This is a genomic window from Alkalinema sp. FACHB-956, from assembly GCF_014697025.1.
Taxonomy (GTDB): domain Bacteria; phylum Cyanobacteriota; class Cyanobacteriia; order Leptolyngbyales; family Leptolyngbyaceae; genus Alkalinema.
Genome location: NZ_JACJRC010000024.1, coordinates 1 through 57,671 on the forward strand (window position 1 = coordinate 1; position 57,671 = coordinate 57,671).

General features: G+C 50.6%; 36 protein-coding genes, 1 tRNA gene, 3 pseudogenes and 1 riboswitch. Of the genes and pseudogenes, 20 read left to right on the forward strand and 20 right to left on the reverse strand.

The window, feature by feature from the left end; genetic code table 11:
* Positions 1–205 precede the first annotated feature (205 nt).
* Together H6G21_RS19870 and H6G21_RS19875 are read left to right on the forward strand one after the other, a co-directional pair.
* The gene (locus H6G21_RS19870) at positions 206–703 is read left to right on the forward strand and encodes an HNH endonuclease (RefSeq protein ID WP_190575159.1); all 498 of its coding nucleotides are present in this window, start codon (positions 206–208) and stop codon (positions 701–703) included.
* A gap of 147 nt (positions 704–850) precedes the next feature.
* Entirely contained in the window at positions 851–2,662 is a 1,812-nt protein-coding gene (locus tag H6G21_RS19875; protein ID WP_190575160.1) for an ABC transporter ATP-binding protein, read from the forward strand.
* Positions 2,663–2,772: 110 nt separating this feature from the next.
* On the opposite strand, the gene H6G21_RS19880 is transcribed toward H6G21_RS19875, so the two are convergent.
* A complete protein-coding gene (locus H6G21_RS19880; protein ID WP_190575161.1) occupies positions 2,773–3,555 on the reverse strand; it encodes an SAM-dependent chlorinase/fluorinase in 783 nt (260 codons plus the stop codon).
* 194 nt (positions 3,556–3,749) lie between these two features.
* On the opposite strand from H6G21_RS19880, the gene H6G21_RS19885 reads away from it, so the two are divergent.
* From H6G21_RS19885 to H6G21_RS26335, 3 genes and pseudogenes are all read left to right on the forward strand, one after another.
* Positions 3,750–3,905, forward strand: coding sequence for a hypothetical protein (locus H6G21_RS19885; RefSeq protein ID WP_190575162.1), 156 nt, complete (start codon positions 3,750–3,752; stop codon positions 3,903–3,905).
* Positions 3,906–4,247: 342 nt separating this feature from the next.
* Positions 4,248–4,775, forward strand: a pseudogene (locus tag H6G21_RS26330) (hypothetical protein); the annotation flags it as partial.
* A 54-nt stretch (positions 4,776–4,829) separates the two neighbouring features.
* Positions 4,830–5,246 (forward strand): annotated as a pseudogene (locus tag H6G21_RS26335) (hypothetical protein); the annotation flags it as partial.
* 37 nt (positions 5,247–5,283) lie between these two features.
* Here the strand turns inward: H6G21_RS26335 and H6G21_RS19900 are convergent.
* Entirely contained in the window at positions 5,284–6,837 is a 1,554-nt protein-coding gene (locus H6G21_RS19900; protein ID WP_242041955.1) for an AAA family ATPase, read from the reverse strand.
* A 958-nt stretch (positions 6,838–7,795) separates the two neighbouring features.
* Between H6G21_RS19900 and H6G21_RS19905 the strand changes: the two genes are divergently transcribed.
* Both H6G21_RS19905 and H6G21_RS19910 read left to right on the forward strand, forming a co-directional pair.
* Complete coding sequence (locus H6G21_RS19905) at positions 7,796–9,160, forward strand: NAD-dependent succinate-semialdehyde dehydrogenase (protein ID WP_190575163.1); 1,365 nt, start codon at positions 7,796–7,798, stop codon at positions 9,158–9,160.
* Positions 9,161–9,356: 196 nt separating this feature from the next.
* Positions 9,357–11,003 carry an acetolactate synthase large subunit gene (locus H6G21_RS19910; RefSeq protein WP_190575164.1) on the forward strand — a complete coding sequence of 549 codons (1,647 nt, stop codon included), beginning with the start codon at positions 9,357–9,359 and terminating at the stop codon, positions 11,001–11,003.
* A 55-nt stretch (positions 11,004–11,058) separates the two neighbouring features.
* Here H6G21_RS19910 and glgP read toward each other — a convergent pair whose 3' ends face one another.
* Positions 11,059–13,719: an alpha-glucan family phosphorylase gene (gene glgP, locus H6G21_RS19915; protein ID WP_190575165.1), complete on the reverse strand. Its 2,661-nt coding sequence runs from the start codon at positions 13,717–13,719 to the stop codon at positions 11,059–11,061.
* A gap of 398 nt (positions 13,720–14,117) precedes the next feature.
* On the opposite strand from glgP, the gene H6G21_RS19920 reads away from it, so the two are divergent.
* The 4 genes and pseudogenes from H6G21_RS19920 to H6G21_RS25805 all read left to right on the forward strand — a co-directional run bounded on the left by H6G21_RS19920 (position 14,118) and on the right by H6G21_RS25805 (position 22,095).
* On the forward strand, positions 14,118–15,257 hold the full coding sequence (locus H6G21_RS19920; protein WP_190575166.1) for an aromatic ring-hydroxylating dioxygenase subunit alpha: 1,140 nt from the start codon (positions 14,118–14,120) through the stop codon (positions 15,255–15,257).
* Between the two features lie 272 nt (positions 15,258–15,529).
* Positions 15,530–15,988: pseudogene (scpB, locus tag H6G21_RS26340) on the forward strand (SMC-Scp complex subunit ScpB); the annotation flags it as partial.
* Positions 15,989–16,920: 932 nt separating this feature from the next.
* A complete protein-coding gene (locus H6G21_RS19930) occupies positions 16,921–17,061 on the forward strand; it encodes a hypothetical protein (protein WP_190575168.1) in 141 nt (46 codons plus the stop codon).
* Positions 17,062–17,064: 3 nt separating this feature from the next.
* Positions 17,065–22,095 carry a choice-of-anchor I family protein gene (locus tag H6G21_RS25805; RefSeq protein ID WP_190575169.1) on the forward strand — a complete coding sequence of 1,677 codons (5,031 nt, stop codon included), beginning with the start codon at positions 17,065–17,067 and terminating at the stop codon, positions 22,093–22,095.
* Positions 22,096–22,298: 203 nt separating this feature from the next.
* Here the strand turns inward: H6G21_RS25805 and H6G21_RS19940 are convergent, their stop codons facing one another.
* On the reverse strand, positions 22,299–24,587 hold the full coding sequence (locus H6G21_RS19940) for an FdhF/YdeP family oxidoreductase (protein WP_190575170.1): 2,289 nt from the start codon (positions 24,585–24,587) through the stop codon (positions 22,299–22,301).
* Positions 24,588–24,965: 378 nt separating this feature from the next.
* Positions 24,966–26,156 (reverse strand): GNAT family N-acetyltransferase, encoded by a 1,191-nt coding sequence (locus tag H6G21_RS19945; RefSeq protein ID WP_190575171.1) that lies wholly within the window; start codon positions 26,154–26,156, stop codon positions 24,966–24,968.
* Positions 26,157–26,566: 410 nt separating this feature from the next.
* On the opposite strand from H6G21_RS19945, the gene H6G21_RS19950 reads away from it, so the two are divergent.
* From H6G21_RS19950 to H6G21_RS19965, 4 genes are all read left to right on the forward strand, one after another.
* Positions 26,567–26,986 (forward strand): hypothetical protein, encoded by a 420-nt coding sequence (locus H6G21_RS19950; protein WP_190575172.1) that lies wholly within the window; start codon positions 26,567–26,569, stop codon positions 26,984–26,986.
* Between the two features lie 328 nt (positions 26,987–27,314).
* Positions 27,315–29,129 (forward strand): aspartate kinase, encoded by a 1,815-nt coding sequence (locus H6G21_RS19955; protein WP_190575173.1) that lies wholly within the window; start codon positions 27,315–27,317, stop codon positions 29,127–29,129.
* Positions 29,130–29,211: 82 nt separating this feature from the next.
* Entirely contained in the window at positions 29,212–29,547 is a 336-nt protein-coding gene (locus H6G21_RS19960; RefSeq protein WP_190575174.1) for a cupin domain-containing protein, read from the forward strand.
* Between the two features lie 105 nt (positions 29,548–29,652).
* Positions 29,653–30,465, forward strand: coding sequence for an SDR family oxidoreductase (locus H6G21_RS19965; protein WP_190575175.1), 813 nt, complete (start codon positions 29,653–29,655; stop codon positions 30,463–30,465).
* 14 nt (positions 30,466–30,479) lie between these two features.
* On the opposite strand, the gene H6G21_RS19970 is transcribed toward H6G21_RS19965, so the two are convergent.
* From H6G21_RS19970 to H6G21_RS19980, 3 genes are all read right to left on the reverse strand, one after another.
* Complete coding sequence (locus H6G21_RS19970) at positions 30,480–31,865, reverse strand: FAD-dependent oxidoreductase (RefSeq protein ID WP_190575176.1); 1,386 nt, start codon at positions 31,863–31,865, stop codon at positions 30,480–30,482.
* A 37-nt stretch (positions 31,866–31,902) separates the two neighbouring features.
* The gene (locus tag H6G21_RS19975) at positions 31,903–33,234 is read right to left on the reverse strand and encodes a tetratricopeptide repeat protein (protein ID WP_190575177.1); all 1,332 of its coding nucleotides are present in this window, start codon (positions 33,232–33,234) and stop codon (positions 31,903–31,905) included.
* Between the two features lie 240 nt (positions 33,235–33,474).
* Positions 33,475–33,996, reverse strand: a complete 522-nt coding sequence (locus tag H6G21_RS19980; RefSeq protein ID WP_190575178.1) for an amino acid transporter — start codon at positions 33,994–33,996, stop codon at positions 33,475–33,477.
* A gap of 307 nt (positions 33,997–34,303) precedes the next feature.
* Here H6G21_RS19980 and H6G21_RS19985 point away from each other — a divergent pair, with 307 nt between their 5' ends.
* Complete coding sequence (locus H6G21_RS19985; protein WP_190575179.1) at positions 34,304–35,266, forward strand: integron integrase; 963 nt, start codon at positions 34,304–34,306, stop codon at positions 35,264–35,266.
* A gap of 25 nt (positions 35,267–35,291) precedes the next feature.
* Here the strand turns inward: H6G21_RS19985 and H6G21_RS19990 are convergent, their stop codons facing one another.
* A complete protein-coding gene (locus H6G21_RS19990) occupies positions 35,292–35,510 on the reverse strand; it encodes a hypothetical protein (protein WP_190575180.1) in 219 nt (72 codons plus the stop codon).
* Positions 35,511–35,876: 366 nt separating this feature from the next.
* The gene (locus tag H6G21_RS19995; RefSeq protein WP_190575181.1) at positions 35,877–36,902 is read right to left on the reverse strand and encodes a DnaJ C-terminal domain-containing protein; all 1,026 of its coding nucleotides are present in this window, start codon (positions 36,900–36,902) and stop codon (positions 35,877–35,879) included.
* A 435-nt stretch (positions 36,903–37,337) separates the two neighbouring features.
* Between H6G21_RS19995 and H6G21_RS20000 the strand changes: the two genes are divergently transcribed.
* Positions 37,338–38,270 carry a lysophospholipid acyltransferase family protein gene (locus H6G21_RS20000; RefSeq protein ID WP_242041956.1) on the forward strand — a complete coding sequence of 311 codons (933 nt, stop codon included), beginning with the start codon at positions 37,338–37,340 and terminating at the stop codon, positions 38,268–38,270.
* Positions 38,271–38,389: 119 nt separating this feature from the next.
* Entirely contained in the window at positions 38,390–38,893 is a 504-nt protein-coding gene (locus tag H6G21_RS20005) for a hypothetical protein (protein WP_190575182.1), read from the forward strand.
* Positions 38,894–38,991: 98 nt separating this feature from the next.
* Here H6G21_RS20005 and H6G21_RS20010 read toward each other — a convergent pair whose 3' ends face one another.
* The 5 genes from H6G21_RS20010 to H6G21_RS20030 form a co-directional block, all read right to left on the reverse strand.
* Positions 38,992–39,429, reverse strand: a complete 438-nt coding sequence (locus H6G21_RS20010) for a hypothetical protein (protein WP_190575183.1) — start codon at positions 39,427–39,429, stop codon at positions 38,992–38,994.
* 16 nt (positions 39,430–39,445) lie between these two features.
* A complete protein-coding gene (locus H6G21_RS20015) occupies positions 39,446–40,828 on the reverse strand; it encodes a hypothetical protein (protein ID WP_190575184.1) in 1,383 nt (460 codons plus the stop codon).
* Positions 40,829–40,860: 32 nt separating this feature from the next.
* Positions 40,861–42,327, reverse strand: coding sequence for a hypothetical protein (locus H6G21_RS20020; RefSeq protein ID WP_190575185.1), 1,467 nt, complete (start codon positions 42,325–42,327; stop codon positions 40,861–40,863).
* A gap of 250 nt (positions 42,328–42,577) precedes the next feature.
* A tRNA-Thr gene (locus H6G21_RS20025) sits at positions 42,578–42,649 on the reverse strand.
* 150 nt (positions 42,650–42,799) lie between these two features.
* The gene (locus H6G21_RS20030; protein WP_190575186.1) at positions 42,800–44,740 is read right to left on the reverse strand and encodes an AAA-like domain-containing protein; all 1,941 of its coding nucleotides are present in this window, start codon (positions 44,738–44,740) and stop codon (positions 42,800–42,802) included.
* A gap of 12 nt (positions 44,741–44,752) precedes the next feature.
* Between H6G21_RS20030 and H6G21_RS20035 the strand changes: the two genes are divergently transcribed.
* Positions 44,753–45,010: a hypothetical protein gene (locus H6G21_RS20035; RefSeq protein WP_190575187.1), complete on the forward strand. Its 258-nt coding sequence runs from the start codon at positions 44,753–44,755 to the stop codon at positions 45,008–45,010.
* A gap of 41 nt (positions 45,011–45,051) precedes the next feature.
* Here H6G21_RS20035 and H6G21_RS20040 read toward each other — a convergent pair whose 3' ends face one another.
* The 5 genes from H6G21_RS20040 to H6G21_RS20060 form a co-directional block, all read right to left on the reverse strand.
* Positions 45,052–46,155: a response regulator gene (locus H6G21_RS20040; RefSeq protein ID WP_190575188.1), complete on the reverse strand. Its 1,104-nt coding sequence runs from the start codon at positions 46,153–46,155 to the stop codon at positions 45,052–45,054.
* A gap of 497 nt (positions 46,156–46,652) precedes the next feature.
* On the reverse strand, positions 46,653–49,049 hold the full coding sequence (locus tag H6G21_RS20045) for a CHASE2 domain-containing protein (protein ID WP_190575189.1): 2,397 nt from the start codon (positions 49,047–49,049) through the stop codon (positions 46,653–46,655).
* A 246-nt stretch (positions 49,050–49,295) separates the two neighbouring features.
* Positions 49,296–50,066, reverse strand: a complete 771-nt coding sequence (locus tag H6G21_RS20050) for a DUF928 domain-containing protein (RefSeq protein ID WP_190575190.1) — start codon at positions 50,064–50,066, stop codon at positions 49,296–49,298.
* Positions 50,067–50,772: 706 nt separating this feature from the next.
* Positions 50,773–53,040, reverse strand: a complete 2,268-nt coding sequence (locus tag H6G21_RS20055; RefSeq protein ID WP_190575191.1) for a CHAT domain-containing protein — start codon at positions 53,038–53,040, stop codon at positions 50,773–50,775.
* 55 nt (positions 53,041–53,095) lie between these two features.
* Positions 53,096–56,215 (reverse strand): filamentous hemagglutinin N-terminal domain-containing protein, encoded by a 3,120-nt coding sequence (locus H6G21_RS20060; RefSeq protein WP_190575195.1) that lies wholly within the window; start codon positions 56,213–56,215, stop codon positions 53,096–53,098.
* 439 nt (positions 56,216–56,654) lie between these two features.
* Positions 56,655–56,799, forward strand: a riboswitch (cobalamin riboswitch).
* Positions 56,800–56,825: 26 nt separating this feature from the next.
* Between H6G21_RS20060 and H6G21_RS20065 the strand changes: the two genes are divergently transcribed.
* Positions 56,826–57,512: a HupE/UreJ family protein gene (locus H6G21_RS20065; protein ID WP_190575197.1), complete on the forward strand. Its 687-nt coding sequence runs from the start codon at positions 56,826–56,828 to the stop codon at positions 57,510–57,512.
* Positions 57,513–57,671 lie beyond the last annotated feature (159 nt).

Here is a 57,671-nt window from a genome sequence, read left to right on the forward strand (position 1 = left end):
AACCGACTACTCTGTCAAACAACCCCCGTTCGCTCAACCCTTCTGGCTCTCTTGACGCTCTCAGTTGTCTTTACAATACCGGCATTCCCAGGACTTGAACAGCTTTTTGCCATACTGAGAATTGCTGCAACCCATCTCAGTGTCTAGCGATTCTTAAAAAACTGTGTTAGCATCAGGGCAATTATTTCTCTCATTTCCAAAGCAAATGAGTAAGGTTCTGGTGCTGAATGCGTCCTACGAACCACTGAATATCACCAGTTGGCGAAGGGCGATCGTCTTATTGCTGAAAGGCAAAGCAGAGCAGCTTGAGCATAATGGGAAGTACGTCTATGCAGATTTCCCCCTTCCCTCCGTGATTCGATTGCGCCAGTACGTGCGCGTACCCTATACAGAAATTGCGCTGACCCGAAAAAATCTGCTGCACCGAGACGGGCACAGTTGCCAGTACTGCGGCTACAGTGGCGATGACCTGACCCTGGATCATGTAATTCCTCGATCGCGCGGTGGCCAGGACACGTGGGAAAACATTGCAGTGGCCTGTGTACGCTGTAATGTCAAAAAGGGCAATCGTACCCCTAAGGAAGCGGGAATGTCATTGCTGAAGAAACCCCACAAACCCCATAGCAGCCTTTACTTTGAAGTAGCGAAATATGTCAAAGGCGGCGCAAATCAAGAGTGGCGGAAATATGTGATTGGAGCCTAGGTGCGCACTAAACCCTTGACTGGCATTGAGCTTCAGTAACCAGTTCGGCTGAGCTAGATGGCCAACGATCGGAAGCTCGATCGGTCATCTGACCCTAACTTTTCCTGAACCTGCTAGCCTAGAGAAGGTCTTTTCTTCCCCTCTTCCATGGCAGCGCAAACCGGTGTGACTTCACAATCGACCCCAGCCCGATCGGACAATGACTGGCGGCTGTTTCTGCAACTCTTGCCCTACGCCAAGCGCTATCGCCAGTTGTTAATTACAGCCGTGGTTCTGTTGATTCCCAGTGCGATCGCACGGGCCATTCAACCGATCGTCATTGGGCAAGCTATTTCGCTACTGCGGCAGGAAGATTCGACGTGGCAGTTTTTGCAGAGCTGGGATCTCTCAACGGGACTGAATTTTTTGGCCTTGCTGCTGTTGGTGACGATCGCCGGTCGATTAGTGTTTGATGCCACCCAAGGGTATTTGGTGCAAAAAGCCGGACAACGGATGACGGCGGATATTCGCTATGACCTCTTTACCCATGTGACCTCCTTAGCAGTGCGATTTTTCGATCGGACGCCCGTGGGCAAGTTGATTACTCGCCTCACCAGTGATGTAGATGCCTTGGGTGAAGTGTTTTCTACCGGGGCGATCGGGATCATTGGTGATTTTATTTTGATGTTGGTCATCACTGTTTTAATGTTTACGAAACAGTGGCAACTCGCGACTTTGTTAGTTTTGATTCTAATACCCACCTCCCTATTAATTGTCTATTTACAAAAGCAATATCGCACAGCCAACTATGCCTCACGGGAAGAGCTTTCTAGCTTGAATGCAAGCCTACAAGAAAACATTCTGGGAGTCAGTGTTGTTCAACTCTTTCGACGAGAACAAATCAATAGTCAACTTTTTAACCAAACCAATCGGAATTATATTCGGGAAGTCGATCGCACCATTTTCTATGATTCTGCTGTGTCCGCAACGTTAGAGTGGGTGTCCTTGATTGCGATCGCGGGTGTGTTGGCGATCGGGGGGAAATTTGTCAATGATAGCAATCTAGGGTTCGGAACACTCTCTGCCTTTATTTTGTTTGCCCAGACGTTATTTGATCCATTGCGCCAGTTTGCGGAGAAGTTCACCGCCATCCAATCGGGATTTACTGCCGTTGAGCGGATCAATGATGTCTTGAATGAACCGATCGAAATTAAGGATCGGGTTCAACATTTTCAACAAATTGACCATGGCGTGGGAGAAATCCGTTTTGAAAACGTTTCCTTTGGCTACAAGCCTGGAGAATACGTGCTTCATAACCTCGATTTCACCATTCAACCGGGTGAAAAAGTCGCCCTTGTTGGCCCGACGGGCGCGGGTAAAAGTTCCATCATCCGCCTGCTGAGCCGACTGTATGAACCCCAAGAAGGCCGCATTTTGTTGGACGGGGTGGATATTCGGAATTTGCCACAGGCAGAACTGCGCCGCCGCATTGGAATTATTTTGCAAGATGGTTTTATCTTTGCCGGGGATGTGAAAGGCAATATTACCCTCGGAGAGGAATATGCCATGGCGGAGATCCAAACGGCTGCTGAGAGCACCAATGTCTCCCAACTGATTGAACAGTTACCCCAGGGCTACAACACCCAGTTACGGGAGCGGGGAACCAATCTGTCCGGCGGCCAAAAACAATTAATTGCCTTCGCCCGCGCAGCCATTCGCGATCCCAAAATTCTAGTTTTGGATGAGGCGACTTCCAGCTTGGATGTGGGAACCGAAGCGCTCATTCAGGAGGCGTTGGAACGAATGCTGGAAAACCGCACTGCAATTATCATCGCCCACCGATTGTCTACCATTCGAAATGTCGATCGCATCCTAGTTCTCAAACGGGGCAAACTGATTGAAAGTGGTCGCCACGAAGATCTGATTGCTCAGGATGGCTTATATGCCAGTCTTTATAAATTACAAATGCTGGATCTCTAGTGCTAGGTTCCTATTATGTTGGCTCTCTAGTAGCAGCATAGTATTGCCGATAAAATTTGTTAATTAATTGATTAATTGATTGGTTAAGCAGTTGAGATTATGTTGATTTTTTAATCACTCATCTGCAATTCGATCGTGTCCCCGACTTCCGCCTGTAGGATAGCTTGTGCATTGCCACGATTGATTGCAAGTTCTAAATACCCATGACTGCCGATCAGCCCGATCGGGCTTCCCTGACGGACATCAGCATAGGTAAACTGTCCGGGATAGCGGGTCTGCTGGAATTGCAATTGCCAAGACCATCCTTGAACGAACGCGGCGGGGAAATTGGTGATCAGGTTGCCGAAGTGATCGATCGCTTGAATGCAGCCATGGTAGGTATTGCGGGACAGTTGTCTGAGCGGAAACTGGAGCTGTACTAGGCTGGCAGGATCGATCGGGGTGCCTAAGGCTTCGATCGGAATCCCCTTAGCAAGATAGGCCGCAACGGGAGCAAAAATATCTCGACCATGGAATGTGGTACTGGGACTCGCCGATCGCCAATAGTCGGCATTGGTGAGTTCTACGGCCTGAACGATCGCTTGCTGAGCCAGCACGCCACTCAGCAAGCCATTATCCGGCGCAACAAAATAGGCATTCTCCGTTTGCACCGCGATCGCCCGCCGCTGACTACCTACCCCTGGATCAACGATCGCGACATGGATGGCCCCTGGGGGAAAATAGGCATAGGCCATCAACAGCTGAAACCGAGCGACGGCAATATCTTGGGGCGGAATCCCATGGGTCAAATCCACGATCGTGGCCGTGGGCAGAATACCTAAAATGACGCCTTTCAGGATGCCGACATAGCTATCTTGCCAACCAAAATCACTAAGCAACGTTAAGAGCTGCATAAAACAACGTAAATTTTAGTATCAAAGAATACCGTTTTAATGGGTTGTGGTAATGTGGAAAAAGGGTGTTTATGGATTGAGTGCGTTGAGGATTCCCTGCGTAGCACCGAGTCATACCTGCTAGCCATCAAGCTAGTCATGCCAGCACCCGATCGCTCAAAAGACTGTAGGACAAAAATCCAGTAGGAGGTTATATGGTAGATCAAAATCGTCAATCCATCGCTCAAGTCAAAGCAGCCCATCGTGAAAATTTACGGCGGAATTTGCAGCAACGGATGGAAGCTGCCCGGACTCGTGGAGATCAGCAACTTCTAAAACTGTTAGAACAGGAAGCCAGCTATCTTCAATAGGTTTGCTTTCCTCGGTCTACTTCAATAGTTGGCTTCGATCATTCGATTAAAAGTCTGCTTCGATCAAAAATGCCAGTGCGCCCTTCCAGACTCTCCACAGGTTGGGTGCATTGGCATTTTTGAGAAGTGGCCGTAATTTGAGGAGTCGCTGTCAAGGGTCAGCATGGCCTTTGGCTTCCCTCCGTTGCCCCAAATCGATCGTGAGCAGTGCTAAGATACCCAAGGCTATCGTTACCCTTTCTGTCGGCAACAATACATTGCTAGTTGCGTCATGGCCTTCAGTATGATTCTGTCAGCATGATTTTGCTAGTAACCTTATCCTCTTTCATGGGCATATCTGGGATGACTCGTCACTCTTTGTACTCCGGTTCGTTGGCACTGTTGGCGGCTCTGTGCTTGGCTCCCGTTGCCCAAGCCCAGGACTCTCGGTTCATTGCCCAGGCTGACCCCAGCGAATTGCGTCCCCTTGCGCAGGATACCAGCATTCTGAATGTCCAAGCGGGACAGAACTTGATGAAGGAAGCCAGCGATGCTTCTGGGGCCAAAAACTACGGGCTGGCAGTGAAGAAGTTACAGGAAGCGCGGCAAGTCTTTAACCAACTCTCCAACTTCCATCAAGACTTGGTTGGGAGCTTTTCGGGATTAGACATCCGCATTTCCAATGCCCAACGCACCCGTGCTTTGAAGGCGGCGCAACTGCGGGACGAAGCAACCTACCAGTTGGCGATCGCCCACCGCGCCAACAACCAACCGGAACTGGCGGTACCGCTGCTGATCCAGGTGCTTCGGAGCCAAAGCCCCACCCGCGACATGGGTAAACAAGCCTATGGGCAACTGCTGGAAATTGGCTTTGTCGATCTGCCCTATCCCAGTCCAAAGGAAGGCGAGGCGGCTCCCACGGTGACGATCGGGCCAGGGGCTGGAATCCTCAGCATTCCTGGGGGCGATCAACTGATGGCCGATGCGGTCAATGCTGTGACGGCTAGCAACTATCCCTTGGCGCAAACCAAGCTCAAGGAAGCTCGTCAAGCTTTCAATCAACTGTCGAACTTTTACCAAGATTTGGCAAGCGTATTTTCCGGCATTGATACCCCGATCGCCGATAGTACCCGCCAAAAAGCGTTGAAAACGGCCCAGAGTCGTGACGAAGCCACCTACCAATTGGCGCTCGTTCACCGGGCTCAAAATCAGCCGGAACTGGCCGTGCCGCTGTTGGTGCAAATCGTCCGCAGTCAACAGCCCACCCGCGATCTGGGACGCAAAGCCTACGCCCAACTGGTGGAGCTGGGATTTGCCGATACGCCCTATCCCCGCACCACCCAATCCGCCAGCGGGCGCTAAGCTAAGCTAGCGATCGCTGACCCTAACAAACGCTGAATTAACGAACGCTGACAAATCGTTCCCGCGCGATCGTCCGCAGCCGATTGACATCCTCTCGCCGAGACACCGACAAAGGAACCGTGCTTTTCACGGATTCCACAATCAGCTCCGTCCGCAGGGGTTGGTTGAGGTAGAGGGCTTTGTACAAGGCTGTGACGATCGCCTGTTCGATTTCAGCGCCACTAAAGCCATCGGTGGCGGCGACGAGGGCATTGAAGTCGAACTGAGCTGGATCCTGCTTCCGTCGAACCAGGTGCAGTTGCAGAATCGTAGCTCGCTCCTGGGCATCGGGCAAATCAACGAAGAAGATCTCGTCAAAACGCCCTTTCCGTAGCAGTTCCGGCGGAATTTTCGACAAGTCATTGGCCGTTGCGATGACAAACACTTCCTGGGATTTTTCCTGCATCCAGGTGAGAAACGAGCCAAACATGCGCTGGCTTAAACCGCCGTCGGAATCGCTGTTGGAGGTGCCAAAGCTTTTTTCGATTTCGTCAATCCAGAGGACGGCTGGAGCCATGGATTCCGCTAGGCTCAGAGCGTTACGGAAGTTTTTTTCGGATTCGCCGACATATTTGTCATAGAGGCGGCCTGCATCCAGCTTGAGCAAGGGCATTTTCCAGGCTTTGGCGATCGCTTTCGCTGCTAAGGATTTACCGCAGCCCTGAATCCCCACAATCAAAATGCCCTTGGGGGGTTGCAGATTCCATTCCCGCGCCTGGGGAGAAAAGCCAACTTTAGCCTGGTTGAGCCATTGCTTCAGCCCTGCAAATCCGCCCCATTGCAGCGGTGCGTGATCGACGGGGAAGTATTCCAGCATACTTTCTTCCCGAATCACTTGGGCTTTGCGGTTTAGGACACGATCGATATCCTGGACTGTGAGTTTGCCATCTTCCAAGGCGGCGTAGGCCACCACTTTGCGAGCCTGTTGCAGGGTCATGCCGGAGAGCGCCTGGACTAAGGTTTGGATCTCGTTGTCTTGGATTTCAATCTGGACGCGATTTTTGGCCCGCAGCGATCGCACAGTGGCCATGACGGCTTGATGGAGTTCATCTCGGGCAGGCAATTTGAGATCGTAGTAAACGGCTTCGTGGGTGACTTCCTGGGGCAGGGTGACGCTATTGCCTGTGAGGATGATGGCCGATCGGGATTGGGAAAAGGTTTGCACTAATTCCCGAAACTGCCGTGCGACCGTCGCATCTTCTAGGTAAACCGCAAAGTCTTTCAGCCAAAAAATAGCGCTCAGGTTGAGTTCCTGTATCCGTTTCAGAACTTCCAGGGGTTCGTGGGAATTGTCATAGGCGGTGGGCTGACTGCTGGGGGCACAGTCGTTTTGCCAGCGGTTATCGACTGAAACGGACGATCGGGTGAGTCCTTGGGTAATGCTCCATTCCATCAGGGTACGGCCCATTTCCTGGGTGGCGGCTTGCAGGAGTCCTTGGACGCGCTCTTCTTCAACGGTTTCAAAGACAATCAGGGGATGGAAGGACAGTATCAGGGTTTGGAGTTCGTGAACCCGAGCCTGCATGGAAGGACAAAGAGTAGGAAGCGCCATGGGTAGTTTCAAGTAATCAGCGTTGCATGAAATTCAGAGGGAATGCCCTGGGAACACCTTACGATCGCCTGCGATCGCCGCAGGAGCGGCTAGACTGGCGACTAACCCTTAGAATTCCCAGCAAAGCTACCTTCATCACGGCAGGAGTCAATTACAGAGACGACCGCCTAGGAAATCTGAGAAATCAGCAGATTGAGAATCACGATCTCCAGGGAATCGATCGTGATTCTGGGAGAGGCTAAACATTGATGGGATATGGTTGATTGTCGCCTCCTTGATTCAAGATTTTTCCGCATCCATTCCCATGGCCAACTACGTTTGTAGCTTCGTTTGTAGCTTATCTTATGATTTCAAGATAACTTCTATCAGTATTAAAACCAGCATCAACTCTGAGGCTACTTTCGTGAATGTCAGAAATAGCTGATTTTTCTAAAATATTCACTCTTCAATATTCATCTTAAGGATTGACTAAGAAATCACATCTCCGATTCATTTACCCATCCCTCTACTTATCCCCTTGAAATTTCATGTCTCCGCGGTTCCCTTAGCCCTGTCTCCGAGTTGTTTCAGTTCAAGGCAGATTACCGACAATAAAACAGAGTTTGCGATCGCGAGTCTTGTATTTACGATCGCAAGTCTTGTATTTGCGATCGCGAGTCTTGTAGAAGTCTTGCTAATTGCAAACTTTGTTAAATCCACGCCATTTCTTAACCAAGGCCACCCGATTGCGCAGTACAGTGGAAGCATACCCTGCATCACCGTTCACAGACACACCGTTCACAGACACCGTTCACAGACACACCCACAGTCAGCATCTACAGCCATCTACTGGCAGCCTTACGCGCTGACAGGCTTGCTCACTGACAGTCTTACGTACTGGCAGCCTTACCTACTGACAGCCTTACACACTGCACCGTCACTCACGATCGGCCATATTCACTTTTTTAAGGAGGCGGCAATGGGGATCGCCACAGTTAACCCATCCACTGGAGAAATTGTCAAAACCTTTGAACCCATTACAGATCAAGCATTAGACAATAAACTCAACAAAGCAGCGAAAGCCTTTCGCCAGTACCAACAGATCCCGATCGCCCAACGCGCCCACTGGCTCCAGCAAGCCGCCGATCGCCTAGAAGCCCACAAAGAACAGTACGGACGCCTGATGACCGTGGAAATGGGCAAACCCATCAAATCCGCGATCGCCGAAGTCGAAAAATGTGCCTGGGTCTGTCGCTTCTATGCCGATCATGCGGAAGCCTTCCTGCAACCCACCCCGATCGCCACCGATGCCACTGAAAGCTACGTCATTTATCAACCCCTCGGGGCGATTTTGGCCGTGATGCCGTGGAATTTTCCCTTCTGGCAAGTGTTTCGGTTTGCGGCTCCAGCGCTGATGGTGGGCAATGTGGGCCTGCTGAAACATGCCTCCAACGTACCCCAGTCGGCCTTGGCGATCGAACAACTTCTGTTGGACGCAGGTTTCCCGGAAGGCGTATTTCAAACCCTGCTGATTGGGGCCGATCGAGTGGCTCCCTTAATGGCCGATTCCCGCGTTGCCGCCGCCACCTTAACCGGGAGCGAACCCGCAGGCATGAGTTTAGCCATAGCCGCTGGGCAAAATCTCAAAAAAGTGGTGTTGGAATTGGGCGGGAGTGATCCCTTCATCGTCATGCCCACCGCTGATTTGGACGCTGCTGTTGCCGCCGCTGTCACCTCCCGGATGGTAAATAACGGCCAAACCTGCATTGCCGCCAAACGCTTTATCGTCCATGAAGCGATCGCCGATGCCTTCACCCACAAACTCACTGAAAAGTTTGCCGCCCTCAAGGTGGGTGACCCGCTTTTGCCCGAAACGGACGTTGGCCCCCTCGCCACTCCGAAAATTTTGCAGGATCTCGATCGCCAAGTGCGAGAAACGGTGCTGCGGGGCGCAAAGGTTGTGATTGGTGGCCATCCCCTCGATCGCCCCGGTGACTTCTACGCACCCACCATCCTGACCGACATTCCCCACCACAGCCCCGGTCGCACCGAAGAATTTTTTGGCCCGGTGGCATTGTTGTTCCGCGTCATGGACTTGGATGGCGCGATCGACTTGGCAAACGCCACCCAATTTGGCCTAGGGGCGAGTGCTTGGACGAATGACCTGACGGAAAAAGCACGATTTATTCAAGAACTCCAAGCCGGCTCGGTCTTTGTGAATGGCATGGTTAAATCCGATCCTCGGCTGCCCTTTGGTGGAATTAAGCGATCGGGCATTGGCCGAGAACTGGGGCGAGAAGGGCTCCTGGAATTCGCCAATATCAAAACGATTTGGGTCCAATAATCGCCCGAGTTTCACCCATCCCAAATCCTCTGCGATCGCCCCAATGTCCTAGCGGGTTCTGCGCAATTTAATTTTTGACAGTGGTGGACTGACACAAACCCATCAAAAATCCACATCGTTTGGAGAACCGCATACACCATTTCTTTCGCATCATGATGAATGATTGATTCTAAAAGACTACACAATACGATCGGTTATGGTTGAACTCAATACCGCTGAACTCTTGGTCAAATGCTTGGAAAATGAAGGGGTGGACTATATCTTTGGCCTCCCTGGCGAAGAGAATTTACACGTTCTCCAAGCCCTCAAGCATTCCAGTATTCAATTCATCACCGTTCGCCATGAGCAAGGGGCTGCCTTCATGGCTGATGTCTATGGACGCTTAACGGGCAAAGCGGGCGTCTGTCTGTCTACCCTGGGGCCGGGGGCCACTAATTTGATGACCGGGGTCGCCGATGCCAACCTCGATCGTGCCCCTTTAGTCGCCATCACTGGACAAGTCGGCACCGATCGGATGCATATTGAGTCCCACCAGTATCTCGATCTGGTGGCCATGTTTGCCCCTGTCACCAAGTGGAATGCCCAAATTGTCCGCCCCGGCATCACCCCGGAAGTGGTGCGTCGGGCCTTCAAGTTAGCCCAGACAGAAAAACCCGGCGCAGTCCATATTGATTTGCCAGAAAATATTGCAGCCATGACGGCCCCAGGCTATCCCCTACAAAAGCATGACTTAGAAAAAACCTTCGCCTCCTTTCACAGTATTGAAACCGCCGCCACCGCCATTTCCCAAGCCAAGAATCCCATTATTTTGGTCGGCAATGGTGCCATTCGGGCCTCTGCCAGCCCTGCGGTCACCCGTTTTGCCCAACAGTTGAATATTCCCGTTGCCAATACCTTTATGGGGAAAGGCGTGATTCCCTATACGTCTCCCCTTGCATTGTGGTCAGTGGGATTGCAGTCCCGAGACTTCATTACCTGCGGTTTTGAACGATCGGATTTGGTAATTTGTATTGGCTATGATTTAGTGGAATATTCGCCCAAAAAATGGAATCCTGATAGTCAGATTCCCGTCATTCATATTGATGCCACCCCTGCTGAAGTCGATAGCAGTTACATTCCCATTGCAGAAGTCATTGGCGATATTTCCGATTCCCTTGAGGAGATTTTGAAACGGGTCGATCGTCAGGGTAAACCCACCCCCTACGGATTAGAACTCCGCGAAAACATTGTGGCGGACTACGAATATTACGCCCAGGATACGGAATTCCCCATTAAGCCCCAAAAAATTATCTACGACCTGCGGAAAGTCATGGGAGGGGATGACATTGTCATTTCCGACGTGGGTGCCCACAAAATGTGGATGGCGCGGCATTATCACTGCGAAAAACCCAACACTTGTTTGATCTCCAATGGCTTTGCCGCCATGGGAATTGCCATTCCGGGGGCGATCGCGGCGAAGTTAGTCTATCCCGATCGCAAGGTAGTGGCCGTCTCCGGGGATGGGGGATTTATGATGAACTGCCAGGAACTGGAAACGGCTTTACGCATCGGCACCAATTTTGTCACGCTCATTTTTAATGATGGAGCCTATGGCCTGATTGATTGGAAACAACATAACTATTTTGGGGAATCAGCTTTTATTCAGTTTAGCAATCCCGATTTCGTTAAATTCGCAGAAAGTATGGGACTCAAAGGTTATCGAGTCACCCAGACCGCAGACCTACTGCCAACCCTCCAAGAAGCACTGGCGCAATCGGTGCCTGCCGTGATTGATTGCCCGGTGGACTATCGTGAAAATCTAAAGTTCACCCAGCGATCGGGGGAAGTGGTTTGCAATATCTAGCCCCTTCCCACTGTTCCCCTTTCCACTATGCCTCCTTGACGACTGTACCTACTTCCTAATTCGCCCAAAGAATTAATCCCAAATCATAGGGACTCCCCAGATTTTCATGGTGGGGCAAAATCCGTAGGGAGAAGCCCTGAAGGCCACTGGTGCGGTAGGTAACCTGTCCGGTAAAAATACAGTGCCCCTGCTCATCCTTGCCCTCAAAATTCATGGCCATGGGTTTTCCCTTAACAATATTTCCTTGATCATCCAACGGCCCTTGGTACATTTCCACTTGGACATCCTGGTGGGTAAAGCCATTCAGTCGTAACTTTGCTTTCACCGCGATCGCCTGATTCACTTGAACATCAGCACTTTCGGAAACTTCCACAGCTTCAATCCGGATGTTGTACCAATGGGTTTGCAATTTGTTTTGCCATGCTGCCAATTCCTTGGCTGGTTGGAACTGTTGAGCAGTGAGATTTTGTGAGCGATCGCTGGCGGGGAAATAGGCTTGAGTCGCGTAGTCGGCGACCATTCTGGTCGTGTTAAACCGGGGCACATTGAGGCGAATCGTATCCTTCATTTTGGCGATCCATTTCCGGGGGAGATCGTCTTCATCCCGATCGTAGAACAGCGGCACCACTTCCTGCTCTAGGAGGTTATACAGCGCATCCGCTTCCACGTCATCTTGATAATTTTCATCGTCGTAGTCTTCCCCTTGCCCGATCGACCAGCCCGTATGAATTTGATCGGCTTCATCCCACCAACCATCGGGAATACTGAGATTGGGCAAGCCGTTCATGGCTGCTTTCATGCCGCTGGTGCCCGATGCTTCATGGGGGCGACGGGGGGTATTCAACCAGACATCACAACCCGCCACCATGAGCCGTGCCACATGAATATCGTAGTCTGGAATAAACACAATATGGGTATGCATCCCTTCAGTACGGGCAAAGTGAATCACTTCACGAATCAGTTCTTTCCCAGGAATATCCTTGGGATGGGCTTTTCCAGCAATGACAAATTGGACGTTTCGTTTATGGTTATGGTTATGGCTGTGATTATGATTATGTAATGGGTGATGGGGTTTGCCTAGAATGATTTGCCGAATGCGATCGAGATCTCGCAGAAACAAAGTCGCTCGCTTATAGGTGGCAAAGCGTCGCGCAAAGCCGATCGTCAGCGCTGTGGGATCTAACACCTCTTCCGCTTGGAGCAATTCATGGCTAGACGCTGAGCGATCGCGGAGCATTCTTGCCAACCTTGCACGAACAAACAAAATTAAATCCAACCGACAACGCTCATGGGTCCGCCACAGTTCTTCATCGGGAATCGAGCTGGCCTTAGCCCAGAGCGATCGATGGGCGGCGGCCTCAGCCCATTGCGGCCCCAAGTAACGACTGTACAGATCTTGCATGGCCTTGGCGGCACAACTGCGACCATGTACCCCGTTGGTAATGGATGTAATGGGCACTTCATCCAGGGGTAAATCCGGCCAGAGGGGCTGAAACATCTGACGCGATACGTGACCATGGAGCTGACTCACCCCATTGACAAAACTCGCCATTTTAATCGCCAGCACCGCCATGCTAAAGGACTCGGTAAACTCTCCCGTTTTCACCCGACCGAGGGAGAGAAATTCTTCCCGCGAGAGTCCAAAAATCTGGGCGTAGCGATTCCCCAGGGCGTGCATCACTTTATCCGGGGCAAACAGATCGATGCCAGCGGGAACGGGTGTGTGCGTTGTAAACACTTGGCTGGCCTTGGCCACGGCCCAAGCTTCTGCGAAGGATAGCCCTGACTCCTGCACCATACTTCGCATCCGTTCCAGGGCTAAGAAGGCAGAATGCCCCTCATTCATGTGGTAGACCGTGGGCTGATAGCCTAGGGCTTGTAGCATTTTCACGCCCCCCACCCCCAGCATCAGTTCCTGATCAATCCGCATATCGACATCGCCGCCGTAGAGTTCATCGGTGATGTCGTGATCGTAGGAATTATTAGGTTCAATATTGGTATCCAGTAAGTACAACGGAACCGTGCCGACTTGCACCCGCCACACCCGTGCGTAGACAATTCTACCGGGATATTCCACTTCAATGCGTAATTCCCGATCGTGTTCATCCCGTTCTAAATGAATGGGCATGTTGTAGAAATCATTAATCGGATAGCGTTCCTGCTGCCAACCATCGGCATTGAGATATTGGGCGAAATACCCTTCTTGGTAGAGTAAACCTACGCCTACGAGGGGCAAACCTAGATCACTGGCTGATTTTAGGTGATCCCCTGCCAAAATCCCCAATCCTCCTGAATAAATCGGTAAACAATCCGTTAAGCCAAATTCAGCGGAGAAGTAGGCATAGCATTCTGGAGCCGATCGATGGTTATCTTCGACAACGTGTCGATAGGTCGTCAGAGCGGGTAACGTCTGCGATCGGTGTTTGCGGTACCAGGTTCGTTCCTTTAGATAATCCTCTAATTGCAGGGACGCCCGCTCCATTTGGGCCAGAAAGCCTTCATCCTCGGCCACTTCCTGCAACCGTTCCTGGCTAATCGTCCCGAGCATTAAGACAGGATTGTGGCGACTCGATTCCCAGAGGTCAGCATCCAAACGACGAAAGAGATCCTTAGTTTCCAGATTCCAATCCCAGTAGAGGTTATAGGCTAAGGTTCGCAGAGGCTCTAACTTGGTGGGGAGGGAGGGGGAAACGTTAAAGGTTCGAATGGGACGCATAAAATTACCTCGATCGCGGGTTACCCTAATTGTGAAGGGGATTTTCGCGTTTCTGAGATAAGCTTAACAGTGTTTTTGAAATGGATTTAGAAATGTAAATGCCTCGAATCAACACCCAGGTATAACAGCTATATAATGGCCATCCCATTGCGTAAATTACTCGCACAATTTACGCAATAAAACTAAATAGATCCAAATCAATCTGAATAGATCTGCAAAACGTACTGAGTAAACAGATGATACAGTCCATTTATGGCAAAAAGTAAATGACAAAACGTTTAGGCTTCCATAAAAGCCAGGATAAAATCGCATAACCTATTTTTAACCTGGGATACATCTGAATATCAGATGAAACCGTAAAGTGAATATTAGGTGAATCTCGGAAGGAGTGAGATTTCATGGAATTGGCAACGACGCTGACGGGGCAAACAGTCCAAAATCGGGTACGCGAAATTGGCATTAATGCCAACCATTGGTATGCGGTGGCTTGGGCCAAGGAACTGCACCCCAACCAAATTCTGCCCATTCGGCTGTGGAATCAGGAAATCGCGCTCTACCGGGATAGCCAAGGCATTGTGCAAGCGGTAGAGGATATCTGTCCCCACAAGGGGGTAGCCCTGCATAAGGGGAAAGTTCAGGGAGATGCGATCGTCTGTCCCTACCATGGCTGGGAGTTTGAAGCGGGACAATGTACGAAAATCCCCTATTTCCCACCGGAACAAAAATTACCCCGAGCCTGTGTCAAAACCTTTCCCGTCCGAGAACGCTACGGCATTATTTTTATCTTTCCTGGCGATCCAACCCTTGCTGACCAGGTGCCGATGATTGACATTCCTCAGTATGGTGATCCGGATTGGCTCATGGTAACGATCGGGGCGGAGTTTCAGGCCCACTACACGATTTGTAATGAAAACACCATGGATGTTTTCCACGGCTACTTGCATGAAAATTTGCAGGGCTGGTTTGATCCCGTTTTACTGAAGTTACAGGAAACCCAGGACACGGTACGGGCGGACTATCGCGTCTCCTACGAAGGCCCCATGACTAAGTTTTTGGGGTTGAATGAAACGTCGAAGGTGACCACCCGGACTATTTCGGTGAATTACCAATATCCCAATTACATCAACTCTCTGGAAGGCATTTCATTTTTATACCTGATGCGGCTACCCATTTCGCCCCAGGAAAGTCGATCGTTTTCCCTTATGTTCGTCAAAGTTCGCATTCCCCGCTGGCTAACGGAACCGTTGCGGCCTGTTTTGGAACCGGTGATTCGCAACCTATTTTTCATGCGATTTCTTCGCCAGGATATTGAAATGATTGAGAGCGAGTATGCCCATTACATCAGCGATCGCCAGCGGCGTTATGTGGAAGTCAATCCGGCCATTATTGCGGTACAACGGCTGATGGTACGGCAGTACGAGCAGTATATTCACTCCCCCAGTCACTCCCCCAGTCACTTCCCCAGTCACTCCCCCAGCGCACCTAGCGCCAACGGAGCTTCCACCGAGAAACCCGCTGCTATTCCTGAGTCCATCTAGGTAAGTCACTCCATTCCCTGGCATGTAGACGCTGCGGGGGCTGCGGGGATAGGGGCCACTGGGTTAACGGCGCATGGGTTCACAGCGCATAGGTTCACAGCGCATGGGTTCACAGCGCATAGGTTCACAGGACGTGGGTTAACGGCAAATTTGTTATCCAAAGCACGATCGCTGGATAGAATAGAGAGCCATCGAGGGTTGCTGGATTCTGGATTTCGGTTTACTTTTCTGACCGGCGTTAACCTGTCGTTTAACCTGCCCCTTAACCTACCATGTCTCGACTGTCCTGCACGATCGAAGCGATTCTCTATCTCAAGGCGCAACCGCTCTCGTTAAACGAGATTGCGGAATGTGCAGGCTGTGAACGGGAGGCAGCGGAGGAAGGGTTGCTGGAATTGATGGCAGATTTTTCCCATCGGGAAACGGCGTTGGAGGTGGCGGAAACGCCGGACGGCTATTGCTTGCAACTCCGCAGCGACTATCAAACGTTGGTACAGTCGATTATTCCAGCAGACATTGGCGTGGGGGCTTTGCGAACGTTAGCGGTGATTGCCATGAAGGGGCCGATCGTCCAAACGGAGTTGATTAACCTTCGGGGTTCCAGCGCTTACCAACAGGTACAGGAATTGGTGGAGCAGGGGTTTGTGCGCAAGCGGCGGCGATCGGATGGGCGATCGTACTGGCTGCAAGTCACGGACAAATTTCACCAGTATTTCCAACTGGATCAACTCCAAGGCAATTTCGATCGCTTAGCCAGTGCCACGGCAACCCCCGGAAAGAATGCCACAGCCTCTAAAGCAGGAGGCAAAGCGTCAGTAGCAAAAGATACTGGCATAGAAGATATAGACGGTATAAGAGACCTAGAAAAGGGCGCAGAAGAGGGCATAGAGGAACTGGGGCCGCTTTTGGCCAACCAGGGGAACATCCCCGATGAGTTAGACTCCGATGAAACGCTGGATACAGGCGCAATGCTAGAGATGGCGACCTTGGAGATGGCGACCCCAGAGATCGCTGGAACCTTATCCGATGAAGTCCTGGCGACGATCGAATGGGCAGAAGATTAACAGCAGGAGATCAACAGCCGGAAATTAACAGCAGTGCGAGGGCATAGCAGATCGTGATTCCTGAGGCCAAGTAACTCAGCAGGCCAAGTAACTCAGCAGGCCAAGTAACTCATACCAAATTGATTTATCAATGCTACAGATCCGATCCCCCCTAGCCCCCCTTAAAAAGGGGGGAATTTAGTCAAATTCTTTCAAAGTCCCCCTTTTTAAGGGGGATTTAGGGGGATCGTCATGGGTTGCAATCACAGGTTGATTTGGTATCAGTAGGATCCGTATTTTTGGTTAAAGAGTTGGTTCGATGAATGATCTAATTGTGAAGTTTCAGTATATTTTCATACAACTTAACAAGGGCTTATCAAGTTCTTAAATTGACTGTGGGACATTAGCTAGCAGAATTTCTGAGGCCAATATTGCTAAGAACAGTTCCCAGGACGTTGCTAAAAACAATTTTCTGAGACCAATTGAGTTCCCCTCGATGATCAACCCCTGAGTGACAGCCATTCGCCATGGCGGGTAGGCGCAGTAATCATTGCTGTGCTGCTTTCTCGTGGGCATTTTTTAACGCTGACGAGTTCCTGTCGTCATGGATTGATTACTGCATGTCAGAGGTTACAGAACAAGCCCCTTGGCTCGGTGCATCTTTCATCAATCTCAGTCCGGTCAATCTCAGTCCGGTCAATCTCAGTCCGGTCAATCTCAGTCCGGTCAATCTCAGTCAATTCATCCCCCACCAACGTTAGATCATGCCCACAATCTTAACTCCCGGCGATATTGCGATCGTTGGCTATATCACCAACGGAAGTCCCGACTCTTTTTCCTTTGTCAACTTTGTCCCCTTAGAAGCGGGCACCGTCATTTACTTCACCGATAACGGTTGGACGGGCTCAGGATTTCGTGGGTCATCAGCAACTGATGGCGATGGCAATGAAAATTTAATTCGGTTTACCGTTAATTCAAGTATTGCAGCCGGAACCGTCATCAGCAGTTTAGATATTACGTCTGCGAGCTTTACCTGGACGAAGTCCGGAGCCATTGGGCCGGGGGGCAACTATGCCGATCTCTCCCTCAGCCAGAGCGGAGAACAAATTGCGGCGTTTCAATCCACGAATACAACCAACCCGATGAATTCTGGGTTTACGGGGATTTTCCAAATTGATAACACCGGGGGCTTCGAAAACGCGACTAGCAGTACCGAAGGCAATGTGATTTCTGGATTATCCTCTGTAAGCAATACAGCGGTTTTATTCAACAACAGTGCCACCTATGCGGCCTTTAACCTCAATGCCTTAACGATCGGTACCAAAGCAGAGTGGTTAGCCGCCATTAACAATGCGGCAAATTGGACATTTGGCAGTTCAACCACGCTGCCCACGGGCAGCATTACAGTCAATAATGGCTCTACCCAACTTCTCCCTGATCTGACGATCGCACAATCCGACTCTCCCGACCCGATCGTCATTGGCAATCAGTTAACCTATACGCTCACGGTCAATAACAGCGGTAATACCAATGCTTCCGGCGTGGCCGTGCAATATACGCTACCCAGTGGTGTGACCTTTGTGAGTGCTTCGGCTCCTGGCTTTACCGTGGGTTCTCCCGTGGGGGGCGTGCTGACCTTTGCGGATGGAGTCGTGAATGCAGGCGGCAACGCTACCCTGACGATCGTGGTAACCCCCACGGGACTCGGCAGCCTCACAAGTGGTACCGCGATCGTTGATCCGAATAACACGATCGCAGAAGCCAACGAAACCAACAATACCGCAGCAGCCATCACAACGGCGGTCATTCCCCCCACTCCACTGGTCACGATCGCGGCCACCGATGCCACTGCCGCAGAATCCGGTACTTCCATCAACTCCGGGACCTTCACCTTCAGCCGCACTGGAGATACCAGCGCCGCCTTAACCGTTACCTATACCATTGGGGGCACTGCCAGCAACACCAACGATTACAACCGATTATCCGGCTCTGTCGTGATTCCAGCGGGCCAAGCTTCTGCGACTGTGGTGATTACCCCGGTTAACGATGCCACGATCGAAGGTAGCGAAACCGTTACGCTCACCTTAGTTGACGGAGCTACCTACGACCTAGGAACAAGTGCCAATGCAACCGTGACCATTGCCGACAATTCGACGGGCAGTTTAAAGAAAGTTGGCGGGTTTACGAGCACCAAGGGCGCAGAAATTCCTGCCTTTGACCCCGGTAGCGATCGTCTCTTTGTCGTAGCGGGCGAGACCGTTGAAATTTACAGCGTGGGGAATACTGGTGCCCTGACTGCGATCGGGAATTTGAGTCCTGGGTTTACCGTCGCTGGCAGCAATATCCTTCCCAACAGCGTTGCAGTGAAGAATGGCATTGTTGCGGTGGCCTATGCGGTGCAGAATACCACTAGCAATGCTCAACAACGGGGACGAGTCAGCTTTTTCAACGCTGCCGATGGCAGCTTTTTGAATGCGGTGGAAGTGGGCTATCTGCCGGATATGCTGGTCTTCACACCCGACGGTCGCAAAGTCTTAACGGCCAATGAAGGAGAACCCAACAGTTACGGACAGGCCAACTCCTTTGATCCGGAAGGCTCCGTAAGCATTATCAATCTAGCCAATGGGGTCGCCAATGCCACGGTACAAACTGCTGACTTCATCGCTTTCAATAGTCAAATCAATGCTTTAAAAGCTTCAGGGGTGAGAATTTTTGGGCCAGGATCGACCGTTGCCCAGGATCTCGAACCGGAATACATTACGTTTTCTGGGGATGGCACTAAAGCCTACGTGACCTTGCAGGAAAATAATGCCTTGGCGATCGTGGATGTTGCGACGGCCACGGTGACGGAGATTAAACCCTTGGGCGTCAAGGATCACAGTCTTGCAGGCAACGGCATTGACCCCAGTGATCAAGATGGTGGTATCAATATCAGACCCGTGCCGGTGGTGGGACTCTACCAACCCGACGCGATCGCGAGCTACACCATCAACGGGCAAACCTACTACATCACTGCCAACGAAGGGGATTCTCGCAGCTACACCGGATTTAACGAAGAAGTGCGCGTCGGTTCCAGCAGCTATGTGCTTGATCCCACGGTCTTTCCCAACGCTGCAACCTTGAAACAAAACGCCAATCTAGGCCGCTTGCAACTCACCAATGCCTCTGGAGATCTCGATGGGGATGGCGATTTCGATCGCATTGAAGCCTTGGGGTCGCGATCGTTTTCGATTTGGGATGCCACGGGTCGGCAAGTGTTCGACAGTGGGGATCAGTTGGAGCAAATTACGGCAACACAAGTTCCTAGCTTGTTTAATTCCGATGGCAGCTTTAGTTCCCTTAACTTCGATACTCGCAGTGACAACAAAGGCCCGGAGCCTGAGGGAGTGGTCATTGGAGAAGTCAACAACCGTTTCTATGCCTTCATTGGCCTAGAACGAACGGGTGATGTGGTGGTCTACGAAGTCACCAATCCTACCAAGCCGCAGTTTATCGAATACATCAATACTCCAGAAGACACCGGAGTAGAAGGCTTAAGCTTCATTTCTGCCGCTGATAGCCCCACCGGGAAACCCTTGCTGGTGACCGCAAATGAAGTTAGCAAAACGGTAGCTGTTTTTGAATTTACGCCCCCGGTGCGCATCAGTGACATTCAAGGCACCCGGCATGTGTCGGCCTTCAACGGGCAAGCCGTGAGAAACGTCCAGGGCATTGTCACCGCGATCGCGACCAACGGGTTCTACCTCCAAGACCCCACCCCAGACAACAACGAAGCCACCTCCGAGGGCATTTTTATCTTTACGGGGAGTAGCTCCGCTCTGCTAACGGCGCGAACGGTGGGCGAGGCTGTTCTCGTCAGTGGTACCGTTTCAGAATTCCGACCCGGTGGCAGTGCCAATAACCTGACCATTACGCAGATTGGCAATAACAACGCAGTGCAGTCCCTGAGCGTTACCGCCTGGACTAATCCCCCCACCACGACGATCGCCCCTACGGTGCTCGGCAATGGCGGACGGAGAATTCCCAACCAAATTATCAGCAATGATGCCGCGAATGGCAATGTTGAAACAGCGGGAACGGTGTTCGATCCCCAACAGGATGGCATTGACTTCTACGAAAGCCTAGAAGGGATGCTGGTGCAGGTGAATAACCCGATCGCTACGTCGCCCACGGCCAAGTTTGGCAGTTCCGAGGAAATTTGGGTGCTGGCCGATAATGGTGTCAATGCGACCAACCGCACCAGCCGAGGGGGGAGTTTAATTACCGCCACAGATTTCAATCCCGAACGGATTCAGATTGATGACTTAATTAATGGCGCAATTACCCTTCCTTCAGTTAATGTGGGAACCCACCTCAGCACGCTTACAGGGGTCGTCAGCTATGACTTCAACAATTACGAAGTTTTAGTTTCTTCTACACCCACGGTGGTGCAAGCGTCTCCGCTGCAAAAGGAAGTGACTAACCTGGTGGGTAGCAAAAATCAACTCACCTTTGCCACCTTTAATGTGGAAAACTTAGATCCCGGTGACGGTGATGTGAAGTTCAACGCTTTGGCCAACGCGATCGTCAACAATCTGCGCACCCCGGACATTATTAACCTAGAAGAAATTCAGGATAATAACGGAGCCATCAATGATTCGATTGTCGATGCGAATCAAACATTCCAGAAGTTAATTGACGCGATCGTGCAGGCGGGCGGCCCCACCTATGAATATCGCCAAATTAATCCGATCGACGATCAAGATGGAGGCGAACCGGGTGGGAACATCCGAGTGGGCTTTTTGTTTAATCCCAGCCGAGGGGTCGGGTTTGTGGAGGGTTCCCTGCAACGGTTGACGGACACGAACTTGGCGGATGGGGATGCCTTTGCGAATAGCCGGAAGCCACTGGTTGGAACGTTTACGTTTAACGGTGAGCAGGTCACGGTCATTGGCAACCATTTCAATTCCAAAGGGGGAGATCAACCGTTATTTGGCCCGAACCAGCCCCCTACGCTGAGCAGTGAAGTGCAGCGTAATCAACAAGCGACGATCGTCAAGGATTACGTGCAAAGCTTGCTGAACAACAATGGGAATGCCAATGTGATTGTGGCAGGGGATTTAAATGACTTTGAATTTTCCAATCCCCTCTCGATTTTGGAAAGTGCGGGTTTGACGACTCTGATCGAGACGTTGCCGGAGAATGAGCGGTATACCTACAATTTCCAAGGTAACGCCCAAACGCTGGATCATATCCTGGCCAGTCAGAATCTTGTTTCCCTGCTAGATGGCGTGGATGTTGTGCATATCAATTCCGAGTTCGCCGAGCAAGTGAGCGATCACGATCCCATTCTTGCTCTCTTTAATATTGAGGCAAGCAAAACCTTAATGGGATTGAATGGGGTTGATGTTCTCCAGGGAGGTAGCGGCAACGATGTCCTAGATGGAGGCAATGGTGCAGATACCTTATTTGGTAACCGAGGGAATGATATTTTACTCGGCGGTAATGGGGACGATATCCTGTGGGGTGGCAGTGGCAACGATATCCTGACAGGTGGACGTGGTGATGATACCTTGAATGGAGGGTTAGGTCGCGATCGCTTTATTTTGACCCGGCATGGTAATGGCAGAGATACGATTCAGGACTTCACCCCTGGGGATGACTTGATTGGATTGTCTGGTGGTTTAGCCTTTAACCAATTGCGGTTTACTGACATTAATGGTAGCGCTGCTATTCGTTTAGGAACCTCAACGTTAGCGGTGCTACCAGGGGTAACGGCTAATCAATTGGGTGCGTCTAATTTCTTTACTGTGTAATGCTCACGGTGTCATTACTGCGTAATCGCTACTGTGTAATGCATCTACAAATTATTGCTCGATAATCCCAGGGCATCACAGTAACGCTTTTACGCTCAATTTGGTTCCCAAAATGCTCTAGCTTTTGTACCCGATCGTGGGGTAAACAAAGGCTAGAGTTTTTTTAGGAACTTCCTTGACCGTAATGGGTCGTGTTAACCCATTTAAATCTCAGAACAATCAGCGTAGACAAAAATTGGAACTCGCTTGAAGGCAGGAGTCCCAGCCCGTTCATCCACGGGAGCGCTAAAAATTGCATTCGCTTCTGGATAAAACATCAACGCTGCACCGGAACGCACTGCGCCGTAGATCACCTCAACGTTAGTCATTGTTCCGGCATTGCCCTGGACGGTAACCCGTTGGTGTTGCTGGAGATTAACCCGTTCTGCATCCGATCGATGCATCAAAATACAATTGCGGTGGGGAATGCCACGATATTTATCGCCAATTTGATAAACAACTGTATTGTGCTGGGAATAGCTGCGAACCGTCATAAGTGTTAGTAGCAAACCCTTGGCGGATTCCGGCACCCCCAATTCCTGCACTGTCGGTAAAGCCAAATCGGGCAGAGGTGTGGTGGCCATCATCGCTTTACCCGAGGGCGTGAAAAACTTCGGTTCCGTTAAAATACGACCTCCGATCGTAAATTCCTCATTCGTCTCATCAATTTTGGCAATCTTTTCGTAGCCGGAAACGGTTTGGCCAATCAACTCACGAATGTAACGGGTATCCTGTAACCATCGCCAATTCACGGGATAGTTTCCATGAATGCGAGCCGCTAACTCCGTTAAAAATTGAATTTCAGGAATCACATCTGCATCCTTAAGATGGGTTTCTCCGACATCATTAAAACGAACAAAATTGTTCCCCGATTCCACCGTGGTTTTGTGGGGATTTTCAAAGCGATTCAGCACCGGAATCACGATCGTATTGTGCTTGGCTAAGCCGTGGAAATGGCCTAGGTTGGGCTTGGTTGCAACGTAGATAATCGTTTCGATCTTGCCCAAGGCTCGCTTGGCTTGAGTCGAGTCAGGGTTGGCCCCGTACAAGTTGCCCCCTAAACACAGCAGGGTATCCACCTTATCTGCATCTGCCGCTTCAATCAACGATCGGGTGTCGTAGCCCTTCGTTTTACTTAACGGTTTGCCGAGCAGGTGTTCCAATTTGGTTTGCAATTCTTGTTTGAGCTTAGCCGTGGTCACCCCCATTGATCCAAAGCCTTGGACGTTGGAATGGCCGCGCACCGGCATAACGCCAGCTCCTTCCCGCCCCACATTGCCAGACATCAATGCCGTATTGACGATGCTAATCACATTATCTACACCGTTGCGGTGCTGCGTAATCCCCATGGCCCAACCAAAGACAACGCCTTTGGCAGTCCCAATAATCGTGGCAGCAGCGGCAATGTCTGCCTGCGATACGCCACAGGTTGAGGTAATTTCGTCCCAGGGCGTCGATCGAGCCTGTTCCACCACAGCTTGCCAATTTTCTGTGTAAGCTTCCAGGTACGCCTGTCGTAAAAAGCCCTGCTCAATTAAGGATTTTTGAATTCCGATAAACAGTGCGACATCACTACCGGGAATTGGTTGGAGATAGAGAGAGGCAATGTCCGAGCCAGGAATGAGTGACTTCACTGGAAATGCTGGAGACCCAAATTTGACTAATCCAATTTCCATAACTGGATTAATGACAATGACTTTGCCCCCCCGATCGCGGAGTTCAATCAACTCATTCATCAAGCGAGGATGGTTATAGGCGGAGTTGGCTCCTGCTAGAACGACACAATCGGACTGCTTGAGACTTTCCAAACTGACCACCGATGTTTTTGTGCCAAACATTGCGGTTAAGGCATTGGTGGAAGGTGCATGGCACAGGTCAGAGCAATCTGCCAGGTTGTTGGAACCCAAGGCCCGAATCAGCAATTGCAGCAAAAAAGCCGCTTCATTGGACGATCGACCGGAACTGTAGGAAGCAACCCGCTCCGGAGCCTTTTGGAACGCAGTTGCGGCGATGTTATACACTGCCTCCCAGGAAATGCGTTCATAGTAATCAGCCCCAGCCCGACGAATCATGGGAAAACCCAAACGACCTAAGCGATCGGCGTCCCGTGAGGAAAGTTTTTGCAGGTCGGCAAGGCTACGCTGGGCAAAGATTTGCGGGGGAATCGCGGGCTGAATTTCTGCGGAAATGGCTTCCACACTTTTCATGCAGCGTTGTAGTTTCTCTCCCGTTTCGTTGGTGAATCCCCCTTTTTGTCCACCCGTTCCCCAGGAACAGGAAAGGCAAGCACTATGATGCAGCAGCGTTTTCCAAATTTTTGGGCCTTCCGGCGACAACGTATGCTCGGCCCAATATTCAATAATGGGTAGTCCCCCTCCGATCGCGGGTGTCTCTTCATTCGTTTCGTGGGCTGGTGGAATGGGTTGGAGATTTTGCAGTGGATCGGAACTCATTCAAATACCCTCCCAGTAATTCGATCGAATAACGATGGATAACCCTATCGCCATTATGAAATGAACCGCTGAATCAAGTCGTCTTTGGTCACGGAACTGTAATGATTGAACACCGCGTATATCAAGACTTCAAAATTGCAGTATCCCGTGAGTCAACAGTTGTTTCAATGATTCATCGAATAGGCACCATCGTAAATCATTGCCCCAAGTGCGCCTAACCCCATTAGAGAGAGATGTCGGAATTGACAGCCCATGGCCAAGTCCCCCTTCTGTATGACGACGCGATCGCGATCGCGTCGTTAGGCTAATGAGAGCACTACGAATGCCGGTGTATCTGGTATCGCAACATCTCATGAATCAATCACTTTATGGAATTCATTAAACTTCAAACTGCACAGGTTCCTGCTTAAAGGGCAAATCCTGGTTGATCGCATCCATTTCCTGCTGTTCTAGGTCGTTAATCCGATCTATGTGGGTTCTGAGAATTTGCGACAGACGCGGCTCGTAGAAGCGATGCATGGAATAGTTAGGCGTCGCTGGAAACCCCCGGCGTTTTTTGTGCCGTCCGCCAGCCCCCGGATCAAAGATTTGAACATTATTCTGAATCGCCCACTCGATCGGGCTGTAGTAGCAAGCCTCAAAATGTAAGCAATCAATCTCATCCACCGAGCCCCAATAGCGCCCATACAAGCGATCGGCCTTCGTCAAGCAGAAGGACATGCCCACGGGCTGAGTTTCCTCTCCGGCATGGTAGGCTGCAAATAACAGCAAATATTGCGAAAAGTCAGAATGTAATTGCTCAAAAAACTTTCGAGTTAAATACTTGCTGCCCCACCAACCAAACTTATCGCAGGTGTCACTGTAAAAGCGATACATCTGGCTCAATAACCCTAAGGATACTTGCTCTCCTTGCCAGACTTTGAACTGTAATCCTGCTTGGTCAACGGCCTTACGTTCCCGCTTAATATTACGACGCTGATTGGCATTGAATGCTTTTAAATAATGATCAAAGTCATGATAATTTTGATTTTGCCAAACATAACTATGGTGCAACCAAGCACTAAACCCTTGTCGTTCTAAAACAGGTTTCCATTCTGGATCAACATAAAGGAAATTACAGCCCGAAATTTGATTGCGAATACAGAAGTGATCAATTTCATTGACCATTTTCGCGGTAATTTCATCTTCGTCTTCCCCCGGTGCAATCAAAAACCGATAGCCCTCTGCGGGGGTAAAGGGAGACATGCCCAACAACTTAGGATAGTATTCGATCCCTAAGCGATCGGCCAAATCCGCCCATTGATGATCAAAGACAAACTCCCCGTAACTATGACCCTTGACATAGAGCGGAGCCGCCGCAATGAGCTCCCGATCGCGCCACATTGTTAAGTGATTCGGCAACCACCCGGTACGCGCTGTTGTACTTCCTGACGTTTCCATATTGTGCAGCCACGCCCATTCCAAAAACGGCGTTTTCAGCGGCTTGGCCATGGCATCCCAGGCACCTTGGGGAATTTCAGAAATATGATTTGTCCAAACCAGGTTATACCGCGTTTTTGATTCCACCATACCCAAATTCCTGTGCTGTCCCTGCGATCGCCTCATCTAGCTTAATCTAGCAATTTTACTTCTGGACTAGAATTTCCCAAACCCTGACAATGGATCCCCAAAGTCTCTGCCCCTCAACCCGATACATTACAAATTAGTTTTTTATATATAAAGCAGCAAGGCATATCTTCTTTTTAAATCATTAACCTGTATTTTCCGGGGAACTTTTGCAACATCTATCCCAAGGTTAATAGACAAGTAGTCCTAAAGAAGTAGGATTGTTCCCTCTTTAGAAAGATTTCCATTGTGGGTAGGGTTGACTAGGCTAAACCATAGCCGCAATTCGTTCAGTGACGGATTGGCTACACTCAGCCAGGGAAAGTGCAATCCTTTGGTTTTGCACTTCTACCTACTCGCAAAGGAGATTGATAATGCGAATTCAATTGAAGCAGATGGTTGTACTAAGCGCGATCGCAGGTGTGATGGGATACACCGCCCTGCCAGCCCGTGCTGCCGATATGCCAACTGCAACAACGCCTGCCCTAGAAAAAGAAACCATTACTGGGGCGAGATCGGTAGAATTGCCCACCCCGCCCGTTGCACCGATGTATTTCACCCTGCCGATCGAAGTTAAGGTGGTCAAAGACACCAGCGTTACAACTGATACGCCCATTACCGATAAAAATTCTAAAGATATTGCAGCTTGGGCCGCAGCGGTCAGTGCCTGCTTGAAGGAAAAGCCAGCCTTGGTTCGGCAGGTGGGCGAAGAGCAGGTTCCTTTTGATGTCAACGGCACCGCCAACGGCACCATCAAGCTCAATGCAAACGATAAACCGGTTTGTCCGGCTTAACCGGTTTGTCCAGCTTAAGAGATTAACCGAATTCAAGATTGACAGATTTTTAATTCCTGACGCTTAATTTCTCACCCTGAAGCGTCTTCCCCAATATTCTTCTCGATTTTTTGACCGTTGGTTTTGACCGCTGGTTTTGAAGAATTGTCAGCATCAATCCCGTTGGGGTGTTCTTTGGACACCCCTTCTTTTTTTAGGAAAATCCCAAAAAAACTCGATCGAAGCGCTCGATTTTTCCTATCCTCAGTCACCATAAAGTAGTAAGCTCAGTCAGGCAGATTTCTTGGGGCCCGTCCCGTTTTCTCTGTTGCATGGGGTTATTGGTTATATGGCGCTAATTGTTCAAAAATACGGGGGAACATCCGTCGGTACGGTCGATCGCATTAAAGCGGTTGCTGAGCGGGTGATTAAAACCGTTAAGGCAGGCAATTCCGTGGTGGTGGTCGTGTCGGCCATGGGTAAAACCACCGACGGGTTAGTGAAGCTGGCGAGTGAGATTTCGGAAACGCCCAGCCGCCGGGAAATGGATATGTTGCTGGCGACGGGGGAGCAGATCTCGATTTCCCTGGTGTCGATGGCGTTGCAGGAAGCAGGCCAGCCCGCGATTTCCATGACCGGAGCCCAGGTGGGGATTATTACCGAAGCGCACCATACCCGTGCTCGGATTTTAAACATCAGTACCGATCGCTTGCAACGGCACCTGAATGAAGGCAAAGTCGTGGTCGTGGCTGGGTTCCAAGGGGTCAGCAATACGGAAGATTTGGAAATTACGACCCTAGGGCGAGGGGGATCGGATACCTCTGCCGTGGCCCTAGCCGCTGCGTTGAAGGCGGATTTCTGCGAGATCTACACCGATGTCCCAGGCATTCTGACCACCGATCCCCGCTTGGTGCCGGAAGCCCAACTGATGGGCCAGATCACCTGTGATGAAATGCTGGAGTTGGCCAGCTTGGGAGCCAAGGTGTTGCATCCTCGGGCGGTGGAAATTGCCCGGAACTATGGGGTGCCTTTGGTGGTGCGATCGAGTTGGACGGAGGATCCCGGCACTTGGGTGACCTCACCAACCCCGCAACCAAGATCGATCGAAGGCTTAGAGCTAGCCCGTCCAGTGGATGGCGTGGAATTTGATGGGGATCAGGCCAAGGTGGCGTTGCTGCGGGTGCCCGATCGGCCCGGTGTGGCCGCGCGGTTATTTGGCGAGATCGCCCAGCACAGTTTGGATGTGGATTTAATCATCCAGTCCATCCACGAGGGCAACACGAATGATATTGCCTTCACAGTGACAAAAGACTCCCTCAACAAGGCGGAAGCCGTCGCCAGTGCCATCCTGCCCGCCCTCGGCACCAGTCCCGCCGATGATGCAGATGTCATGGTGGAGCAACAAATCGCCAAAATTTCCATTGCGGGCGCAGGCATGATTGGGCGGCCTGGGGTGGCAGCGCAGATGTTTACGGCGCTGGCCGATGCAGGCGTGAATATCCAGATGATCTCCACGTCGGAAGTCAAGGTCAGTTGTGTGATTGATGCCAACGATCGCGATCGGGCGATCGAAACCCTGTGCAGTACCTTTGACATTACCTCTTCGGCGGTCCCAACCAAGGCGGAACCCACGGCAGCGGCGGATCAGGCGGAAAATCCTGCGGTGCGGGGGGTTGCGTTGGATCTCAAGCAGGCCCGTTTAGCAATTCGCTATGTGCCGGATCTGCCGGGGCTGGCGGCGCGGATTTTCACGCTGCTGGCGGAGCACAACATCAGTGTGGATATGATTATTCAGTCCCAGCGGTGCCGCGTGGTGGGGGATGTGATGACCCGCGACATTGCCTTTACGGTGGCCCAGATGGATGCGGAGGCCGCCAAGCAGGTGTTGGAGCAGGCCCAGGCGGATCTCGGCTGTGGCGAGATCGTTGTGGATAGCGCGATCGCCAAGGTCAGCATCGTTGGGTCAGGCATGGTGGGGCAACCGGGCATTGCCGCTAAGATGTTCGACGCGCTGCACCACGAGGGTATCAATATCCAAATGATCGCCACGTCGGAGATTAAGGTCAGTTGCGTGGTGGCAGAGTCGGAAGGGGTGAAGGCTTTGCAAGCGGTGCATTCGGCCTTTGAATTGGCGGGTAGCCAAAAGGTCTATGTTCCGGCTTAGGTCAAGTCTGAGGTTAGCGGTTCACTGGGTTAGTTCACTGGGTTGACGGTTCACTGGGTTAGGTTCACTGGAGGGGGTTCTGATGAAATATCGATCGCTGTCCCAAATTCCCGGTGAGCCGGTTTCCCACAATCCTGAGATCACCAAGCAAGTCATGCTGCGATCGACGGATTTGCCCCATTTGACCAATTTTTCCCAAGCTCGGTTTGGGCCGGGTCAGTCCGCTGTGGCCCACACCCACGCAGATATGTGCGAGGTGTTTTTTGTGGAGGCGGGGCTGGGGGAAATTCGGATTAATGGAGAATGCTATGCGCTGCTGCCGGGAACCTGTGTGGCGGTGGAAGCAGGGGAATTGCACGAGGTGCTGAATACTGGGGAGGCGGATTTGGTGCTGACCTATTTTGGAATTTCGGTGTAACGGAAGTTGATCGCAGAATCCCGATCGCTGCCATCCCCCCGCCCAGAATAAATCGAGCTAAGATGAAGCAGTTACGCTGGTTTGTGGGTAGTAGCTGCTTTTTTTATGGCGAATACGATTTTAGTGACTGGGGCGTCTTCTGGGATTGGTAAAGCAACGGTTTTGTTATTCCAACAACGGGGTTGGAATGTGGTTGCTACGGCACGATCGCTGGATAAAACAGCAGATCTTGCAGCATTACCCAATGTATTGTGTCTACCGTTGGATGTAACGGATCGGCAATCGATTCGGGCTTCGGTTGAGCAGGCGATCGCGAAGTTTGGTACTCTGAATGCCTTGGTGAATAATGCAGGCTTTGGTTTGGTGGGGGCCTTTGAAGCGTGCTCTGAGGAAGAAATTCGGCAGCAGTTTGAGACGAATGTGTTTGGCCTCATGGCGGTGACGCGCGCCATCCTGCCCCACTTCCGGGAAACGCGCCAAGGCACGATCGTCAATATTGCCTCGATCGGGGGTCGAATTGCCTTTCCGCTGTACAGTCTCTACAACAGTACGAAGTGGGCAGTGGAAGGATTTTCGGAAGCGTTGCAGTACGAATTGCGGCCCTTTAATATCAAGGTCAAAATTATAGAACCGGGGCCGATTAAGACGGATTTTTACGGTCGATCGATGAATCGGGCTAAGAAGGCGGATTTAACGGTTTACGATGCCTATGCTGAAAAGGTGCTGCCGAAAATTGATCAGAATGGCGAATTCGGCAGTCCGCCCGAGGTGACGGCAGAGGCGATTTATCGTGCGGTGACGGATGGGCGTTGGCGGCTGCGCTATCCCGGTGGGGGCAATGCAAGTTTCCTCTTGACTCTCCGCAAACTGTTGCCCGATGGCCTTTGGACACAGGTGATGCGATCGCTGGAAAAATAGAGCCGTCGCGATATTTACGCGGTCTTTAGAATCTCTCGGGCGGCCCGCAAGCCAGATAAATAGGCACCGTGGGCTGTGCCGAAATAGTCTGAGTGAGAGGCTTCACCCGCGAAAAATACGGACTTGCCTAGGGGGGCTGCCAGCGTTTGGCGCATCCGGGGTACTGCACCCACGGGATTATAGGAATAGGAGCCTAACGCAAAGGGATCAGTTGCCCAACGGGTGATTTGATAGTCCATGGGGGCAGGAATGCTGGCTCCGTAGAGGGTTCTTAAGGTTTGCATGGCACTGGCAACAATTTGTTCATCTGACCAGGCTTCGATTGCTTTGCCCCGATCGGCTGCGTTAAATCCTAGCAGGATGGGCAGATTGGCGACTCGCTGGAAGCTGACCCACTCTGTCCACTCCCCATGCTGGGCTGCAATATGTTCTAACCAATCCACATCAGCGGGCCAAAATACCTGCGGAAAACGTAGATAGCATTTGTTCAGGACGCCCATGCCTAGTTTCGCGATCGCAGTTTGTTTGTTCTGGGGGAGGGCTGGGGTGAAGCGTACCGTGCCAGCTTGCAAGACGCCTAGGGGCAGTGTAACGACGATTTGGTCGGCGAGGAATTCGGTCTTTTGAGTAATCACGCGCAGGGGCGATTGCTGCCATTGAATTTCTTGGACAACTTGCCCCAGTTGAATGGATAATCCTTGGGCTAGGAATTCGGGAATGACGTGAAATCCCTGTACGAAGAGGTCATCCTCGCCTCCAAAGTCCTGGCCACTGTCATACCATTGTGCGGAGAGGTGTTCTGCGCTTCCGGCGTACTCCTGCTCAATCTCGCTACTCAGAATAAAGTTGATGAAGCGGTAGGATTCTGAGGATGGGTCAAAGGGGGCGATCAAGGGGGCGATCGCTTGGCGAATGGAGGTATCGGGATCCTGGTTTTGCGCTTTCTTTAACGATCGCAGGACTTGCTGTCTCCAGCTGTCTAGGCGGGCTTCTTGGGCGTTGGAGAGGGGGTTTCCGGAGGTGTTGTAGGTGATGGATTGGGTGTAGCGGGTTGTGAGTCGTTGAGCCTTGATTTGGGTGGCTAAATCCGTGAGGGGATTGCCTTGGGTTCCATGAATCCAGGTGGCACCGAAATCCAGGGGGATATCGGGCCAATGGGAACTGGTCCAAATGCGTCCCCCAATGCGATCGCGGGCTTCGATGACGATGACGTTATGGCCTTGTTTGTGCAATTCCTGGGCGGCGGCTAATCCTGCTAAGCCAGCCCCAATAACGATAATTTGTTTCTGTTGGGATGGGGCGGTAGGGGCGGTAGGTTGTTGCAGGTCTTCGCGACAGGCGTTACTGACCGATCCGAGCAGCGAAAACCCAAATAGTGTCAGGAAATTTCGTCGATGCATGGTTTGTTAGCCTGCGCCGTCTGAGAAATATTATCGTTCAAGACTCAACCTGAGACTGAATTTCTGCCAAGGATTGTATTACCTTTTGATGGAATATGGAGTCTCGAAGTTTTTGACAGATTTGTGCAGCTTGTTCTAGGTCGGCTATTGCTCCTTCTCGATCTCCCATACGATATCGTGCTAAGCCCCTTTGATAGAAACCATGCTCATCATTGGTATCAATTTCGCCACTCTGATTCGCCTCAAGTGCTATTGCTTGTTGGAAGTCTTCCAGCGCGCCTTTCTGATTATTCAAGTCGTAGTGAATATTACCCCGACAATAGTAGGCTGGCACGAGATTTACATCAAGATTCAGGGCTTCGTTTAGGCTAGAGATTGCCTCATGATTCATATTTAATAGGTGCTGGACAAGCGCCTGATTGTAGTAAGCGTTGGCAGAAGGTCGCAAGCTAGTGACTTGGGCAAAATCTTCTAATGCTCCTTGGTTGTCACCCAGATAGCCACGAATTATACCGCGATAGCTATAAGCATATGCATCCTCTGGCATGAGTTGAATAACTTGCGTGTAATCTTCAATTGCGCCTGTATAATCCCCCTTATAGAAGCGGGCAGTACCTCGTTTTTTGAAACTGTCTATGTTTTCTAGCTTTGAACGAGAGAGTCCTGGGAAGTATCCTGTATTACCTAGCGTGAGTTGAATGACCTGGTTGTAATCTTCAATTGCTTGTTCATAGTTCCTCAGCTTTTCATAAGTAGAACCCCGAGCGTTGTAAGCATCTATATAACTGGATCTAAGGCGAATAGCATGACTATAGTGCTTAATTGCATTCTCATAATCACCTAACACTTTACATGTATTACCCCAGTTGTAATAAGCAATTGGTGAATCAGGATCTAGTTCAATTGCGCGTTCATAGTCTTTAAGTGCCTCTTGATGATCGCCCTGATCGGCATATGCTGCGCCTCGATTGATATATGCACCTACGAACTCGGCCTTCAAGCGGATAGCTTCACTGTTATCCTCTACAGCATTGGAATAATTACCTAAAAGGTAATGGACACTGGCTCGATTAAAGTACGCCTCGGCAGTATGGGGAAATTTGCTCAATATTCGAGGTGCCTTGCTCAATACAAAGTTAAAATCTTCGAGCGCTTTCTGATAGTTGCCCTGCTCAGCGTGAGTGACCCCTCGATCAAGGGTGCTGAACATTTCCGCTTTTACCCAAGCCACATGTTCAGACTGTTTAACAAACAAATACCACACTGTTGCAAGAATGACTAAAACTAAAAACGGAATGCTACCAGGAAAGATAGCTGCCACTAAAACTACTAAGACAAATGTCAGTATTGCTGTAAAAACAGGATGCATAAAGGCATAGGATGGACAGAGCAATTACAAAATCAGGTTTTCAAAAAACGCCAGATGTAAATGAATTTAAACTTCAACGGTAAATGCATCCCACCAATGGCTTCCAGCTATATCCTCACCCAGGGATTGAGGGCTAACGGTTCGATTCAGCGGCGACCAACCAACTGGAACGTTAGACGAAGAAACTTTGCTCGTCCGCTGCAATCGAATTGTTATCTCGCTGTCGCTTCACTTTCGTGTCTACTCGGAGTCTGTCATAACACCAACATACTCTTCTGGAAGTGGAAGATTGAAGTATTGCTGCAATAATTGAATGTCATGAATATCTTTTGCTTGGGGCTTGTATCCGGTATGACATAGCATCTGAGTTTCAGGGGTGATGCAAGAAATCACATTGCCGTCGATCATACCCTGTCCAGCCAAACTATTTTGTGGATAGTAAAAAGGCGTACCATCTTGCAGGACTTGAATGAACTGCCCGCTACTACCCTGTTGTACGGTATGAAAGTCAACACTACGACCATTATCATCTTTCATCACAAACCGCGTCGGCAACTCGTTCAACATGACAGCAAAGTGATAAATAGCGAGGGTCTGCTCAATATGGTTTGCATCCTCCAACCTCACTACGAGATCGAGATCACTGTGCGATCGTGTTTGTTGACCGACTAGGGCATCGACCCCCCAACCGCCATCTAACCATACAGAAATCCCTGCCCGCTCTAACCAGGTCACAATCTGCAACACATCTTCTGATTTCATACAGGAACGAAGCGACACAACAATATTTTGAATGCTAACAGATCAGCTTTCAACTACTGCCACCACCCGAAACCGCAGCGAGATAACTAGTATTTATATGGATCTGAGCGGATAACTACCTGAATAGGACTGTTATCCAACTTAATCCGTATAAATCCGAGATAACGACATTATCCGGATTGAGGCGGATAATTCCGGTTTGGGTACATTATCCGGTAGTTCACGGTTTCCAACAGCTAACTTTTGGGAAATCTTAAGATCAGAGATAGTGCTGCCCAGTCAACTTCATCCCTGATTAGCGTCATGTATGACTGATTCCCCCAAATTATTCGATCGGATCCATGAAACCTTCCGACTCAAACACCTCAGCCCCAGAACGGAAAAGTCCTATCTCTACTACATCAAAGACTTTCTGCGGTTCCACCACCTGAGGCACCCACGCGACTTGGGGGTCGATGACATTCGGCAGTATCTCTCCTACTTGGCAGTGGAAAAGCAGGTTGCTGCATCTACCCAAAATATTGCCCTGAGTGCTTTGTTATTTTTGTACCAGCAGGTTTTGACGATCGAGCTGCCCTACATCGATCATATTGAACGAGCCAAGCAACCCGATCGACTGCCTGTGGTCTTTACCCAAGACGAGGTGCGGCAGATTCTGGCTGAGCTAGAAGGCTTGCCCCATCTCGTTGTTAGTCTGTTATATGGTTCGGGAATGCGGCTCGGTGAATGTGTCCGACTCCGGGTGAAAGACCTGGACTTCACCTACCAGCAAATTACGATTCGCGATGCCAAAGGGTATAAACATCGTGTCACAATGCTTCCCCAAAAGCTGATCCCAGCCCTGCAACAACAATTGCTGACCGCTCGACAGATTCATCAGCAGGATTTAGCGGAAGGGTTTGGTGCAGTTGAACTTCCCGATGCCCTAGCCAGAAAATACACCAATGCACCCCGATCGTGGAACTGGCAATATGTCTTTCCCGCTCGGAATCGATCGTGTGATCCGCGATCAGGTGTCATTCGTCGGCATCATTTACTTGAAGACGTGATCCAAAAAGCAGTACGCTACGCGATCCGCCGTGCCAAAATCACAAAACACGGCAGTTGTCACACCTTCCGCCATTCCTTTGCCACCCACCTCCTACAAAATGGCTACGACATCCGCACAGTGCAAGAACTGTTAGGCCATAAGGATGTGAAAACGACGATGATCTATACCCATGTGCTGAATCGGGGTGGCCGAGGTGTCCGCAGTCCATTAGATAACTAACTGCGGGACACCGATGCTTCAACCGTTAACGCTGCCGTTCGCGACTCAATATGCTGATGTATTGCCCGTCGGAATGCACGATCTTCATCGGCTGACTCCAGTGAATTCTGTCCGCAATCCGATGGGCATGGAATTGATTAATCGTATCCTGCACGAACTCCTTGTGACCGATCAAGTGGATCTGTAAGCGTTGTTTCTCAGGTTGAACTTCACGATCGCTCCGATCGCTAGAACCATTTGCCATAATTGAGCTTCTCCTGTTGGGAATTGGAATGAAGCCCAAAAATTTAGAGCCACCCCGTTTGACATCACAAACAAGAGTGGCTCGATCGAATGTTAAAATTCTCAACAAGCCTCCTTGCTGCTGGATCAGCGAGGGGGTTAGCTACTTGGGGTTGTGGCTGCAATCCCGAGTAGTGCCCTAAATTTTTAGGATCCCAGCGGCCCTGTGCTTCATACCAAACCCTCTCACGAAAGAAGGATGTCCACGAAGCCGCCTTGAAAAACTACACTACGAATAAAGTAGTGGCAGTGTCAATCCGTACTGCAAAAATCAATTCAGGTATCATTTAGCACCCGTAGGAGCAAACCTAGGAGCAACCCACCGCCCCTACAGATGCACCCCCTTCAGACCCACCCGAGGATCACTACTCCGGTTCGCCCGAATCTTTTCATAGGCTTCCCGTTCGATCGCACTAATCTCCTTCGGCGCAGTAATTACCACCTTCACCATCTGATCACCCCGATTGCCTTTGGGATCCTTCCAACCCTTCCCCCGCAACCGCAACGTCTGCCCCGATCGAATCCCCGCTGGCACATTCACCGTCACCAAACCATCCGGCGTCGGCACCTCAATCTGCGTCCCCAACACCGCCTCATCCGGCGCGATCGGCACCTCACAGGACAACTGCTCCCCATCCAACTGGAAAAACGGATGGGCAACCAACTCCACAATCAAATACAAATCGCCCCGCTGACTCGTGTAATGGGGACTAAAATTGCCCTTCCCCCGCACCCGAATCTTGCTCCCCGGTTTCGCCCCAGCGGGAATATTCACCGTAATCACTTCATTGCCCACACTCAGGCGCTTTTGCACCCCATTAAACGCCTCAGCAAACGTCAGCGTTAACTTGGCCTCCGTATCCAGATTCGCGCCCCCCGCTGGCGGACTGCTGTAGCTGCTGCTGTAACTACCCGCCCCACCCGGTTGCCGAAATCCGCCCCCAAAGGGATCCGCAGATCGGCCCGTGCCATAGCCCCCCGGACTGCCACTACCCATGCGCCCTAGGAGGTCATTGATAAATTCTTCAAAGTTATTAAAGCGACCAAACTCAAAGTCCTCGAAATCCACATTGGCATTGCTATAGCCGCCACCATAGCCACCGGGCGCACCCGTCCCCACTTTGTTCCAATACTGACCGAATTGATCGTACTTCTTGCGCTTATCTGCATCGGACAGGACTTCGTAGGCTTCGTTGACTTCCTTGAAGCGCTCTTCCGCAGCCTTGTCACCAGGATTCACATCGGGGTGATACTTCCGCGCCAATTGACGAAATGCCTTCTTGATGTCGTCAGCACTCGCCCCTTTGGTCACGCCCAAAACACTGTAGTAGTCCTTGAATCCAGCAGCAGCCACACCTACTCTCCTCCTGTTACCTGTCTCTATGATGCCTTGAGGAGACGATTTCGGGCAGGTGCGAATGTCCGAACTGATTTGCACCAATAATGGGAACTAGACACATTGAAGAGGGTTGGCGAGTTGCGGGTGTGTGTGAGATGAAGTTTGAATCCAGTCGAGTTGGAGAATCGCTGAAAGGTGGGATTGCTGGCAGCCACAAGTTCGCTAGCGACAACATCAGAAATAATAACGGTTCGGGCAATGGCTTCTAAAGAATTTGAATCTATAGGTAGGCGATCGCCAGTAGAAATGCAGGTCAGGATAGTCTTGCAAAACACACAGTAGCGATGCGAATCGAACCAGCCACCCATCAGGTGCCACTGCTTCCTGGGCATTCTAGACAAAAAATAGATCCCCCTTGTAGGCTAAAGCTATCCTCCTTAACCTCCACCCATGTTCCAAGCCTTCCAAGCCTCCCCTAGCCCCGAACATCTGGGTTGGACCCTCGATCAACGCGATCCCGACTACATCCGATCGCTCATGCCACTGTGGGACTGGGCCTACCACCACTACTTCCGCGTCAACACCGCAGGCTGGGAAAACATCACCCTCGAGCAACCCGTCCTTTTTGTTGGTTCCCACAACGGCGGACTGGCCGCCCCCGACATGCACATGATGATGTACGACTGGTTCCGGCGCTTTGGCATCGATCGCCCCGTCTATGGCTTAATGCACCCTCGGCTACACCACGGCCTACCCACGATCGCCGAAATGGCCGTCAAAACCGGAGCCGTCATGGCCCACCCCAAAATGGCGATCGCCGCCCTGCGATCGGGAGCCAGCGTTTTAGTCTATCCCGGTGGCATTCATGATGTCTTTCGTCCCTACTATCAACGCAATCAAATTCGCCTCGAAGGAAACACCGCCTTCATCAAACTCGCCCTCCGAGAAAAAACTCCGATCGTCCCAGCCATTTCCTGGGGTGCCCACGATAGCTTAATCGTCCTAGGCGACTTGTATCCCCTCGTCAACCAATTGCACCAAATGGGAATGCCCTGGCTCTTGGGCCTCGATCCCGAAGTCTGCCCCCTCTACCTCGGCTTACCTTGGGGCATCGCCCTCGGCCCCCTCCCCAATATCCCCTTTCCCACCAAAATCTATACGCGCGTCTTACCCGCCATCAGCTTCTCCTGGTATGGGCGCGATGCCGCCAACGATCGGGCCTACGTTTACGAATGCTATGAAACCGTTCGGCGGGCCATGCAAACCGCCCTAGACCAACTGATTCAAGAAATACAACCCCCCAGCCCCAGCCAACCCGAACAGGTCATCCAGCAAATGTTCAATCACCTGTCAAATCACCTGTTCAAGCATTCATCAACCTAGCGACCACTGAATCTAGTGATATCTCTAGTGATATCTAGTGATAAGGTGCAGTAGGCTATCCCGAATCTCAGAACCCGAATCAACGCTCTTTGTAACGCTCTTTGTGTGGCAACTATTCCATGCCCCTGAACTATCTTCCGATTGATGTGATGGAACGCCGTTCAGTGTTTTGCGAGCTTTGGGATTCGCCTTGGTGTGAAGAACATGCGGCAATTGTTCGCCATGCACTCCTCCACGATCCTGATCCGAAGATTGGCCAATGGTGTCCTCAAATTTTGGTCGCTTGGGCCGATCGCAGTGCAGAAACACGGAATGCCCTGTTGATGTATCTTCGGCAGCCCTTCTTTGAAACTGCTGTGATTAATGAGGTGTTGCCTGCGGTTGCAGAACTGGGATTTGCGGATGACGAAATGGTGAATGCGATCGCGTCTCACATAGGTAGCCTGGAATATTGCGTTCCCCTCAATGTCATTGATGCGCTCGATCGGCTAGGACATTCAACACCAAACGCGATAGATGCCCTCGAATGGGCTAGCGATATCTCTAGTGGTTATTATGCCGATGATCTGATTCGCCAGACTGCCGCAGAAACGTTAATTAAACTGAAAGAACTTCCATTGTGAAAATTATCTTAGTTCTTGTCTGGTTGGATTGTGCTGATTTGTTTAGAACATTCGCTAAAAATAGAGAGGGCTGATCTGTATCCCCTGTCCGATCTGATTCATCGCAGGGTTCCAATGTTACAAACGGGACAGAGATGATAATACTTCTGATATTCCATGAGAGATCCCTTGGCATTGCAGTGAGGGCAGTGAACCTGATCGAAAACTAAGTCATACAGGATTCTTATTTTCTCCCCCTCTAAAATGGCCTCTTCTTGCACTGGAACCCGAATTCCACTATCCACCCAAGCCTCTTGAGAAACCTGTTTTTTAATTCGGCCTTTTTTAGAGGTCACCTCTACCCATTGCTTGCCTCGGACAATGATCCAGTAGGGATGATGACTCTGGTTTAACGTCTCCCCAGGGGCAGGACAAATGAAGAACCAACGATCGCATTCTCTGCAAAGGGCGATCGTGCGATTCCACCCTTGCCCCACCCAACCGATCGTGACACTGTGTGGGCAATGGTCACAAAATAATTCAGTTATCTCAGACATACTATGATTTTACAAATCAATCGTGGTGTTCAGACCATACCTCATAGATCACCCAGCCGATCGCGCCTACAATCAAGAGTCCTCCGAGCCAAAGGACTAATCGAATCGCCACAATCATCCCAACAATAATCAACACAAACGTGAGAGCCGTCTTCTGAGCTTTGCTGAGCGATCGTGCGGGTAAGTGTTGCCTAGGGAGAATGGTCTCTAGGGGGGATTCTGCTACAGCAAGGGTCGGCATTGTGGGGGATGGCGTAGGTTCCTGCTGGACTGCTTCCTGTTGCGCAAGTTCCTGTTGCGCGAGTTCCTGTTGCGCGAGTTCCTGTTGCGCGAGTTCCTGTTGTGCGAGTTCCTGTTGTGCGGTTTCCTGTTGCGCGGGTTCTGCCGCTGGCTTTTCCGTGACCTGCCAAATTCCTTCGATATTTGCATTCCAGCGTTGCGGCTGTACCTCCCCAAATCCTACCAAAAATAACTCCCGTACTGTTGGGACATCAGTTTGGCGGAAGTAGTAATACAATGGCAAATCATCATCCCCTCGATAGCACAAGGATTCATCGTCAGGATCTAAATAGCCCTGGGTTGTAACGATCTCGTGGAAATTCTTCTCGCCTAGGGCCTCTCTGAGTTGCCGAAAATCCTGACGATCGATTTCTGTAAGGGTAAAGTTCCACCGTGAGATCCCCATCGGAACTGGAATGGGGTGCTCCCAATCATCCTCCGTGATGTCCCCATCATAGGCACCCATCCGCCGAGTCAAATCCCAAACATTAACGCTGACTTCGATATTTTTCTGTTGTTGTGCTTGCTGTTGTTGTAATTCTTGTGTGTGTTGTTGTGATTGCTGTTGTGTGTGTGAAAGTATAGGTGGCTGGGATTTTTCACCCACTTCCACACGACACAGCACCAGCCGTAGACCGTCTTCATAGCCCGTGACAAACTTCACCCGATAATTGAAAATGCGAGTAAAGAGCATTCCTTCACCTGTGGGATTAGAATCTGCCCAAATTCGCTCACATCGACTGAGAAAATCAAAGTGATTCAAGTCCTCGGGCACGATCGAGGCAATAAACCAATCCATCGAAATCGGCACATTGACTCGACCCGGTTGAGCACCAGGATTCCATTGCAGGCGCTCAGGAGAACTGGAATACTGGGTAATCCGCTGGAAAGCGGTGAGTAATTGGGTTAAATAGGGATAGCCTTGGGTGCTAATGGCATTGACTTGCTCCATCGTGAGCGTATCCGGTGTCAGCCCTGCAACATCCAACTCAATCAGGAAAAAGCGGCGTTTTACCGAAAGCGAGACCTGGCTATCAAAATCGTATTGTTGCGCGAGGGTTACAATATCTTGCGATCGGGTTTCTAGACTTTCTAAAGCAGCTTGCGAAGGAATTTGCATAGGAAATCAAACACAGGTGGAGATAGTTCGTCTTACGTCGAGTCAGAAGAGGACTTATGCAGGGGGGCTCCACACCAATCAGCATAGTTAAAGTGGGTTGTGCCAAAACGTAGCTGAAGACAGCGCGATCGAAGTCCTTGAACTGCGGTAGTCGGTAAATTCAGCATTCCCAAAATGCGATCAAACGTGACGAGATCGCCCCTGGCCCAGAGTTGACCCAGATGACAGGATAGGCAAGCCAAAAGCTGCTGTGCCTGCGGTAAGGCAGGATCACTTCCCAGGAGGAGTAACGCCTGCTCTCGACCTGTCCAGTCGATCGCACCCGGCTCCAAAGGCCAGTAGCAATTTGGCAAAGCAGCCCAAGTCAGCAGCTCTAGATAACTGGGTGGGGTGCCATCTGCAAGGCGATCGGTTAGATCCTCTGGTGCAGCGATGGGTATTGCTGCCGCAAGCTGAATGGCAGAGTGTGGGAGGGTTTTCGTGGTTAGCAATTGATAGGATTGGCTGCCAATGCTCAACCTCAGACTGTGGGGAGCCTTCAGGTCTGCTTGCTGTAGCGTTTGCAAAGCCCTCTCAAGAATGGCCTCAATTTGTGGCCAAATGTCGGTAAAAAAGATCCAATCTAAAACTAGTAAAGATTGGCGTTGTTGCAAGCAATGCTGATGGATGATTTTCTGCAATCGATCGAGCCTGATTAAACAGGATTGAAGTTTTGGATAACTAATCAATTGATCCTGTAATTCCTGAGACAATGGTAAATTCATCAAACCAGCGAGATACAGACGATTCAGTAATTCATCCCGTCGCTGAGTTGCATTGTCCGGTGTATACAAATAGGCTCGATCGGTAAATAGTTCAAGATAATTAGCAGCCGTCTGCTCTAAATCTTGCAAAATTGGCGGAATCAGCAAGCGATGGTTGCTGGGTTGAAGGGCAGAAAATTTGTTGTTAGAGGGGATCGGTGTCCCAAATCGCGCTATCCAGTCCGCCTCAGTGATGACTTCCACCCCGGCCAAATCAGGAATCTGGCGATATTCAACCCACGATCGCGCCACCTGCATAATTTTGAGCACTGTGCTATGCACCATGAAATAGTCAGGATAATAGTTTCCTGGAACCCAACGCCAAATTAGTTCATCAAAACCTTTTGCCTGCTGGGTTTGGGCTGCTTGCTGGGTTTGGGTGTGAATTAATTCCCACAGTGACCAATCTCGATAATGATCAGCTTCATCCACCCGAATCGGCCATAGCTCTGTCTCAAACGATCGGCCAAAAGCATCGTAGGCGATCGGCGTCCAAGGTTCATGCTGTTTCAGACAATGCCAAAAATCTGGGTAGTTGGCTGCTAAAGCTTGGTTCGCCAGGACTTGAATGAACCAGGCATCGTTATAAGCTGAGCAAGACTGCCGACTGTGGCGACCCCAAAAAATAATTTGTTCTTGATGTTGTCCAATGGCCAGAGTGTAGCCATCAACTAATACGATTGCTTGTGGGTACACGTTAATCTATCTGTTCTGCAATCTATCTGTTCTGCAATGTATCTGTTCTAAATGCCCGCTCCGTTCCCTAGTAGGAGATCCTGAAGATACGATGAATTCAGCCTTGCAAGCAACCGCCTAAGGCTGTCCCATCTGGGAAATTAACGGATTGTATTGCAGCAAAACGGTATGGTTCCACCATAACCTTGTTAAAGCACAGTATCTAGTTAAAGCAAACTATATCTAGTTAAAGCAAACCATCAAATCCTAAAGCCGATGATGAGATTTGAACTCACGACCGCTCGATTACGAATCGAGTGCTCTACCACTGAGCTACATCGGCAACCAAAAAGCTGTATACCAGTGTAGCAGAAAAATAACGGATTGCAAGCCCTTGTTTAAAAAATCAGCGATGCCAAATTAAATGCATTTGTACTGCAATGATTGCCTATGGGGTGAGGACGGTGTAGAAAAGACCCCCATGATAGTAGGTTCACCTAAATAACAGTTGATAAACCACGATCGTGAGCAAAAAGAGAATGCATCCCACGAGCCACGATCGTTGTTGTTTGAGCTGTTGAATTTCTTGTAAAAGCTGGGTTTGTAGATGCTGCTGCGCCATTTGCTTCACTTCTTCGGGCACCGCATCCAGTACCGACTGAGAGACCAGCTTGTCCTTGCGATCTGCGATCTGACTGGGTGGATTCGGAACTGCAAGGGTAGAGTCCTCAGAATCAATGGGTTGAGCAAGTGCTGGTTCCACCTGTTGCAAGGAAGAACCTGACGATGGGTGTAGTGGGACAGCAACAAGTGGGACAGCAACAGTCGGTGTGGCAAGGTCTACGCTCGATTTGGATTGATCCACGATCTCATTTGAGCCGACCTCCGCTGTCCTGTCTAAGGACGCACTTTCTAGGGATGGATCTGAAATGGGATTAATTGTGGAAGAAACGATCGCATCAGAGAGCGCAATAGGCGGGGGTTCCACCTGTGCAGCGGACAGTCTGGCCACAGAGGATTGATCCATCGGCGATCGCGCAGGAGACTCAGAGGGTTGAGCAGGGGCGGTGCTGCTCTGCAACTCTAATGCATCATAGGTGGCTAACTGGGCATCTACCCAATTCAGGTTGAAAATGGCTTGGTAAATGGGATTTTTCACTTGAAGGCGGCCTTGCCGTTGCTCCACCAAGCCGGATAACAGCAGCTCTGTTAAAACGGGTTCAATGGCTCGATCGCTGGAAAAAATCACTTGCTCAAAGTCCAAAGATTTCTCTAGCGATTTTCCTAGCCAATCTGTTCCCAATCTAAGTTGTTCCGCAGGTGGCGTCGGAGAATTAACAAATTGGGTCGCTGGAGCTGGGGAAATCCCACGGGTGGAATCCAGGCTAAGGTCTGCCAACGGTCTGGATGGAGAATTCTGATTTTTGGGAGATACCTCCTCTGGTTCGTCTGGTACTGGGTTCGATTGCTCTCTGAGGAGCAACTGGCGATACAGTAAGAGGCGATCGCGCCGACCTCGGGGTTCAAATAACAGGCGATCGCGAATGGTCCGCAGGTGTTCTGGATAGTCTTGAGCTTCCCAATCCTGAAGAATATGCTTGTGGACGAGCTGTTCCACCCAAAAAGATTCGGTTCCTGGGGGTAAATTGAGCGTTCCTTGAATGGTCGATTGGCTACTCTGCATGGTGAGTTGACAGAGTTTCTGGGTCAAAAAGGGTTGCCCCGCCGTCCAATACAAGATGGCTTTGAGGACAGCCATGGGTTGGTTGACCTTCCCCACCAGCCCACAGGCAAGGGGAAACACTTCATGATCCTGAAAGCCCCGCAGTTGGATAGCTCGGCCAATGTTGAGGGGGGTCCGCTGCGGATCTCGAATCAGGGCTGCTGGTGTAGCCACGCCAAAGAGTGCCCAAGTCAGTCGCCGATACTCTGGCATCTCAGAGCGTCGATCGTAGGTGGCTCGAATTAATGCAAAAAAGTCATCCGTTGGAAAGGTCAGAGCCATGACGCTATCGACTTCGTCGATGAAAAGGACGATCGGCCCTGGGACCTGAGGCAACAAGATTTCTTCAAAAAAGGTTGCTAATCGCCGAACTAAGGATAATTCCTGATGGTTGCGCCACCAACTGCCCAACTGTACTTCAAGGCGGAAACTTTGAATGAGTGAAGCGGCAAAGGAGGCATACCATTGCTCCGGCGTTGTGGTGCGTGTACCCAGCAGGGTTAGATCCACTGCGCCACATTTGCGCCCCTGTTGTTGGAGCTGATGCATGGTGCGCACCCGCAGGCTGGATTTCCCCATTTGCCGTGCATTCAGCACATAGCTCAACTCCCCATTATTGAGCGCCATGACCAGATCCAAATCCGCTTGGCGTACCACATAGCTGGGTGAATTTTGTCGTAGACTCCCGCCGACCTGGTATGTATCGCTCACAATCAACCTCCCTTGGCTTCCCACCAGTGTATCGAGGTTCCACTGAATATTGAGCCTGAACTCAATGCTGCACTCAATACTGCACTCAATACTGAACTCGATACTGAACTCGATACAGTGGTGTTTGGAGAAAATGGCATTCTGCCAGCTCCGAACAATGAGCGAATCCCACAAGTCCGAGCAGTCCACTGCCCCATAGCCGATGACTACCGCACGATCGGGATCTGGAACAATCCTACGGGATCTCGCAGACTTTCAGATCCGTTTTAGATCATCCGTTTCAGAGTAAATTTCAGGTCAAATCAGGGTTGCTATTGCAGGGCTTGCTCCTGTTGCCAGCGATCGTAGAGGAGTCTCTCCAGATATTCCTTACGCTGGGTGACATCACGGACAATCCCTTCTACCCCTAAAATGATGCCGTTCTCATTGCGAATGGCATGCACTGATTCCGAAATCCAGATGTGAGTGCCATCGGGCCGTGCCACCTGAGATTCAAACTCTTGAACTCGCCCATATTGATAAAGATATTGTAATAATTCCCCCCAGCGAGAAGAACTGAGATAGAGGTGCTGCATTCCTTCAGCCTGGAGCAATGACTCGACATCGCGGTATCCCAATAGCGTGGCGAGCGCAGCATTCACCTGTAAAAATTTTCCTTCCGGGCTAATGCGATAGAGGCCGTCTACGGCTTGGTCAAAGAACTGACGATAGGTGGCTGAAGCGTGGAGCTGCTGTTCCACTTCTGCCCGAAATAGCAGATTCTGATCCATCATCTGTTTACGCAAGCGTTGCAGGGTGAGCTGGTGCTCGATGCGAATCAGTAATTCCTCCACTTGGATGGGCTTGGTGAGGTAATCGACCCCGCCCATGTTAAAAGCCTTGACCTTGTCGAAGGGTTCATGGATGGCGCTGACAAAAATGACCGGAATCTGTTCCGTGGTCGGATCGGCTTTGAGTCGTTCACACACCTCATACCCATCGATCGTCGGCATCATGATATCCAGCAAGATCAAATCGGGTTGGATTTGAGTGGCATGATTCAGGGCGATCGTCCCGCTAATTGCACTACACACTTCATAGCCGTGGCGAGCCAAGGTTTCCGAGAAAAATCGGAGAACCTCCGGTGTGTCATCCACCACCAAAATGGTCGCTTGAGGCTTGCCATCGTCTAAGTTAAAGCCCAGCAACCGAAAAATCTCGACCTCTGTTTGCTGTAGGGATTGATGGTGTTTTGCCCCTTGGCTACTGAGGGTTTGGTGTTGCAGGGTCAGCTGTTCCAGTTGACGGACTGTGCTGATGATATCCCCCAGGGGTGGTGTCTGGTCGGAAATTAAGCGGAGGCGATCGATCCGTTGGTGAATCAGGCGCTCTAAGTAGTAAGCGGTGATATCCGACAGCGGTAGCTTAGATGGCAAAGGAAGAACCTGACGATGAGTGGAGTGGGGCAGCATAGGTTTTAGGGAGCCGCTTGGAGTGGATGTGCAGACAACTGAGTAGTTCCTGGCACCTAGCAATGACCAGATCACCATGAACGCTGGAGACAGACTGACTTAAGTTCAGGATGTCCTCAGTTTAAAGCCAGAGAATCAGAATTCTCAATGCCTTAAGTAAAGAGATTCTGTAACTAAGTTTTATTATTGGTGAAAACAAATTTTTCTGGTTGGATCCCACGTATATCTGGCGCGATTACCTACTATTGGGAGCGATTACCTACCAGTTTGGAAATTTTTTATTTTGTAAAAGAGCAATGCAGCTTGCGTTCATGGATTTCCTGTGGACAAGCCATCTTCGGGTTTGACGCTTCCCGATACCCCCTTAGCTTGGGCCATGGGCTAGAGAGAGTGCCTTCGAGAATGAGAGAGAACATCCACCCACCTAGAAGTCGTCACGGGGCTGGAGGGAGGGACTGGAATCACCAATTCGTATCTTGGTTTTGCTTGAGCGTTGTCAGTTCAACAATTTTGTCAAACTGAAATTGACAGATGAGGGTTTCAAGGTGATGTAACAAGGCCGGATCGGGAATGGGCATTTCACCAATGAGTCGTTGACACCGCTCTGCATTGAGGCGATAGGCTGCATGATGTAACTCGGAACACCAATGGGACGGCTGCTCGGCGATCGCGCGACTGTGCTGCACGGCCTCCTGGACCTCCTCCTGCACTGCTGTGACCAGAGGACTGGATGTTGCCGCTAGCCCTCGGAGAGGATCCAAAGATTGTAATCGATCGACGGGAGACAGGCCATCGATACCCACCGGAACCGTGACTTGAAACTGGGTGCCCTGTCCCAGGGTGCTGGTCACTGTGATCTCTCCCTGCATAAGTTGCACCATTTGCCGACAGATCGCCAATCCTAACCCTGTGCCCTGCTGCGATTGTTGTCCCGATTCACTCTGGACAAAGGCTTCAAAAATCTGTTCGAGATCCGCTGCGGGGATGCCAACTCCGGTATCACTGACTTGAAAGATGAGATGGACGGTGGGGTGACTCGTAGCGGGGCGATCGGGGTGAGACTCTGACTGAGCGGATGCCTCAGCAAATGTCCCAGCAGATTGGAACACCTGCAAACTGATGGTGCCTTGGTGGGTAAATTTGACTGCGTTATTAATCAGGTTGACTAACACTTGGCGCAGCTTATTCTCATCCGCAATGACATAGCGGGGTAAATCTGGGGCATCTTTGCGGTACAGGGTCAGTCCCTTGGCCACCACTTGGGGTTCAAAGAGTTCTTCCAATCCTTGTAGGAATTGTTTGAGACTAAAGCGAGTGGGGCGAAGTACGGCGGCTCCAGCCTCTAACCGAGAGAGCTCTAGCACATCATTAATCAATCCCAGCAAGTGTTGAACACTCCGTTCGATCGTGGTGAGTCGAGATTTTTGCTCGGCATCCAGGCCGGGATCATAGTTGAGTAATTCGCTGCACCCCAAAATAATGGTCAACGGTGTGCGCAACTCATGGTTCATATTGGCTAAGAAGGCACTTTTGGCCCGATTAGCGGCTTCGGCTTGCCGTTGGGAAAGCGCTAAACTTTGATTTTTTTCCGTCAGCTCATGGGTTCGGGCGGCAACCTCTTCCTCCAGTTGCTTAGAGTAGTTCGCCAGCATTTGATGGGATCGCTTCAGTTGCTCCCAGGCGATATAGGTGCGACAGAACATCCCCGCCACCGCAAACCCGATCGCCGATCCTGCCATGGGCAGCCACCAGCCTGCTAGAAATAAGCCATAGGGGGTTCCCACTAAAACAAGGAATAAACCGGGTAAAAGAAAACCGGCTTTTGTCCAACTGCGCAGTTTCCAACCGACCCAACCCCCGCCGATGATCCAAACGATCGTCCAGAGACTATAGATCGGGTAGGGAACCCCTCGCAACGGTTGGCGGCCATCTAGGGCTGCGCTCAGGAGTTGATTGGTGACATCGGCATGGATTTCCACCCCAGCCCAGGTTGTGTCGGCTCCTTGGCTAAAGGGGGTATAGATTTGATCATTAATGCTGGGAGCCCGAGTTCCCACTAAAACCACACGATTGCGGAGGAGGTCGGGTGATACCTTGTCATCTAGGACATCAGAGAGTGACACTCGGGTCACGCCACCGGGCGATCGTTGAAAGCGACTAATGATTTGGTAACCGTCTAGGTTGGTTTGAACATAGCCACTGTCATGGGCTTCCAAACGATGAAAAATAGATTTTCCCAGTTGAATCGTTTGCCCTTTAATTGTTTTGGGCGCAATCTTTTCTTTCTCTAAGTAAATCAAGGCCAACCGCGTGCCCAAGGTTAGCTGAGGTTGTTTATGGGTGTCCAGGAAGGACAGTAACGATCGCCGCACCTTGCCATCGCCATCAATGACCAGATCGCTGGCAGCCACTTGTTTACGATCGCGCAAAATAGGGGGGGCATCAACGCCCTCTCCCAAGGGACTGCGCAAAAATCGTTGGATGCCAATCAGATTGGGCGTAGTGGAAAAGACCTGTTGCAAATTGGCATGACCAGGTTCCACCGGGAGATTGCGATAGAGATCCAAGCCGATCGCCCGTGGCTGGAGCTTGCGGATTTTTGTCAACCCCTTGGCTAGCAGCTCATCGGATAGGGGATACCCCCATCGAGAGATATCAGTTTCATCAATGGCAACAACGGTGACCCGTTGGGGATTAGGTTCTAGGGGGACGGTTTTTAGCCAGAGATCCCAAATTGCCCATTCTAAAGGCTGCAACAGTCCCGACCATTGCAGCCCTATCACGCCAGCGGATATTCCAACGATCGGTAATCCGCGCTTAAACCAAAGTCCAAGCTGCCGTTTCAGCCCTTTCCCCATAACCCGATTTGCAGCCCAATGCTGAAAGAGATACCGTTCTCAAATGACCCAATGTCTAGTGAAATACCGGGATTGCAATCCTAAATTCAGGACAAAACCCAACACAATTTTGTTGGGCTTAATTGAGAGTCCTGAGTATATCTGTTGCGTGATGGCTTTAGTGTAGCGGTTTTTTGAATTCTCGAAATCTGTCTTGCCACAGGTGACAAGTGATGTCCGGTAAGCAGGCCGAGAGAACGTACAGGATCAGTGAGAAGTCGATACATTAGCAGCGTCTGACCTGTTAGAGGAAATAGGTGACAGCAAAGTGGGAGTGGAGGGAGTGGATAGGCTGGATTGCTGAGCTGGCTCAGCGGGCATGAGGCGCTGGCTGGGCTGTGCAATGGTTTGAGATTGGCCTTGTAGAACTGACCACCGGCTCATTGCATCTAGCCAAAAGCCTTCTTTCGCGAGCTGTTGAATCACATCTAACTCTGTGCTGGCAGACTGGACAGCAGGAATCTTGAAGGGCATGGGGGTATGGTGCACTGTGGTCTGCACCGTGAGATCGCGGGTGCGATCGCGGGTATCGCATACTAGGGCTACAGTCCAAGTATATTTTTGTCCCAGTTGGAGACTGGGAGCCGCTTGAGGATAGGAAATAGACACCCACCCTTTCTGTTGAGGAACGGCAAGCAGCGACTGATAAATTTCTTCGCCCTGGCTACCCACAATGCTGAATTCAATCTGCTGGGGATGGCTGCTGGGCATATAAACCCAGAGATCTGGCCGCGAACTTGCGGTCAAACTTTCCTGGTTACGGGGTTGCATAACGCCAAAGGGAGCCTGAGCTTGGCGTAATTCATGGCCACAGAACACAGGTCGGGTTCCACCGCTGCCGGTGCCAGTGGGGGTACTAGGCGGGTCAGTAAAGTCGAGTTCGGGGTGAGCGATCGCGGAGGGGGCTAGCGCTCCTGTTGCTAATAAGCATGGTAGCAGAACTCGGAATATGGCAGTGGGTGTTGTATTTATCTTCATAAAGAAAGCACAGATTCATTTCAGGAAGAATTCACCACAGTTCCGTGGGAACCGGAGCAAGCGGACGGGGAAAGGGGGATTGCATGACCTGGACAAAGGCAGATTCCCTGGATTGACCTTTTGCGACGGTCTAGGAACAAGACTGTCTATCGGTCCGGTGCTGCCAAGCGTTTGACAGGCAATTGGGAAATTCAGATCTCAGCACGCTGATGGGGGTTATCCATCGTTGATCCACTAGTGGCGAACATCCATAATTGGACGGGCCCATGATTTGAGTGGATTCATGATTGGATGGGCTAGGGAGTGAGGTATGAATATACTGACTTTTCCCGAATCTCAACTTAGGTTAACTAGCGCAGTTGAAGTCACTAGCCTTTGTTCAATCACCGACCTTAGTCATCGATCTCCCTAGTAATAGATCTCCCTGACAGACACCCCATATCCGCTGAAACTCAATGTGTCTTTACGGAAAGAGATTGGTAAACAAGTTTGTTTGTGGGTTATTGACGGGTCACAAGGGGGCACAAGGTGTGAGCTGACACAGGTGAGCTGACACGAGTGAGCCAACATGGGTGAGCCAATATTTACCCAGTGAGATAAATACGGGATCAGTCTATGTATTAATTAGGACATCGACTATCCGATTTTGTCCGTATAAGTCATTGAAAGTTTACTGAAAAAATATATTTGAAGAATAAAATTATAGTTATTGCCAATTGCCAACAAGGGTAAAGGCTGCCCAATAGTAGGGATGGTTGTAGAGATCTTGCTTTAGTAGCGCTAGCTGGGCTTGGCGAACGGCTTCTGCCCGAGACAAGTGGGCCTGTTGTAGGGCTCGGTAAAAATGTTCCATGAACTGAGCAGTCGATCGATCGTTCACCGTCCAGAGGGAGGCGAGGGTGCTTCTTGCGCCCGATCTCACAGCGATCCCCGCTAATCCCAGAACGGCTCGACGATCGCCCTGGGCCGTTTCACAGGCGCTGAGCACGAGCAACTCGAGGGGTCTTAAGTTTTTGAGTTCTCGCTTGCGCAGGGATCGGTCTAAATCTTCTAACCGGAGCGGGCCATCCACTGCTAATAGATAGGTATCCTCCGATCGAGAACTGAATTGGCCATGGCTAGCTAAATGCAAAATTGAAATGGGTTGGGTTTCCAGTAAGGTCTGAATTTGTTGCTTGGTAAAGGATTGATCCAACAGGATTTGGGAACGGGTAATCCGCTGGATTTGTTCTAGTTCGGCTTGCACACCGGGAAGCGGGGTGTAATTTTGAGCACCTTGACTGAGCCCTGCAGCTAAAACTTGTCCACGATCGGAAGGGCTTGGGGGGGCTGCTAAGACCTTGAGGGTGGGGGTGACTCCAATGCCAAACTGTTCAATTAAGTACTGTTTCCCATCATGGAGGGCTGCCATTGGTACATTTCGCAAAGCCCCATCGGGCACAAAGATGAGGGTTTTGATGTTGTGTTGGTTAAGATGACGAAGGGCCGGTTGAATCAGCCATTGATGCAGGTTTTTAGCAACCGTTAGGCGCTCTTGACGGAAGGAAGTCGATCGCATGGATTGTCGGAAGCGATCGAGGGTGGCTTCAATGTGAGCCTGCGGGAGTACGGTACTGTAGTGCTGTAGCGGTTGCCCAGGAATGGAAACAATGACGGTTAGGCGGTTAGACAGGATAATCGGATAAATAATGGCTGCTTGAGGATCCACACTATCGACGGTGGTGGCCTTGAAATCGAGGCAAGCTTCCCGGAAGTAATCGGTCAATTCGGCGAGTTGGAGAGACTCAATGACCTGTTGTGCCTCGTGGAGGAAGTCTTCCTCTTGAGCCCAATCTACACGGTTGCTAGAACCTAGACCTTTGGCTTTATCCTGCTCTGCCGCATCGATCAATAGTTCCACCAACTCGCGATAGACGGGTTCAACCTGATCTCGAAAGGAGAATTGCACCTCGGTATCGATCGCGGCTAGATCTTGTCGGATGGTTTGTAAACTTTGAATGGCCGATCGGTAGTAACCGATCGCCTCCCGTCGATCGTTCTGTGTCCGTCGAATCCGCCCCATCTGCCATTGCCATTGGTAGATCAAATCGGGGGCATTCAGCTGTTCTGCCAATTCCAACGCTTTCTCAGTCAGTTGTTGGGCGTGGTGCCACTGCCCTTGGGCTTCATACAAGCCGCTGAGTCGTCCCAGCCCAATGGATTCCGCCCGTAGATCATGGGCCGATCGCGCTTTTTGAATTGCGGTTGCTAACAAATGAACGAGTGAAGGGGCTTGATCTGTCGGAGCCCGTTGGGCTGTGATGGCGGGAACCCAGGCCGATGATTGCCAAGCATGTAGGATATCTGCCAGTTCTAAACGGGCATAAATCCCGAGGGATGATTGATCCGCTTGGGGCAGTTCGGCCTGGATTTGTGCGAGATAGGTCTGGCCTGTATCCCACTGTTGTTGCTCCAACACCAACCGGAGCGATCGTAATAGCGCTGGCAAACGCACTGGACTGTCCCCACGACTTGCAGTTCGGTATAGCGTCAAGGCATCGCTGCGTTTTTGCTGAGCGGCGAGGGTGTTGGCTAGATGAAAGCTCGCTAAGGCCATGGCCTGGGACTGGTGGGGTAGACGTTGGGCGATCGCCAAGGCTTGTTCGAGCACTGTCTGGGAGGTTTGGCGATCGCCCATCACCCGCAAGACATTGCCCAAGTGCAGTAAGCTCAGCAACTTGTCGTAGGAATCCGGTTGATTAGCCAGCTGAGTTTGGGCTTGTTCTAGCAGTTGTTTGGCGCGTCGATAATACCCTTGTCTTTGTAGGGTGTTGACCTGGGCGATCGTGGTTTGTAGGGTGGAGGCATGGGGGGGAGCAGGTACAGTCTGTAAAGACTGGGTGGGGAATGGCGCATTCACGGCAGCACTGGCCTGGAAAGAACTGGCCAGTAAGATCATTCCAACCACACCGCAGGGGATTAATCTAAAATGCATCGTTTTCTGCCGCTTTACTACCAAATAAAAAGGGGGAATTCCTGCCAGTGCAAGCTTAAGAAGACGGTACCCGTGCGGCTTCAGTGGGTCTGCCGCAATGGACAGGGGGAACACCCATGACTTGGCGACTGGCCAGTAGGGAGAGACTGCCATCGGGATTCCACTGCCATCGATCGGCTTCGATCGGGTGACTATCCAAAGCGCCATTGCCCGTCCAGTTAGGAGTGAAATCGCGATCGCCACTCGGTGACAGATTGTGACTGGGGGGAATGTTGAGTACTTCCTGGGGACTCGGCGGTAATCCACCGCGACCGGTGACCACAAAGCGATTGGCCTGTCGCAGTTGAGAGCACACGGGATCAATTTGATGGGAAAGATCTAGAAGATCCGCAGGGAGTTCGTTCACGCTTTTGCTGGGATCAATCTCAGGACTGTTAATCGTGACAATACCATCAATCCCAAATTCAGAACTGGCTGTAATGTCGCTGAAGGGGATCGGGCGGGGTTGAAAACTTAATCCATACAAGCCTCGGGTCGTAATTTGGATATTGCCACCCCGTTCTCGCAGGGCTCTTGCGGTAATGTCGCTATTTTCATCCGGTAAGGCAATGATGAAACCAGCCTCTACTTTAATGTTGCCACCGTTGCCCTTATCGAAGGCGCGAGCCGTAATTTGGCTCCCCTGGCGCATCACCAACAGGTCTTGAACGTTCAGATCGATCGTAGCGCCAGTGCCTTGGGCGGTCACAGCAATCAGAGTCCCGTTCGAGAGGGTAAAGTTGTTGGCTGCGATCGCCAATTTCCCTCCATTGCCTGCGGTGGTACTAGAGAGCAATAGACTATCCTGAACCTTAAGATGATCAGCCGTAACATCCAGTTGGCCACTATTTCCCGATGCCCAACTGCTGACGGAGATCAGTGCATCTTGGCTAATGTCAATTTGGGGGGATTTAAGGGATAGATTGCCCCCTGCGCCTTGGGCATAGGAGCTAGCGAACAAGCCCGTTTGCTGTTCTGAGAGTTGAAAGATTTGTTGGGCAGTAATTCGCAGATCTCCCTCCGGTCGTTGCACAAGAATGGCAGCGCCTTGAGGTGGGTTCGGAGGGTTCACTGTTGGTGGAATAAACACCAAATTTCCTTTGGTCACTCCGTCTAGTAAGAGTTGGAGGGTTGGTGCGATTTGCCCTGTCCCTTCAAAGACAGCCTGTTCTGAGGCATCAATGGAGATATCGCCTGCTTGGCCTCGACCGAAGGTGGTTGTGCGAATACGCCCCCCTGACTGGGCCGTAAAGATACGGCTACTGATGATGATGTCTCCGCCCCGTTGTCCGGTAGTACTCGCATCTAATTTGGCAAAGTCAGTTACGCGAAAGTGATCCGTCGTAATCGCGATCGTGCCTCCCTGGGCCGCTGCGGACGTGGTATTCGTAAAAAATCCGCCGCCGGACCCTGAGACCACAACCATCTCTCGACTGTTAACACTAATGTTGCCCGATCGATCTTGACCTGAAGTAGAAGCAGCGACTACCGCACTATCGGTCACCCAAAGCTGACGACTATTGAGATTGATATTTCCCCCTCTCCCTCCCACAGAGCGAGCCGTTACCGTTGTGGGACTCGTGCGATCGGGCGACATTCCATTTAAAACAATTCTATCGGTTGCATTGATAGTCAGGTTGCCACCTTCCAATTGGTTCGTACTGCTGGTACTCAACCGGGCCCCTTGGAGTAGCGTCAACTGCCCAGTGTTAATTTCTAGCTCACCCGCTTTCCCGCCTCCCAAGCCGGTTGTGGAAATACTGGTCGTGACCCCCGGTACATCTGATAGCGGAAATTGAATGAGATCACTGCCTACCACATCCACTCGATCGCGCGCATGAATGGTTAACTTGCCACTGCTCCCTGAATTGAGAGTCGTTGTTGAAACAAAACTATTTGTCTGTAAAGTCAAGCGATCGGTATTAATGGTCAGAGAACTACTATCACTGGGGCTATGAATCGCAGTCAGACTTGAAATCAGTCCCTGATCTAATGTGATGTCTGACGCATTAATAGTTAAGCTACTTGGTAATCCTACTCCTGCTGTAATGTTAGTAATGTAAGCTCCATTTAACAAAGTTAAATTTTCTGTATTTAGGATAATTCGTCCTGTTGTTCCAGAATTGAGCGAAATTGTAGCAATAATATTATTGGCCTTAGTAATATCTAAGGTTCCTGTGGCAAGTGCCTGCAAGGTCTGAGCGTGATTCCCAGTTCCCAGAATTTCAATGGTATCCCTGGCGTTAATGGTCAGATCACCCCCGGCAACAGCTCCTAAATTCAAGGAGAGAATTCGAGCATTGTTGGCCATCTGGAACGATTGTCCCTGAATCTGAATGGCTCCCGAAGGATTTCCAGAAGTATTAATTGTGGCTCCGTCTAAGAGCTGGATTTTTCCTAAGGTGGAAACATTGGGATAACTCAGCGCTAAGCCCCTTAAATTAGGGGTGATTGTAACTTGTCCAGCAGCCTGAACACTTCCCAATTCGACCCGTCCACTGGGCGCGAACAAGTTCCCTCCCCGTACCAGCACATCTCCGCCCACTAAGGCTAGCGTTTGTCCCGGTGCAACGGCTAAGGCAGGAGATTGCTGCACAATGGTGCCAGGAGCGGAGCCAAATTGTAGTCCCAGGGGCAGATTAATGGCTAGTAAGGGGGGAGCTTGAGGATTCGTAGCACTAAATTCCCCTCCATCACTAAACTGATACCCCTTTGCGGTGGTGGCTACAAACGCCCCCCCGATCGCCAACCGAGCATTCTGTCCAAAGGTAATGCCGTTGGGATTGAGGAAAAAAAGATTGGCATTGCCATTGGCTGTGAGAACGCCATCAATTTGGGAGGGAAGTTGGCCCGTCACCCGTGTAATGATATTTTGAGTCAGGGTTGGATCAACTTGGAAATTAGCAACCTGTCCCCTCGGCACTGAGAAGCGCTCAAAACTGTGGAAAAGGTTGCCTCCCCGCTGAGTTCCGCCTGTAATTTGGAAAGTCGTTGCCTGTTGCTGAACTTGGGTGGTGGTGGGTAGCGTATTATCTGGCACGATCGGAACGGTTTGCGCGATCGCACGGGGACTGCTGACAACACTGAGCAGTCCTAGGATGGCCAAAAGCCCAAAGTGGCTCGATTGGAACTGCATGGCTAAGTCGCTCCATCAACGAGAGAAGGCATCCTCCCCCCGTCTTGACCTGTGATTGTGGAAGGCAGAGACCTGCTGAAGCGATTGGGCACAGATCTAACCAGTAGCCATCCAACCAGTAGCCACAGACTTGTCAAAATGGGCACTGGATACCCATTCCACCAAGAAACTATTGTCAGGTTCATAGATTGAGAAGAAGGGGCAATAGGCAAGCAAATAAGAACCCAGGGAAGCACACAATTGTCTGTTCCCGTAGTTTCGCTTGAAACCGGATATTTTGGGGCAAAATCCCTTTAATTTTTGATGAATTTTTCAGAAATAATCCAATACACTGCCTATAGAGATTACATGCTATGGCCTTGCTCAACAGTCCGGGGATCACCGACCCAACGGCCTCATTAAGATCCCCCCCAAATCCAAAGAATTCTGCCTGGAAGCATGATATTGTGCTTCAGTCGGTTCTGTCGGAGAACAGCCGCCAGAGGTAACGGGGAAAGCTTGGTGCAAGTCCAGCGCTGTCCCGCAACTGTAATGAGACGTTTCGTCTCTGAGCCAGGATGCCCACCGATGTTTATTCCTATTTTCAAGATCTGCGAGGTACAGAAAGAGAATGACCCAGTTGAAAGTTTCTAGAAATCGATCCTTGCTCCCATCGTTTACGGTTCTCAGTCTCTTGACCGGGGCCTTACTGTTGAAAGCGACTCCATCCCTAGCGCACCATGCGATGGGAGGGAACTTACCGACAACTTGGTTCCAAGGGTTGATGTCGGGCCTTGCCCATCCTATTATTGGCCCTGATCATTTTGCTTTTATCGTCGCGGTAGGACTTCTGGCCGCAATTAAGCGGCAAGGTCTGTGGTTGCCTGTTGCCTTTGTCGTGGCCGCGATGCTGGGAACGGGGCTGCACCTGACTCAATTCAATTTACCTGGGGTGGAACTCTTTGTTTCTGGCTCGATCGTCCTTTTTGGGGCGTTGCTAGTCATGAAAAAGTCCCCGAATACAGGGCTTGTGGCTGTTCTGACTGCGATCGCAGGATTGTTCCACGGCTATGCCTACGGAGAAGCCATTTTTGGAGCAGAAACCACTCCATTCTTTGCCTATTTAGCTGGCTTCACGATGATTCAGCTCGTGATCTCAATTGCAACCTTTTGGATCAGCCATGTAATGATTCTGGGCCGAAACCCTGAAGGGGGGGCTGTCCAATTCCATTCAGCTGGCTTTGTGATCTTAGGAATGGGGCTTGCATTTCTAATTTCACAAGTGATGAGTCTTCTCTTCCCATTCGCTGCGGCTTAGTCGTGCATTAGACAACGAAGTGATACTTTTGGGCTCCTAGTTCAGACCAGATTGATCGTCTGTGCTGAATTAGGAGTCTTTTATTTATTATTTTGTATTGAAAATTAATTGAAATCATCTTAACGAAGTAATGGTTCTTTCGATATTCAAGAAAACTAC

Coding starts and splice junctions, on each gene's coding strand:
- H6G21_RS19870 (WP_190575159.1), top strand. CDS start 206: ATGAGTAAGGTTCTGGTGCTGAATGCGTCCTACGAACCACTGAATATC.
- H6G21_RS19875 (WP_190575160.1), top strand. CDS start 851: ATGGCAGCGCAAACCGGTGTGACTTCACAATCGACCCCAGCCCGATCG.
- H6G21_RS19880 (WP_190575161.1), bottom strand. CDS start 3,555: ATGCAGCTCTTAACGTTGCTTAGTGATTTTGGTTGGCAAGATAGCTAT.
- H6G21_RS19885 (WP_190575162.1), top strand. CDS start 3,750: ATGGTAGATCAAAATCGTCAATCCATCGCTCAAGTCAAAGCAGCCCAT.
- H6G21_RS19900 (WP_242041955.1), bottom strand. CDS start 6,837: ATGGCGCTTCCTACTCTTTGTCCTTCCATGCAGGCTCGGGTTCACGAA.
- H6G21_RS19905 (WP_190575163.1), top strand. CDS start 7,796: ATGGGGATCGCCACAGTTAACCCATCCACTGGAGAAATTGTCAAAACC.
- H6G21_RS19910 (WP_190575164.1), top strand. CDS start 9,357: ATGGTTGAACTCAATACCGCTGAACTCTTGGTCAAATGCTTGGAAAAT.
- glgP (WP_190575165.1), bottom strand. CDS start 13,719: ATGCGTCCCATTCGAACCTTTAACGTTTCCCCCTCCCTCCCCACCAAG.
- H6G21_RS19920 (WP_190575166.1), top strand. CDS start 14,118: ATGGAATTGGCAACGACGCTGACGGGGCAAACAGTCCAAAATCGGGTA.
- H6G21_RS19930 (WP_190575168.1), top strand. CDS start 16,921: ATGTCAGAGGTTACAGAACAAGCCCCTTGGCTCGGTGCATCTTTCATC.
- H6G21_RS25805 (WP_190575169.1), top strand. CDS start 17,065: ATGCCCACAATCTTAACTCCCGGCGATATTGCGATCGTTGGCTATATC.
- H6G21_RS19940 (WP_190575170.1), bottom strand. CDS start 24,587: ATGAGTTCCGATCCACTGCAAAATCTCCAACCCATTCCACCAGCCCAC.
- H6G21_RS19945 (WP_190575171.1), bottom strand. CDS start 26,156: ATGGTGGAATCAAAAACGCGGTATAACCTGGTTTGGACAAATCATATT.
- H6G21_RS19950 (WP_190575172.1), top strand. CDS start 26,567: ATGCGAATTCAATTGAAGCAGATGGTTGTACTAAGCGCGATCGCAGGT.
- H6G21_RS19955 (WP_190575173.1), top strand. CDS start 27,315: ATGGCGCTAATTGTTCAAAAATACGGGGGAACATCCGTCGGTACGGTC.
- H6G21_RS19960 (WP_190575174.1), top strand. CDS start 29,212: ATGAAATATCGATCGCTGTCCCAAATTCCCGGTGAGCCGGTTTCCCAC.
- H6G21_RS19965 (WP_190575175.1), top strand. CDS start 29,653: ATGGCGAATACGATTTTAGTGACTGGGGCGTCTTCTGGGATTGGTAAA.
- H6G21_RS19970 (WP_190575176.1), bottom strand. CDS start 31,865: ATGCATCGACGAAATTTCCTGACACTATTTGGGTTTTCGCTGCTCGGA.
- H6G21_RS19975 (WP_190575177.1), bottom strand. CDS start 33,234: ATGCATCCTGTTTTTACAGCAATACTGACATTTGTCTTAGTAGTTTTA.
- H6G21_RS19980 (WP_190575178.1), bottom strand. CDS start 33,996: ATGAAATCAGAAGATGTGTTGCAGATTGTGACCTGGTTAGAGCGGGCA.
- H6G21_RS19985 (WP_190575179.1), top strand. CDS start 34,304: ATGACTGATTCCCCCAAATTATTCGATCGGATCCATGAAACCTTCCGA.
- H6G21_RS19990 (WP_190575180.1), bottom strand. CDS start 35,510: ATGGCAAATGGTTCTAGCGATCGGAGCGATCGTGAAGTTCAACCTGAG.
- H6G21_RS20000 (WP_242041956.1), top strand. CDS start 37,338: ATGTTCCAAGCCTTCCAAGCCTCCCCTAGCCCCGAACATCTGGGTTGG.
- H6G21_RS20005 (WP_190575182.1), top strand. CDS start 38,390: ATGCCCCTGAACTATCTTCCGATTGATGTGATGGAACGCCGTTCAGTG.
- H6G21_RS20010 (WP_190575183.1), bottom strand. CDS start 39,429: ATGTCTGAGATAACTGAATTATTTTGTGACCATTGCCCACACAGTGTC.
- H6G21_RS20015 (WP_190575184.1), bottom strand. CDS start 40,828: ATGCAAATTCCTTCGCAAGCTGCTTTAGAAAGTCTAGAAACCCGATCG.
- H6G21_RS20045 (WP_190575189.1), bottom strand. CDS start 49,049: ATGGGGAAAGGGCTGAAACGGCAGCTTGGACTTTGGTTTAAGCGCGGA.
- H6G21_RS20050 (WP_190575190.1), bottom strand. CDS start 50,066: ATGAAGATAAATACAACACCCACTGCCATATTCCGAGTTCTGCTACCA.
- H6G21_RS20055 (WP_190575191.1), bottom strand. CDS start 53,040: ATGCATTTTAGATTAATCCCCTGCGGTGTGGTTGGAATGATCTTACTG.
- H6G21_RS20060 (WP_190575195.1), bottom strand. CDS start 56,215: ATGCAGTTCCAATCGAGCCACTTTGGGCTTTTGGCCATCCTAGGACTG.
- H6G21_RS20065 (WP_190575197.1), top strand. CDS start 56,826: ATGACCCAGTTGAAAGTTTCTAGAAATCGATCCTTGCTCCCATCGTTT.